This window comes from Sulfitobacter sp. LC.270.F.C4 (assembly GCF_032922545.1).
GTDB lineage: Bacteria > Pseudomonadota > Alphaproteobacteria > Rhodobacterales > Rhodobacteraceae > Sulfitobacter > Sulfitobacter profundi.
The window spans coordinates 833,815-889,159 of the sequence record NZ_CP136692.1 but is presented as its reverse complement, the minus strand read 5'-3'; the positions used below and the strand labels follow the sequence as shown (position 1 = coordinate 889,159).

At 57.9% G+C, this 55,345-nt stretch carries 60 protein-coding genes and 4 pseudogenes (2 of these 64 running past the window's edge); 27 read left to right on the top strand and 37 right to left on the bottom strand.

Annotation, left to right across the window (positions count from 1 at the left end; genetic code table 11):
• From ttcA to R1T45_RS08195, 7 genes are all read left to right on the top strand, one after another.
• Positions 1-398, top strand: the end of a protein-coding gene (ttcA, locus tag R1T45_RS08225; RefSeq protein ID WP_317390567.1) for a tRNA 2-thiocytidine(32) synthetase TtcA. Its footprint begins 457 nt before the window's first position; 398 of the gene's 855 nt are visible here — the last part of the coding sequence; its start codon lies off the left edge, out of view; it ends in the stop codon at positions 396-398.
• Between the two features lie 122 nt (positions 399-520).
• Positions 521-2,062 (top strand): bifunctional diguanylate cyclase/phosphodiesterase, encoded by a 1,542-nt coding sequence (locus tag R1T45_RS08220; protein WP_317390566.1) that lies wholly within the window; start codon positions 521-523, stop codon positions 2,060-2,062.
• A gap of 287 nt (positions 2,063-2,349) precedes the next feature.
• On the top strand, positions 2,350-4,221 hold the full coding sequence (yidC, locus tag R1T45_RS08215; protein ID WP_132444204.1) for a membrane protein insertase YidC: 1,872 nt from the start codon (positions 2,350-2,352) through the stop codon (positions 4,219-4,221).
• Complete coding sequence (locus R1T45_RS08210; protein WP_317391053.1) at positions 4,221-4,958, top strand: MOSC domain-containing protein; 738 nt, start codon at positions 4,221-4,223, stop codon at positions 4,956-4,958. The genes yidC and R1T45_RS08210 overlap by 1 nt, the downstream gene beginning before the upstream one ends.
• Positions 4,958-5,608, top strand: a complete 651-nt coding sequence (gene yihA / locus R1T45_RS08205; protein WP_259984216.1) for a ribosome biogenesis GTP-binding protein YihA/YsxC — start codon at positions 4,958-4,960, stop codon at positions 5,606-5,608. Before R1T45_RS08210 ends, yihA begins: the two co-directional genes overlap by 1 nt.
• Before the next feature lie 37 nt (positions 5,609-5,645).
• The gene (argB, locus tag R1T45_RS08200) at positions 5,646-6,509 is read left to right on the top strand and encodes an acetylglutamate kinase (RefSeq protein WP_317390565.1); all 864 of its coding nucleotides are present in this window, start codon (positions 5,646-5,648) and stop codon (positions 6,507-6,509) included.
• Between the two features lie 65 nt (positions 6,510-6,574).
• Positions 6,575-7,069: a SixA phosphatase family protein gene (locus R1T45_RS08195; RefSeq protein WP_317390564.1), complete on the top strand. Its 495-nt coding sequence runs from the start codon at positions 6,575-6,577 to the stop codon at positions 7,067-7,069.
• Positions 7,070-7,131: 62 nt separating this feature from the next.
• Here R1T45_RS08195 and R1T45_RS08190 read toward each other — a convergent pair whose 3' ends face one another.
• The 9 genes and pseudogenes from R1T45_RS08190 to R1T45_RS08150 all read right to left on the bottom strand — a co-directional run.
• Positions 7,132-7,899, bottom strand: coding sequence for an amino acid ABC transporter ATP-binding protein (locus R1T45_RS08190; protein ID WP_067916165.1), 768 nt, complete (start codon positions 7,897-7,899; stop codon positions 7,132-7,134).
• Between the two features lie 14 nt (positions 7,900-7,913).
• Positions 7,914-9,212, bottom strand: coding sequence for an amino acid ABC transporter permease (locus R1T45_RS08185; RefSeq protein ID WP_120351817.1), 1,299 nt, complete (start codon positions 9,210-9,212; stop codon positions 7,914-7,916).
• A 3-nt stretch (positions 9,213-9,215) separates the two neighbouring features.
• Positions 9,216-10,430, bottom strand: a complete 1,215-nt coding sequence (locus R1T45_RS08180; protein WP_317390563.1) for an ABC transporter permease subunit — start codon at positions 10,428-10,430, stop codon at positions 9,216-9,218.
• Between the two features lie 217 nt (positions 10,431-10,647).
• Positions 10,648-11,664 carry an amino acid ABC transporter substrate-binding protein gene (locus R1T45_RS08175; RefSeq protein WP_067622203.1) on the bottom strand — a complete coding sequence of 339 codons (1,017 nt, stop codon included), beginning with the start codon at positions 11,662-11,664 and terminating at the stop codon, positions 10,648-10,650.
• Between the two features lie 193 nt (positions 11,665-11,857).
• Complete coding sequence (locus R1T45_RS08170) at positions 11,858-12,571, bottom strand: ATP12 family chaperone protein (protein ID WP_132444201.1); 714 nt, start codon at positions 12,569-12,571, stop codon at positions 11,858-11,860.
• Positions 12,568-13,251: an HAD-IA family hydrolase gene (locus R1T45_RS08165; RefSeq protein WP_317390562.1), complete on the bottom strand. Its 684-nt coding sequence runs from the start codon at positions 13,249-13,251 to the stop codon at positions 12,568-12,570. Before R1T45_RS08165 ends, R1T45_RS08170 begins: the two co-directional genes overlap by 4 nt.
• On the bottom strand, positions 13,248-14,294 hold the full coding sequence (locus tag R1T45_RS08160; RefSeq protein WP_067622210.1) for an RluA family pseudouridine synthase: 1,047 nt from the start codon (positions 14,292-14,294) through the stop codon (positions 13,248-13,250). The genes R1T45_RS08165 and R1T45_RS08160 overlap by 4 nt, the downstream gene beginning before the upstream one ends.
• Positions 14,291-14,644, bottom strand: coding sequence for a fluoride efflux transporter FluC (locus R1T45_RS08155; RefSeq protein WP_120351821.1), 354 nt, complete (start codon positions 14,642-14,644; stop codon positions 14,291-14,293). Before R1T45_RS08155 ends, R1T45_RS08160 begins: the two co-directional genes overlap by 4 nt.
• A 31-nt stretch (positions 14,645-14,675) precedes the next feature.
• Positions 14,676-15,236, bottom strand: a pseudogene (locus R1T45_RS08150) (replication-associated recombination protein A); the annotation flags it as partial.
• 705 nt (positions 15,237-15,941) lie between these two features.
• On the opposite strand from R1T45_RS08150, the pseudogene R1T45_RS08145 reads away from it, so the two are divergent.
• Positions 15,942-16,190 (top strand): annotated as a pseudogene (locus tag R1T45_RS08145) (integrase core domain-containing protein); the annotation flags it as partial.
• An 89-nt stretch (positions 16,191-16,279) separates the two neighbouring features.
• On the opposite strand, the gene R1T45_RS08140 reads toward R1T45_RS08145, so the two are convergent.
• Entirely contained in the window at positions 16,280-16,657 is a 378-nt protein-coding gene (locus R1T45_RS08140) for a hypothetical protein (protein ID WP_260010353.1), read from the bottom strand.
• A 40-nt stretch (positions 16,658-16,697) separates the two neighbouring features.
• Here R1T45_RS08140 and R1T45_RS08135 point away from each other — a divergent pair, with 40 nt between their 5' ends.
• Both R1T45_RS08135 and R1T45_RS08130 read left to right on the top strand, forming a co-directional pair.
• Positions 16,698-16,985, top strand: coding sequence for a helix-turn-helix transcriptional regulator (locus R1T45_RS08135; protein WP_317390561.1), 288 nt, complete (start codon positions 16,698-16,700; stop codon positions 16,983-16,985).
• A gap of 114 nt (positions 16,986-17,099) precedes the next feature.
• Positions 17,100-17,488: pseudogene (locus R1T45_RS08130) on the top strand (transposase); the annotation flags it as partial.
• Positions 17,489-17,511: 23 nt separating this feature from the next.
• Here the strand turns inward: R1T45_RS08130 and R1T45_RS08125 are convergent.
• The 18 genes and pseudogenes from R1T45_RS08125 to R1T45_RS08040 form a co-directional block, all read right to left on the bottom strand.
• Positions 17,512-17,637 (bottom strand): annotated as a pseudogene (locus R1T45_RS08125) (NAD-dependent epimerase/dehydratase family protein); the annotation flags it as partial.
• Positions 17,638-17,855: 218 nt separating this feature from the next.
• Positions 17,856-18,584, bottom strand: coding sequence for a cytochrome c biogenesis CcdA family protein (locus R1T45_RS08120; protein ID WP_093743410.1), 729 nt, complete (start codon positions 18,582-18,584; stop codon positions 17,856-17,858).
• Positions 18,577-19,068 (bottom strand): hypothetical protein, encoded by a 492-nt coding sequence (locus R1T45_RS08115; RefSeq protein WP_093743409.1) that lies wholly within the window; start codon positions 19,066-19,068, stop codon positions 18,577-18,579. The genes R1T45_RS08120 and R1T45_RS08115 overlap by 8 nt, the downstream gene beginning before the upstream one ends.
• Positions 19,056-19,694, bottom strand: coding sequence for a hypothetical protein (locus R1T45_RS08110; protein ID WP_093743408.1), 639 nt, complete (start codon positions 19,692-19,694; stop codon positions 19,056-19,058). The genes R1T45_RS08115 and R1T45_RS08110 overlap by 13 nt, the downstream gene beginning before the upstream one ends.
• Positions 19,691-20,338, bottom strand: coding sequence for an SCO family protein (locus R1T45_RS08105; RefSeq protein WP_093743407.1), 648 nt, complete (start codon positions 20,336-20,338; stop codon positions 19,691-19,693). Before R1T45_RS08105 ends, R1T45_RS08110 begins: the two co-directional genes overlap by 4 nt.
• 54 nt (positions 20,339-20,392) lie before the next feature.
• Positions 20,393-20,680, bottom strand: coding sequence for a hypothetical protein (locus R1T45_RS08100; protein ID WP_260010360.1), 288 nt, complete (start codon positions 20,678-20,680; stop codon positions 20,393-20,395).
• A 311-nt stretch (positions 20,681-20,991) separates the two neighbouring features.
• Positions 20,992-21,507: a TlpA family protein disulfide reductase gene (locus R1T45_RS08095; protein ID WP_093743405.1), complete on the bottom strand. Its 516-nt coding sequence runs from the start codon at positions 21,505-21,507 to the stop codon at positions 20,992-20,994.
• Positions 21,504-22,082 (bottom strand): DsbE family thiol:disulfide interchange protein, encoded by a 579-nt coding sequence (locus R1T45_RS08090; protein WP_093743404.1) that lies wholly within the window; start codon positions 22,080-22,082, stop codon positions 21,504-21,506. The genes R1T45_RS08095 and R1T45_RS08090 overlap by 4 nt, the downstream gene beginning before the upstream one ends.
• Positions 22,079-22,555 carry a c-type cytochrome gene (locus tag R1T45_RS08085; protein ID WP_093743403.1) on the bottom strand — a complete coding sequence of 159 codons (477 nt, stop codon included), beginning with the start codon at positions 22,553-22,555 and terminating at the stop codon, positions 22,079-22,081. Before R1T45_RS08085 ends, R1T45_RS08090 begins: the two co-directional genes overlap by 4 nt.
• The gene (locus R1T45_RS08080) at positions 22,552-22,689 is read right to left on the bottom strand and encodes a hypothetical protein (protein WP_162931771.1); all 138 of its coding nucleotides are present in this window, start codon (positions 22,687-22,689) and stop codon (positions 22,552-22,554) included. Before R1T45_RS08080 ends, R1T45_RS08085 begins: the two co-directional genes overlap by 4 nt.
• 16 nt (positions 22,690-22,705) lie before the next feature.
• Positions 22,706-23,200 carry a DUF411 domain-containing protein gene (locus tag R1T45_RS08075; RefSeq protein ID WP_093743402.1) on the bottom strand — a complete coding sequence of 165 codons (495 nt, stop codon included), beginning with the start codon at positions 23,198-23,200 and terminating at the stop codon, positions 22,706-22,708.
• Entirely contained in the window at positions 23,197-24,144 is a 948-nt protein-coding gene (locus R1T45_RS08070) for a WD40/YVTN/BNR-like repeat-containing protein (protein ID WP_244153696.1), read from the bottom strand. The genes R1T45_RS08075 and R1T45_RS08070 overlap by 4 nt, the downstream gene beginning before the upstream one ends.
• A 98-nt stretch (positions 24,145-24,242) precedes the next feature.
• Positions 24,243-24,671 (bottom strand): hypothetical protein, encoded by a 429-nt coding sequence (locus R1T45_RS08065; protein WP_208597578.1) that lies wholly within the window; start codon positions 24,669-24,671, stop codon positions 24,243-24,245.
• A 54-nt stretch (positions 24,672-24,725) separates the two neighbouring features.
• Complete coding sequence (locus R1T45_RS08060; protein ID WP_317390560.1) at positions 24,726-25,673, bottom strand: cation diffusion facilitator family transporter; 948 nt, start codon at positions 25,671-25,673, stop codon at positions 24,726-24,728.
• 119 nt (positions 25,674-25,792) lie between these two features.
• Complete coding sequence (locus R1T45_RS08055) at positions 25,793-26,227, bottom strand: CBS domain-containing protein (protein ID WP_093743400.1); 435 nt, start codon at positions 26,225-26,227, stop codon at positions 25,793-25,795.
• A 96-nt stretch (positions 26,228-26,323) separates the two neighbouring features.
• Positions 26,324-26,791: a DUF411 domain-containing protein gene (locus R1T45_RS08050; RefSeq protein ID WP_093743399.1), complete on the bottom strand. Its 468-nt coding sequence runs from the start codon at positions 26,789-26,791 to the stop codon at positions 26,324-26,326.
• Between the two features lie 154 nt (positions 26,792-26,945).
• Entirely contained in the window at positions 26,946-27,545 is a 600-nt protein-coding gene (locus R1T45_RS08045) for a cation transporter (protein ID WP_093743398.1), read from the bottom strand.
• Between the two features lie 437 nt (positions 27,546-27,982).
• Positions 27,983-28,411 carry a MerR family transcriptional regulator gene (locus tag R1T45_RS08040; protein ID WP_067263750.1) on the bottom strand — a complete coding sequence of 143 codons (429 nt, stop codon included), beginning with the start codon at positions 28,409-28,411 and terminating at the stop codon, positions 27,983-27,985.
• Between the two features lie 214 nt (positions 28,412-28,625).
• On the opposite strand from R1T45_RS08040, the gene R1T45_RS08035 reads away from it, so the two are divergent.
• The 11 genes from R1T45_RS08035 (at position 28,626) to R1T45_RS07985 (ending at position 37,345) form a co-directional block, all read left to right on the top strand.
• The gene (locus tag R1T45_RS08035) at positions 28,626-29,192 is read left to right on the top strand and encodes an SCO family protein (RefSeq protein WP_260012833.1); all 567 of its coding nucleotides are present in this window, start codon (positions 28,626-28,628) and stop codon (positions 29,190-29,192) included.
• Between the two features lie 5 nt (positions 29,193-29,197).
• The gene (locus tag R1T45_RS08030; RefSeq protein ID WP_260010368.1) at positions 29,198-29,614 is read left to right on the top strand and encodes a disulfide bond formation protein B; all 417 of its coding nucleotides are present in this window, start codon (positions 29,198-29,200) and stop codon (positions 29,612-29,614) included.
• A gap of 2 nt (positions 29,615-29,616) precedes the next feature.
• Complete coding sequence (locus R1T45_RS08025; RefSeq protein WP_067263745.1) at positions 29,617-30,276, top strand: DsbA family protein; 660 nt, start codon at positions 29,617-29,619, stop codon at positions 30,274-30,276.
• Between the two features lie 28 nt (positions 30,277-30,304).
• Positions 30,305-30,772 carry a copper chaperone PCu(A)C gene (locus R1T45_RS08020; RefSeq protein ID WP_260010370.1) on the top strand — a complete coding sequence of 156 codons (468 nt, stop codon included), beginning with the start codon at positions 30,305-30,307 and terminating at the stop codon, positions 30,770-30,772.
• Positions 30,772-31,389, top strand: a complete 618-nt coding sequence (locus R1T45_RS08015) for an SCO family protein (protein WP_120351836.1) — start codon at positions 30,772-30,774, stop codon at positions 31,387-31,389. Before R1T45_RS08020 ends, R1T45_RS08015 begins: the two co-directional genes overlap by 1 nt.
• Positions 31,386-32,753, top strand: coding sequence for a M23 family metallopeptidase (locus R1T45_RS08010; RefSeq protein WP_269347077.1), 1,368 nt, complete (start codon positions 31,386-31,388; stop codon positions 32,751-32,753). The genes R1T45_RS08015 and R1T45_RS08010 overlap by 4 nt, the downstream gene beginning before the upstream one ends.
• A 3-nt stretch (positions 32,754-32,756) precedes the next feature.
• Positions 32,757-33,215, top strand: a complete 459-nt coding sequence (locus R1T45_RS08005) for a DUF411 domain-containing protein (protein ID WP_260010374.1) — start codon at positions 32,757-32,759, stop codon at positions 33,213-33,215.
• A 22-nt stretch (positions 33,216-33,237) separates the two neighbouring features.
• Positions 33,238-34,020, top strand: a complete 783-nt coding sequence (locus R1T45_RS08000; protein WP_067264372.1) for a ZIP family metal transporter — start codon at positions 33,238-33,240, stop codon at positions 34,018-34,020.
• Entirely contained in the window at positions 34,004-34,498 is a 495-nt protein-coding gene (gene lspA, locus R1T45_RS07995; RefSeq protein WP_394421859.1) for a signal peptidase II, read from the top strand. The genes R1T45_RS08000 and lspA overlap by 17 nt, the downstream gene beginning before the upstream one ends.
• Complete coding sequence (gene lnt, locus R1T45_RS07990) at positions 34,495-36,066, top strand: apolipoprotein N-acyltransferase (protein ID WP_260010378.1); 1,572 nt, start codon at positions 34,495-34,497, stop codon at positions 36,064-36,066. The genes lspA and lnt overlap by 4 nt, the downstream gene beginning before the upstream one ends.
• A gap of 337 nt (positions 36,067-36,403) precedes the next feature.
• On the top strand, positions 36,404-37,345 hold the full coding sequence (locus tag R1T45_RS07985) for a cytochrome c oxidase assembly protein (protein WP_244153749.1): 942 nt from the start codon (positions 36,404-36,406) through the stop codon (positions 37,343-37,345).
• A 239-nt stretch (positions 37,346-37,584) separates the two neighbouring features.
• Here the strand turns inward: R1T45_RS07985 and mntR are convergent, their stop codons facing one another.
• Positions 37,585-38,055, bottom strand: coding sequence for a manganese-binding transcriptional regulator MntR (gene mntR / locus R1T45_RS07980; RefSeq protein WP_260010381.1), 471 nt, complete (start codon positions 38,053-38,055; stop codon positions 37,585-37,587).
• Positions 38,056-38,299: 244 nt separating this feature from the next.
• Between mntR and R1T45_RS07975 the strand changes: the two genes are divergently transcribed.
• The 4 genes from R1T45_RS07975 to phnE are packed head-to-tail and all read left to right on the top strand — an operon-like array spanning position 38,300 to position 42,439.
• The gene (locus tag R1T45_RS07975; protein ID WP_260010383.1) at positions 38,300-40,027 is read left to right on the top strand and encodes a cytochrome c peroxidase; all 1,728 of its coding nucleotides are present in this window, start codon (positions 38,300-38,302) and stop codon (positions 40,025-40,027) included.
• On the top strand, positions 40,027-40,902 hold the full coding sequence (locus R1T45_RS07970; protein ID WP_093744240.1) for a phosphate/phosphite/phosphonate ABC transporter substrate-binding protein: 876 nt from the start codon (positions 40,027-40,029) through the stop codon (positions 40,900-40,902). Before R1T45_RS07975 ends, R1T45_RS07970 begins: the two co-directional genes overlap by 1 nt.
• Positions 40,899-41,681 carry a phosphonate ABC transporter ATP-binding protein gene (locus tag R1T45_RS07965; RefSeq protein WP_093744239.1) on the top strand — a complete coding sequence of 261 codons (783 nt, stop codon included), beginning with the start codon at positions 40,899-40,901 and terminating at the stop codon, positions 41,679-41,681. The genes R1T45_RS07970 and R1T45_RS07965 overlap by 4 nt, the downstream gene beginning before the upstream one ends.
• Positions 41,678-42,439, top strand: coding sequence for a phosphonate ABC transporter, permease protein PhnE (phnE, locus tag R1T45_RS07960; RefSeq protein WP_244153745.1), 762 nt, complete (start codon positions 41,678-41,680; stop codon positions 42,437-42,439). The genes R1T45_RS07965 and phnE overlap by 4 nt, the downstream gene beginning before the upstream one ends.
• Positions 42,440-42,442: 3 nt before the next feature.
• On the opposite strand, the gene R1T45_RS07955 is transcribed toward phnE, so the two are convergent.
• The 3 genes from R1T45_RS07955 to R1T45_RS07945 form a co-directional block, all read right to left on the bottom strand.
• A complete protein-coding gene (locus R1T45_RS07955; RefSeq protein ID WP_067264398.1) occupies positions 42,443-42,952 on the bottom strand; it encodes a murein L,D-transpeptidase family protein in 510 nt (169 codons plus the stop codon).
• Positions 42,953-43,018: 66 nt separating this feature from the next.
• Complete coding sequence (locus R1T45_RS07950) at positions 43,019-45,205, bottom strand: heavy metal translocating P-type ATPase (protein WP_260012835.1); 2,187 nt, start codon at positions 45,203-45,205, stop codon at positions 43,019-43,021.
• Positions 45,206-45,921: 716 nt separating this feature from the next.
• Positions 45,922-46,587: a L,D-transpeptidase gene (locus tag R1T45_RS07945; RefSeq protein ID WP_067264455.1), complete on the bottom strand. Its 666-nt coding sequence runs from the start codon at positions 46,585-46,587 to the stop codon at positions 45,922-45,924.
• Between the two features lie 794 nt (positions 46,588-47,381).
• Between R1T45_RS07945 and R1T45_RS07940 the strand changes: the two genes are divergently transcribed.
• Together R1T45_RS07940 and R1T45_RS07935 are read left to right on the top strand one after the other, a co-directional pair.
• Entirely contained in the window at positions 47,382-48,146 is a 765-nt protein-coding gene (locus R1T45_RS07940; RefSeq protein WP_244153561.1) for a transglutaminase-like domain-containing protein, read from the top strand.
• Complete coding sequence (locus tag R1T45_RS07935; protein ID WP_093737957.1) at positions 48,136-49,101, top strand: cation diffusion facilitator family transporter; 966 nt, start codon at positions 48,136-48,138, stop codon at positions 49,099-49,101. Before R1T45_RS07940 ends, R1T45_RS07935 begins: the two co-directional genes overlap by 11 nt.
• A gap of 741 nt (positions 49,102-49,842) precedes the next feature.
• Here R1T45_RS07935 and R1T45_RS07930 read toward each other — a convergent pair.
• From R1T45_RS07930 to R1T45_RS07910, 5 genes are all read right to left on the bottom strand, one after another.
• Positions 49,843-51,171 (bottom strand): replication-associated recombination protein A, encoded by a 1,329-nt coding sequence (locus R1T45_RS07930; protein ID WP_093737960.1) that lies wholly within the window; start codon positions 51,169-51,171, stop codon positions 49,843-49,845.
• An 86-nt stretch (positions 51,172-51,257) separates the two neighbouring features.
• Entirely contained in the window at positions 51,258-53,450 is a 2,193-nt protein-coding gene (locus tag R1T45_RS07925) for an AAA family ATPase (RefSeq protein WP_093737962.1), read from the bottom strand.
• Positions 53,451-53,453: 3 nt separating this feature from the next.
• Entirely contained in the window at positions 53,454-53,888 is a 435-nt protein-coding gene (locus R1T45_RS07920) for a hypothetical protein (RefSeq protein WP_093737964.1), read from the bottom strand.
• Entirely contained in the window at positions 53,888-54,553 is a 666-nt protein-coding gene (locus R1T45_RS07915) for a hypothetical protein (RefSeq protein ID WP_093737966.1), read from the bottom strand. Before R1T45_RS07915 ends, R1T45_RS07920 begins: the two co-directional genes overlap by 1 nt.
• Positions 54,546-55,345 carry the end of a hypothetical protein gene (locus R1T45_RS07910; RefSeq protein WP_093737968.1) on the bottom strand. It continues 1,210 nt past the right edge of the window, so 800 of the gene's 2,010 nt are visible here — the last part of the coding sequence; its start codon lies beyond the right edge, outside the window — the gene reads right to left on this strand; the stop codon is at positions 54,546-54,548. The genes R1T45_RS07915 and R1T45_RS07910 overlap by 8 nt, the downstream gene beginning before the upstream one ends.

Here is a 55,345-nt window from a genome sequence, read left to right as displayed (position 1 = left end):
GCTGCTCTGCCGTGGTGCTGGGGCATCATCGGGATGACATCCTCGAAACCTTTTTCATGAACCTTTTCCACGGCGGACGGCTGGCGACGATGCCGCCCAAATTGGTAAACGAAGAAGGCGATCTGTTCCTCTACCGCCCCCTCGCCCATGTGGCTGAAAGCGATTGCGAACGCTTTGCCACGGCGATGAATTACCCGATCATTCCCTGCGATCTTTGCGGGTCGCAGGATGGGCTTCAACGCCAGCAGGTCAAGGCGATTCTCGACGGATGGGAGGCCAATAGTCCCGGTCGTCGGCAAGTTATGTTCCGCGCCCTGATGAACGCCCGGCCCTCACATTTGCTGGATCCCCAGCTTTTCGACTTTGCCGGTCTCATGCGGAACATTGAGAGTACATAGCAAGAACAATTTTAGATAATAATCCGCGAAAAACCGGTCTCTGTTAACCCACGACACACCCTAAAGGCGATATCCCACCCCCATCAGCGCAGGCATGGCGCGCATTGAAGAGGGATATCGCGATGGCACATTACCGCACCACTGGGCCCGGGCAACTGCGCCAGTCGCTCGCCGCTTTGCTTAGCGGTCAGGCCGCTCTGGCCTTTCTCCCCGCGATGTCATTGCTGGCGTTTTGGATCGGCGGTGAAATGGCATTGATTGGCGCCTCTGCCGCGCTGCCACTTCTGTTTCTTGCGGGGCAGCGGTTTGGCGAGGGGGCGACGTTTCCCCGTGACGCGCACACCGCCATACTACAGCGCAGCACCTTTGAAGAGCTGACCGAACAGGTCTTTCAAAGCGCCCGAACACAGGGGCGCTTGTCGGCAACAAGCTTTATCGCGCTTGAGGATTTTGACCAGATCATCGAACGTTACGGCCAATCCGCCGCTGATACGATTGCGCGGCAAAGCGGCGAACGGTTGCACAGCGCCCTGCGGGATGACGATATCATCGGCAAGATGGGCGAAGCACGTTTCGCCATCTGCACGGCCCCGGTCCGCCAGCTTGATCTTGAGCTTTGCATTCAACTCGCCGGGCGGCTTCAGGCCACTTTGGAAGAACCGTTCTTTGTCGATGGGGTCACGATCTATCTCACGGCCTCCGTCGGATTTTGCCTCAACACCCGCGCCCCGGGCGGTGATGGCTCCGCTTGGCTTGCCGCCGCCGCCACGGCGCTGCGCAGCGGCCAGCGGCGCGGGCCATCTTCCATCCGCGCCTTCTCTGACCAGATGCGCCGGGAAACCGAAAGCCGCGCAGAACTCCGCGAGGAGGTCGCGCAGGCATTGGCCAGTGGGCAGATTCAACCATGGTTCCAGCCGCAAATCTCAACCGACACCGGTCAAATCACCGGCTTTGAAGCACTGGCGCGCTGGAACCACCCGGTCCAAGGCATGATCCCGCCCTCCGATTTCCTGCCCGCCGTCGAAGAAGCTGGCCTGTTGGAACGTTTGGCCGAGGTGATGATGTATCATTCCTTTGCAGCGCTCAAAGCTTGGGACAGCTCCGGCGCCGAGGTGCCCCAGATCGGGGTGAATTTCGCAGGCGGCGAACTTGCCAACCCTCAGCTCATCGACAAAATCACGTGGGAGTTGGACCGTTTTGATTTATCCCCCGAAAGGCTCGCAATCGAAGTACTGGAAACGGTCGTCGCTTCCGCCGCCGATGATGTGATCACCCGAAATATAAATGCCCTGCGCAAGCTCGGTTGCCGCATCGACCTTGATGATTTCGGTACCGGCCATGCCTCCATCGCGTCCATCCGCCGCTTTTCGGTAAGCCGGATCAAAATCGATCGTTCCTTCGTTATGAAGGCCGATCGCGACCCCGATCAGCAACGCATGATCAGCGCCATCTTGACCATGGCCGAACGCCTGGGCGTCGAAACCCTTGCCGAAGGGGTGGAGACGGTGGGGGAGCATGTCCTGTTGGCCCAACTCGGCTGTGACCACGTGCAAGGCTTCGGCATCGCCCGCCCCATGCCTTTTGAGCAAACACTTGATTGGATCGCCCGCCACAATGCAAAACTGCAAGATGTGCCCCGCATCATGAACGGGCGCGCGACATAGCGCCACCTTCGTCCGATCTGCACGCGCCAAATGTAGCGTGCCGTGCCTACCCCAGACAGATGATACGCCCCTCGCGCCGAGGCCCCCAACCCCCTTCGGCCCCGACCCGAGTCAAAGCCAGCGCCACAGGCCACCCGCAACCGTCCCCGGCGAAACTCCGCAAAACCCATGCCAGATGGGCCAAAACCACGCTACATTGCCCCTAACCTTACCCGATTCCACTTGACCTTTGGCCCCGCACTCTGTTGAACCCCCGTGATATTCAAAGACATCAGGTGGCGGTCCCCATGGACGAACAGAACAAGAATCTCATCCTTGCCACGGCGCTCAGCTTTGCCGTCATCCTCGTGTGGTTCCTCCTGTTCCCGCCCCCCGAAGCCGACCCTGCGCTAGAACCCGGCACAGAGACCAGCCAAACCATCGAGGGCACCTCGGTCCCAGCCTCCACCGCCGACACCGCTGCCGCGCCCGGCACGGAGGATGGCGAAGGCGCCGCACCCGAAGGCCGCCGCGCGGCTCTGGCGGCTGCCCCCCGCGTGGCCATTGCGACCGATAAGGTCAGCGGCTCCATCTCGCTCATGGGTGGTCGGATCGATGACCTGAAACTAAACGACTACCAAACCACGCTCGACGCAGACGCCGAAATCGTGACCCTGCTCTCCCCCGAAGGATCGAGCGACGCCTATTACGCGCTGCATGGTTGGGCCGCAGGCTCTGGCCTTGCGCCCGATGCCGTGCCGGGTGTCGATACGCTCTGGACCCTGAGCGAGGGCGAAACACTGGGCCTCGACAGCCCCGTCACACTAAGCTGGGACAATGGCGCCGGTCAGGTCTTCACCCGCACCATCTCGGTCGACGACGAATATATGTTCGACATCACCCAGAGCGTGACCAACAATGGCGAAGGCGCGGTGAACCTCGCCCCCTTCGGCATGATCGCGCAACACGGGTTGCCCGAAGACCTGAAAAGCTTCTTCATCCTGCATGAAGGCGCCGTGGCCATGGCCAATGGTGAGCTTTCCGAAGTCGATTGGGACGACATCGCCGAAGCCGACGTGAACAGCACCTGGGGCCGCCCCGCCGTGGTCACCGAAGGCGTCACCGAGGGCTGGGTCGGCTTCACCGATCACTATTGGCAGGCCGTACTGATCCCCGACGCGGGCGAGACCTTTGAGCAGGCGCTCACCTATGACCCGCGCGCCGACACCTACCGCGCCTTCACCCGCCAGCCGACCCGCTCGGTCGCGGCAGGCGAAAGCGTGAGCACCTCCAGCAAGTTCTTCGCGGGTGCGAAGGAGTGGGAAACCCTGCAGGATTACCAAGCCTCCGGTGTCGCCAAATTCATCGACAGCATCGACTGGGGTTGGTTCTTTTTCCTGACCAAGCCGATCTTCTGGCTACTGCACAACCTCAACCAGCTCATCGGCAACATGGGCGTTGCGATCATCGGCCTGACACTGCTGATTAAGGCGCTGCTCTTCCCGCTGGCCTATAAATCCTACGTCTCCATGGCGCGGATGAAGGAACTTCAGCCCGAAATGGAAAAGCTGAAGAAAGATGCGGGCGACGACCGTCAGAAGATGCAGCAGGGCATGATGGAGCTTTACAAGAAGAACAAGGTAAACCCCGCCGCGGGCTGTCTGCCGATCCTTCTGCAAATCCCGATCTTCTTCTCGCTCTACAAGGTGATCTTTGTCACGATCGAATTGCGCCACGCGCCCTTCTTTGGCCCGTTCCAAGACCTCAGCGCGCCCGATCCGACCTCGATCATGAACCTCTGGGGCCTGCTGCCCTATGCGGCACCTGAGCCCGGCTCGATGCTGGCGCTAGTGTTCATCGGTATTCTGCCGCTTCTGCTGGGTATTTCCATGTACCTGCAGCAAAAGCTGAACCCGGCCCCCACCGATCCGACCCAGCAGATGATCTTTGCTTGGATGCCTTGGGTCTTCATGTTCATGCTGGGCGGTTTCGCGAGCGGCCTCGTGGTCTACTGGATCGCGAACAACACGATCACCTTCACCCAGCAGTATCTGATCATGCGCAGCCAGGGGTACAAACCTGACCTCTGGGGCAACATCGCAGGCGGCTTTAAACGCACGCCCAAGGGTGATGCCGCCAATGCAGATAGCAAACCCAAATCGGGCAAGTCGAAAAAGTGATGCAGATCACTGCGCTCAACCGGTACCCGCTCAAGGCCCATGGCCGCGAGACGGTTGAGCGTGTGACCCTGCGCGCCGGGCAGTCGATGCCCTATGACCGGCTCTGGGCCGTGGCCCATGACGCATCCAAAGCCGCGCCCGGAGATTGGGCGCGGTGTTTGAATTTCACGCGGGGGGCGTCTTCGCCGCAGCTGCAGGCAATCACGGCCAAGCTGGATGAGGCGACAGAGAAGCTGACCCTGCGCCACCCGACGCGCGGCGAGATCACCTTTCACCCCGATCGCGAACAGGCCGCATTCCTTGACTGGGTGCGCCCCTTGGTGGCCGAAGGCCGCGCCGCCCCCGCAGATATCCTGCGGCTCGACGGGCGTGGCTATACCGACAGTGCCGAACCGACGCTCTCGCTCAATAGCCTGGCCTCCCATGCCGCGGTCGAAGCGCTTGCCGGCAGCCCGCTGCAAACCGCCCGCTGGCGCGGCAACATCTGGTTTGACGGCGCGGCCCCGTGGGATGAGTTCGAATGGATCGGACGCGACCTGAAAATCGGCGAGGCGCGGCTGCATGTGTCAAAACGCATCACCCGCTGCCTTGCCACGACCGTGAACACCGACACCGGCGCGCGCGACGTGGATACGCTCGCCGCGCTTGACCAATTGGGTCACCGAGACTTCGGTGTTACCCTGACCGTCACCACCGGCGGAGAGATCGCCGTGGGCGACGAACTGGAGCTGATTTGATGCAAGTGAACTACACCATTGCCGAGGAGCCGGACGCGCCGAGCGCCGAAAAAGGCCGGATGCTTTTCGCCGGTGAGACGACATTCGTCAAAGGCGTGGTGGCGATGGACGGGCTGCCGCCCCCAGACCGCATGGAGGTCTGCTTTGCGGGCCGTTCCAACGTCGGGAAATCGACGCTGATCAACGCGCTGACGGGCATGAAAGCACTGGCGCGGGCCTCGAACACGCCCGGCCGTACGCAGGAGATTAACTTCTTCACGGCCGGCGAAGAGCATTACCTCGTTGACCTGCCGGGCTACGGCTATGCCAACGCGCCGCTGCCGGTGGTCGAGAAATGGCAGCGTCTGCTCAAGCAATACCTTTCGGGCCGTCAAACTCTGCGCCGCGCCTTTGTGCTGATCGACGCGCGTCATGGCGTCAAAAAGGTCGACAACGAAATCATGTCCCTGCTCGACAGCTCTGCCGTGACCTTTCAGGTCGTGCTGACCAAGGCAGACAAGGTCAAAGAAGCCGAGCGTGAGAAAATCCTGATGCAGGTGAAAGACGCGCTAAGCAAACACCCCGCCGCCTATCCCGAGATTGTGGTCACGTCTTCGGAAAAGGGCTGGGGCATCCCTACCCTGCGTGCCATCATCGCCACGCTGGAATAGCACTTTTCGCCGCTATCGGCTTCCCATGGGTCAACAGATGAGAACGCAAGACATGAACCGCGACTGGATCGCCACCGCCCGCACACTCAGCCAAGCCCTGCCCTTTTTGCAACGCTATGCCGATGCCACCGTGGTCATCAAGCTGGGCGGTCATGCGATGGGCAGCGACGAAGCGATGGACGAATTCGCCCGTGATGTCGCGCTGATGCGGCAGGTGGGTGTGAACCCGGTGATCGTCCATGGCGGCGGGCCGATGATCAACGACATGCTGGCGCGGCTGAACATTAAATCCGAATTCGTGAATGGCAAGCGGGTCACCGATGCCGCGACAATGGAAGTGGTCGAGATGGTCCTGTCGGGCCTCGTCAATGCGCGGATCGTGCAGGCGATTTCCGAACAGGGGGGACGCGCCGTTGGCGTCTCGGGCAAAGACAGCGGTTTGATCGTTTGCGAGCCCGAAGACCCCGCTCTGGGCCTCGTCGGCAACCCGACACAGGTGAACCCACGCATCCTGCGGGACTTTGCCGACAAGGGCATCATTCCCGTCATCGCACCGCTTGGCATGGGCCGGGGCGGTGAGACCTATAACATCAATGGTGACACCGCCGCAGGCGCCATAGCGGGCGCGCTGAAGGCCGACCGCCTGCTGTTGCTCACGGACGTGGCTGGCGTCAAAGATGGCGCGGGTGAGGTGGTGACCGACCTGACGGCGAGCCAGATCAGCGACATGATCGCCGATGGCATCATTGCAGGCGGGATGATCCCTAAGGTTCAGACAGCACTAGATGCGCTCGAAGGCGGCGTGCGCGCGGCGGTGATCCTTGACGGGCGGGCGCCCAATGCCTGCTTGCTGGAGCTTTTCACAGAACACGGCGCGGGCAGCATCATTCGCAAAGGCTAAGGCAAAGCGCTTGCCCCCTGCCCCTGCTTCGCGCCTATGATGGGCCGAGCAGTGAAAGGAATGACATGCGCCGCCTGATCCTAATGCGACACGCGAAATCGGACTGGTCCCACGGCACCAGCGATCATGATCGCCCCCTGAACCCCCGTGGGCGTGGCGCTGCCGAAGCGCTTGGCAATTGGCTACGGGCGGAAGGGTTTGTGCCTGATGTGGGGTTCTGCTCCACGGCGGCGCGCACGCGCGAAACCTGCGCGCTTTTGAACCTACCTGAAAGCTGCACTGTGACGCATCTCCGCCAGCTTTACCTCGCCGAGCCTGATGAGATCATAGCGACCCTGCGCCAGCGGGCGTCTGGCGACACCCTGCTGCTTGTCGCGCATAACCCCGGCATTGCCGCCGCCGCGGTGGCGCTGTTGCAGGAAACGCCCGACCAAGATGCATTCGGTCGCTATCCCTCGGGGGCGACCACAGTGATGGATTTCGATATCGACAGTTGGGCCGACCTTGCCCCCGGCAGCGGCGGGTTGCGCGCCTTTACCGTGCCCAAGCAACTGGACTGAAACGCAAAACGCCCCGACCGATTGGCCGGGGCGTTTGGTTGGTTATCATGCTGTAACGCGGCTTAGTGTCCCAGAATCTGGCTCAGGAACAACTGTGTGCGCGGGCTCTGTGGGTTGTTAAAGAAGGCTTCGGGCTCGTTCTGCTCAACAATCTGGCCTTCATCCATGAAGATCACCCGGTTCGCCACCTGACGGGCAAAACCCATCTCGTGGGTTACACAGAGCATCGTCATACCTTCTTCGGCAAGCTCGATCATCGTGTCGAGCACTTCCTTGATCATCTCAGGGTCAAGCGCCGAGGTCGGCTCATCAAACAGCATGATGCGCGGGCGCATGCAGAGCGAGCGGGCAATCGCCACACGCTGCTGCTGACCACCCGAAAGTTGGCCGGGATACTTATTGGCCTGATCGGGGATCTTCACCTTTTCAAGGAAGTGCATCGCCGTTTCCTCGGCTTCCTTTTTGGGTGTCTTGCGGACCCAGATCGGCGCCAGTGTGCAGTTCTCAAGAATCGTCAGATGCGGGAAGAGGTTGAAGTGCTGAAAGCACATGCCGACCTCGGAGCGAATCTTGTCGATGTTCTTGAGGTCCGAACTCAGCAGCGTGCCATCGACTTCGATGGTGCCCTTCTGATGCTCTTCCAAAGCGTTGATGCAGCGGATCAGCGTCGACTTGCCCGAACCCGAAGGCCCGCAGATCACGATACGCTCGCCGCGGTGCACCGTGAGGTCAATGTCGCGCAGCACGTGGAACGCGCCATACCACTTGTTCATGTTCTCGATCCGAATCGCGACTTCGTCGGATACTTTCATTTGTGCGGTCTCAGCCATGCGAGAACCCTCCCTTAACGATGGTCAGTCGCAAGACGGCGTTCCAGCCACTGCGAGTATTGAGAAATGCCGTAGCAAACGATGAAGAACAGCACGGAAGCAAAGAGGAAAAGCTCCCAGTAGACGCCGTTCCAATCGGTCGAGGCCAAGATCGGGCCGCGGATCATGCCGATGATATCGAAGAGCGAGATCACCGAGACCAGCGTGGTGTCCTTGAACAGGCCCACCGCGATGTTGACGATGCCCGGGATCGAGATCTTCAGTGCCTGCGGCAGGATGATCAGCCGCATCGCCTGCGGGTAATCAAGGCCAAGGCTGTCTGCGGCCTCGTATTGGCCCTTTGGCAACGCGGCCAGACCGCCCCGGATCACCTCGGCGATATAGGCCGAAGAGAACATGGTGATCATGATCACGACGCGGATGAAGAGGTCAACGCCTGAGCCCGGCGGGAAGAAATAGGCGAGCATCACGTTCGCCACGAACAAGAGCGTGATCAGCGGCACGCCCCGGACGAATTCGATGAAGACCACGCAGATGCCTTTGACGATTGGCAGGTGGGACTGACGCCCCAAAGCCAGCGCAATCCCGATCGGCAGCGACAGCGACACACAGGTGATGCCCAGCATCATGTTCAGCATGAAGCCACCAAGGTCACGGCTGGGGATCGCTTGCAGCAGTGGCGAGGCGGGGCGCAAAGCCTCCCCGATGAAGCCACCGATATACCAGACGAACACCGCAGCAACGAGGCCACCCGCCAGCGCCATGGCAAAGCTTTTCTGCACCAGACGGCTATAGACGATATAGCCCGCGATCACGCCCACGAGGGCAAAGATCGGCCCCCAGATTGGACCGCCCCAGATCAGCCAGAAGGCCAGAAACGGGTAGACGCCAGTGAAATAAAGCAGCTTGCGCGGCAGGTCGATGAAGAGCACCGGGGCCACCGCAAGGAACAGCAGCACCAGCGCGAGGGTCGGACGCCAGTATTGATCACTGGGATATTTGAACCCGAACAAGAGCTGATGCCAACGCTCGCTCAGCACCGAGAAACAGGCCCCCGTGGCCCCGTCCAGCACCTCGCGACATTCAGACAGGCTGCTTGCCGACCAAACGCCGTTCAACAGCCATGGCAGAGAACCGGCGAGCAACAGATAGAGGAAATAAAGCGCCACCACCGTCAGCAGGGCATTCGCCCAAGTCGGGAAGAGGTTGTCTTTCACCCATTTTACCGGGCCGCCCACCTTGTCCGGCGGTGCCGAAGGCGGCAGTGAGGTTTCACGCACGAAGGCGATGGATTCAGCATGTGTGTCTGACATGGCTTAACGCTCCTTCAGCTTCGTTGCGTTGTTGTAGACGTTCATCACCATGGAGATGCCCAGCGAGATGACGAGGTAGAAGAGCATCAACAAGACGACACATTCGATCGCCCGCCCGGTCTGGTTCAGGGTGATCCCGCCCAGTGTGGCGGTGATGTCGGCATAGCCCACGAGGATCGCCAGCGAGGAGTTCTTGGTGATGTTGAGGTAGTTCGAGATCAGCGGCGGGATGATTACGCGCAGCGCCTGCGGCAGCACCACAAGGTTCATGATCCGGCCCGACCGCAGCCCCAAGGCAGCAGCGGCTTCGGATTGCCCCTTGCTGACGGCTTGGATGCCCGCGCGGACGTTCTCGGCGATGAAAGCACCGGTGTAGATCGACAGGGCGAACCACAACGCGATCAGCGGTGCACCAATCTGGATGCCGCCGCGGAAGTTGAACCCTTTGAGCGCGGGGTAATCCAGCCCGATCGGCATGCCCATGATGAAGAACATGATGATCGTCGGCAGCAACAAGATCGCGACCGAGGGCCAAAGCATCGGCAGCAGGCGACCGGTGTCGTAAAGCAGTTTCGTCGCATAGCGGCGGTAGGCAAAGACGCCGATCACCGAGGCGACAAAGGTCGCCACCACGATCATCGAGCCCGGTCCCCAGACCGGACCGGGGATATAGACGCCCCGGTTGGTAAAGGCAAAAGACCCCAGCATCATGCTCGACGCCGGATCATCGCCCCGGAAGGCCGAAGGCGCGGGCATCGCGGCGGTCATGATGGTGTAGATGATCAGGATCCAGATCAGCACCGGGATGTTGCGGAAGATCTCGACATAGCCTGCCATCAGCTTGCGGATGAGCCAGTTGTTCGACAGGCGCAGAACCCCGGCGACGACGCCAAAGATCGTGGCCGTCACGCAGGCAAGGAAGGACACCAGCAGCGTGTTGATGATGCCGACCCATGCCGCCTGAAGGTTCGACGACTGGCTGGTATAGGGGATCAGCGTTTGGTTGATGTCATAGCCCGCGGGGTTACCGAGGAACTGGAAAGAGATGTTCAACCCGGCGGCGCGAAGGTTCGCGGCAAGGTTCGATCCCAGATACCAGATCGCCGTGACCAGCAGCGCAAGTGCGATAACCTGAAAGGTAATCGACCGATAGCGGGTGTCGCTCAACAGCATAGATGGCCGGAACAACTCCTTGGGAGGGTCGGAGAATGTCGTCATGTATGTATCCCTGTGTTCCGGCTTGTTTTTTATTGGTGCATTTGGCGCACCTTGGCCGAATCATTTTTGGTCGTTGATCGTTTCTTCGATCGTGGGCTTTTATTGTCTCGTTGGGGTTTTGTCAGTCGTTTTTAGACCGTTTTTCGTGTCGCAAAGGCACTTCGCGCCCCCAGAGGCACAAAGGGCGCAGGAATTCCTGCGCCCCTTGGCTTGCTATTTAGCGGAAGGGCGGTGCGTAGAGCAGGCCACCGTCTGTCCACTGGGCGTTCAGCCCGCGTGCCAGACCGATCGGGGTCTCTTCGCCGATGTTCTTGGCAAAGATCTCGCCGTAGTTGCCTTCGGCCATGATGGCGCGCTTGGCCCACTCGGCGTCGAGGCCGATCATCTCACCCAAGGTACCTTCGGTGCCCAGAAGGCGAGCGATCTCAGGGTTGTTGGTGTTGCCGGTCATCTCTTCGATGTTGGCGGATGTGACACCCAGCTCTTCAGCAGCGATCAGCGCGTTCAGCACCCAGCGGGTGATGTCGCCCCAGTCGTTGTCGCCGTGACGGACCAGCGGGCCGAGCGGCTCTTTCGAGATGATCTCGGGCAGCAGCACGTGCTCGCCGGGGTTCTCAAAAGTGGCGCGTGTCGCGGCAAGGCCGGATGCGTCTGTGGTGTAGGTGTCGCAGGCACCAGCAAGGTACTGCTGCTGGCCTTCGGCGTTGGTTTCGACAGGCACCGGCTCATAGCTGATGTTGTTCTTGCGGAAGAAGTCCGCGAGGTTCAGCTCGGTTGTTGTGCCGGTCTGGATGCAGACGGTCGCGCCGTCCAGATCCTTGGCCGAGGAAACGCCAAGCGCTTTGGGGACCATGAAGCCCTGACCGTCGTAGTAGTTGACGCCGATGAAGTCGAACTTCAGGTCGGTGTCACGGCTGAAGGTCCATGTGGTGTTCCGTGCGAGGAAATCGATCTCGCCCGAGGCCAGCGCGGTGAAGCGGGTCTTGCCGGTTGTCGGCACGAATTCCACGGCGTTCTTGTCGCTCAGTACGGCGGCGGCAACGGCACGGCACACAGCCACGTCGAAACCTTCCCATTCGCCGTTGGCATTCGGCGCGGCAAAGCCTGCAAGGCCTGTGGTCACGCCACAGTTCAGCTTGCCGCGGGCCTTGACGTCATCAAGCGTGGCGGCACCAGCAGCACCGGCCGCAAGGCCAGCAACGGTCAGCGCGCCAAAAATTACGGTTTTTTTCATTTTTACCTCTTCCTGATAGTCCGCCACGTTCACTGGCGGTTAATCCGACGTCAGGTGACGCCGAAAGCGATCTTGCGCAGGGTTCCCCCTGCTCAATGAAAAGCAGTGTGGGCGGATTCAGGTTTGAAGGTCAAGGGCGCGATGGGCAAAATCAGGGCGGGTTTTCACATCGCGTGGCAAAGCTTTTATCAAGTTAAGCAGCTTTGCAAAGCACGATAATTGCACATGCATGTAAAAACGCCTGTCGCTTGATTTCGGCCTCTTGCTCGGCCACGTCATCGCGGCCCCACTGCTCGGCCTGCCAATTCTCATCCAGCCGCGACAAGGCCCAAATCTCTTCGGGGTCAAAGGCTTGCTCCAGCGCGGCAAAGCCAAGGATCAGCGAACCGGTCAGGCTGACGAGGTCATGAAATGCCGCCAGTTCGAACGCAACGAGCCGCGCCGCCCGGCGGTGCAACTCGGCCAAGGCTTCGGGCGTTTGCGGGGCATGCATGATGCCCTGTCGCGGCTCCAAACGGACGCCGAGTGTCTCTGCCGCCCAATCCAGCATCGGATCCCACTGCGCTGCTTGCCGGGCGACCAACTCTTCGGGGCTGTCGGCGCGGTAGCACAGCAAGTCACTGTCCCCATAGGCCGCCAGCATGTCGACGACCTCGGCCTTTTGCACCGCGACCTTGTCGATCGCGGCATTGGCGGTTTTGGTCACCGGCATTGTGCGGGGGTCGATCTGCTTTTCCTGCGCCTGCCATTCGGCGGCCACGGCATCGGCCATGGCGCGGGTCGGCAGGGTCAGGGGGCGCTTGGCCGGGGTCTTCACCCGGCGGCCATCCAGTTCTACGGTGAAACCGTCTTCGACCGCGACCACGGCGGCGTCTTTCCAAAAGCGTTTGGCTTTCCAGTCACTCATGCGGGAATGCTCCAGATTTGTTCCAGCAGTGCGGGCAGCGCCGCGAATTCCTCAACCAGATGCGCGGCGGCGGCCAACCGTTCCGGACCGTGATAGCCCCATTTGACCCCGATCCCGGTCACCCCGGCGGCGGCGGCCATGTCCATGTCGAAAGAGGTATCGCCAATCATCACCGTCGCCTCCGGCCCCACCCCGGCATCGGCCATCGCCTGATGGATCATCGACGGATGCGGCTTAGAGGGGTGAAAATCCGCGACCTGCTGAGTGATAAAAAGCCCTTCCAGCCCATGCCCGGCGATCAACTTATCAAGCCCGCGTTTCGACTTGCCCGTGGCAACGCCCAACAGCACCTCCGGCTGGCCATGAAGACGCCGCAACGTGTCCAGCGCGCCGGGATAAAGCGGCGAGGATTGCGCCACGCCCGCCTCGGCCCGCAGGGTCATATAGGCGGCCTTATAGGCCTCCACCATCGCAAGGTGATCGCCGGTTGGGCGTGTGGGCGCCAGCACGGTCATTGCCACATCAAGCGACAGGCCGACGATCGACAGGATCTCGGCACGGCTCGGCGCGGGCGCGTCGACAGCCGCAAAGGCCGCCGTCATCGCGGCCACGATATCGCCTTGGCTGTCGACCAGCGTGCCGTCGACGTCAAAGATCACCAAACGCAGTGGCTTGCTCATTGCAGCGACTCAAAGGGGTCTTCGTCGGCCAGATCTTCGGTCCAGCCAAAGGTGTCCCAGCTATGCGCCATATGTTCGGGCAACTCAGCGGTGATGGTAACCGTCTTGCGGGTATGGGGATGCTCAAACCGCATCATCCGCGCGTGCAGGTGCAGCTTTTTCGAGATGATCCCGCCCAGTTGCGCGCCCCAGCCGTCGCCGAGGTTCTCTTGCCCCGAGCCGCCGTATTTCCCATCGCCGACAATCGGATGCCCGATCTCGGCCATATGCGCGCGCAGCTGGTGCGTGCGGCCGGTGACTGGCTCCATCGCCACCCAAGACGCGCGCGAGCCGACGCGGAACAGCGTGGCATAGAGCGTATGCGCCCGTTTCGCGCCCGGCGTGTCATCCATATCGCGCGGATGCACGGCGATCATCTTCTCGCCCTCGCCGCTGCGGCCATGACCGCCAGCTTTAACGAGACCGTATTTGATTTCGCCCAAGTACGGCGTCGGCACACCGGCGACGATGGCCCAGTAAATCTTGCGCGTCTCGCGGTGCCGCATCGCCGCTGTGAGCGCCTTGGCCGCCAAACGGGTCCGCGCCAGCAGCAGCACGCCCGAGGTATCACGGTCAAGCCGGTGCACCAGACGCGGTTTTTCCTCGGCGTCAAAGATCAACGCCTCAGACAGCGCATCGACATGGCGATCCGCCTGCCCCGAGCCGCCCTGCACGGCCAGACCCGGCGGTTTGTTCAGGGCGATGACATGCTCGTCGCGGTAAATCACGCAGTTGCGGATCATCTTGGCATCAGCATCGGTAATGCGCGTCCGTTTTGGCGGGGGCGGCGGGGCGCTGTCGGGCAGCGGCGGCACGCGCACCTCTTGGCCGGCTTCGAGCCGCGTGTTGGCCTTGACCCGGCCCCCATCGACGCGAATCTCGCCCTTGCGGCACATCTTTTCGATGAGCCCCTGATTGATCTGCGGAAACATCCGCTTGAACCAACGGTCCAGCCGCTGGTCTCCATCGCCTTCGGCGACGGTAATGGTTTGTACGCGGCTCATGCCAATACCTCTCGGGCCACCCAGAGGCCCAGCAAACAGGCGGCCAGCGACAAGATCACCGAGGCCCCCACATATGAAAATGCGACAGCGGCGCGGCCTGTTTCAAGCAGCCGCATCGTGTCGAGTGAAAACGCCGAAAAGGTGGTGAACCCGCCCAGCAGGCCGGTCATCAGAAAGGGCAGCAACAGCGCCTTATCCGCCAGTGCGACCCAGACCACCCCGATTGCGAGCGAGCCCGCGACATTCACTGCCAGCGTGCCCAGCGGGAAGCCGACGGTCAGACCGACAAGGTAGCGCAAGCACGCGCCCAGAGCGCCGCCGAGCGCCACCATGATCAGTGTTTTCATCATCGACACCCCATCGCGCGGGCGCGGCCCGGAGTCAAGTTTTCCGCTTGGCCCGCAGCCCCGCGAAGTAATCCTGTCGCTTTTTCAACTCCCGTTCGAAGCCACGTTCCACCGGCTCGTAGAGGCTGGGGCGCTCCATCGTGTCGGGAAAGTAGTTCTGCCCCGAGAACCCGTCTTCGGCGTCGTGGTCATAGGCATAGCCGCTGCCGTAGCCTTGCTCCTTCATCAGCTTAGTGGGCGCGTTGAGGATATGCTTGGGCGGCGGCTCTGACCCGGTACTGCGGGCCAGCCTGCGGGCACCCTTGTAGGCTTTGTAGACGGCGTTGGATTTCGGCGCGAGGCAGATGTAGGTCAGCGCCTGCGCGATGGCCAACTCCCCCTCGGGACTGCCAAGCCGTTCGTAGGTCTCCCATGCCTGAAGGCAGAAAGCCTGCGCCTGCGGATCGGCGAGGCCAACGTCCTCAACCGCCATGCGGGTGATACGCCGCATCAGGTAGCGCGGGTCCTCCCCGCCCTCCAGCATCCGGCCCAGCCAATAAAGCGCCGCGTCCGGGTCCGAGCCGCGCATGGATTTGTGTAGGGCGGAAATCGTATTTAACTTGTTTTTCTACCCGGTGAGTGAGTGAGCGAGTAAATTTTCTTTATAATCAGGTAGATCGGCGCGTTCTGAAACTGCAACCTTAACAGTATTCTCCATGGGTATATTTTTTTTCTTCCCAATCGCAACCTATCGGCGAGCGTCCAGATCGTCACCTAATAGGTGATACAGAGTTTTCCACCCAGAATCTCGGGCTCACAAGATTGAAAGGTGTGTCTGTTTGCAGATTTCTCAGATCGGGTCGGTTCGGTGCGCAGCCGTTGCGCCGCAGTAATAGTGTGTCGGCCATGTCGATTTGTATGTGGTGATTCCACAGATGTACCGACAACCAGTCGAGTAACACGATTTTGCTCACGTGTGATGTGGGCTGACCTACTGGGCCTTCCCGGCAAACCGCAGCTCTTGTTGCGGGCGTAGCTGGCGGGATTTATGGCTAAGCGGTCGAAATCTTCCAGCGTGTTCATGATCGATATGCGGCGGCGGCGCTACTTGCCGGGAGTGCTGATCAGAACCTCATGTCGATGGCGACCAACACGGTTGACAAGGGTAGCATAGATAGCCGCCATTGCCGGTCTCCTCAGCGGTGTGGTTATGCAAAACCACTGTTGAGACCTGAGACCCGGTTATGGCTAGCCGCTGCGCAATTTGAGGGTTGCGGAAGCTGCTAGAACCTCTCAGCGGCGCTTCTTCCCTACGTGCTATGGAACGGAGCTAACATCGAACACCATCTTGCAATGGCAGGAGGAGCGATGCGTCGAATTGCACTACATCGCCCCCGGAAAACCTATGCAGAACGGCTTCGTGGAAAGCTTCAATGGCCGTCTGCGGGACGAATGCCTCAGCGAGCATTTGTTCGCCGACCTGCGCCAAGCCCGGGACCTGCTCTCTGCCTGGCGCGAGGACTACAATCCCCATCGCCCACACACGAGCCTCGACGGGCTCATTCCGTGAGAGCATCACCAACGGTTAGTAAAAGACCCAGACCTGAACAGAGCTAACTCAAAATAGCGGACTAAGGGGAGCAGGTCAGCGAAAAGCCCTTATGGCATGAGATTTTCCTTATTGTGATACCAATCAAACCCGCTTGCTCCGCCTCCGAGAGGAGTGCCCGCGTACATGCACCAACGATCAGAGCTGACCTTGCCGTACTCCTTTAGATAGGTAGCATAAACGTACGCCATTTCGTGATCTACGTCGGTTGCAAAAAAAGCTTTTAACTTGCGTCTCCCGCGCTCTGTTAGAAACGCACGCCCTCCATCAGGTTCGGCAGATAGCTTGCACTTGATAACTATGAGCCGCCGCTTTTTCGCAACGCCAGCTTGCTCTTTAGAAAGCCAACCATACCAAACGAGTAAAAAGGGCAGAACAAGATCATTGCTTAGACCGAGGGCAGAAAGTTGGCCATTTATTGGGGACACGAATCACTCCTATTTTGGGAGTGCCTGACTAACCAACGTATTGCACCCTGTCGAGCACGATTGGAGCAAAACATTGGCAGGCGCCGCGCACACGGAGACATACTTGGTTTTCCGCAAAAAATTGATCGAAAGCCGGAAGGCTGCAGCACTTTCACAAGCTGAGCTTGCGAAAATGCTAGGAAAGCCTCCTTCTTACGTAGCCAAGTATGAGTTGGGAGAACGTCGTTTAGATGTGGTCGAGTTGTGCGTCATACTGAAATGTATTGGGACCAATCCTTGTCGGTTTCTCCAATCTATTTTTGAAGTCGCACCAACGTCTTTACGCTAGCGTAACGCTTCGATCGTTAAGCGTCCGCTGCCTGACGCCAGCACCCCGGGGGACAGATTTTAGAATTTGAACGACGGAGTGTTTTTGGTTCATCGTAGCTTTTAAGGAGCGAAGATGAACAAGAAGCCCGGAACATCGAAAGACGCAGCAAACAAGCTGGTCAAGAACTTCCGCCGTAAGACCGCCAGACCTACTCGGCGGAGGAGATAATCAGAATTGTTTTAGCCGGATTGCGCGGGGAGGAAAGCATCTCGGCGTTATGTCGCCGCAAGGGCATCTCTGACAGCCTGTACTGCACTTGGTCGAAGGAATTCCTTGAGACTGGAAATCGTCGTCTTTCCGGCGAGACAGCGCGTCAGGCGACATCCCTGAGGTGAAGGAGTTGAGATCGGAAGCCATGGCTCTGAAAGAATGCGCGGCCGACCTAACACTCGAGAACCGTCTGCTCAAAAAAGCATGACAGGGGCTGGGCAGTTCGAGGAATGAGGTATCCAGCAAAGCAGGTACATTCGGCCTGATGCGGGGGATGAGGCGGTGAATGGCGGTCCAGTCCAACGACACGGTATTTTTCGTGCAATCGTTTGACGACCGCCGCCCCGAGGTAGCCGCTTGAACCGGTGACGACGATGACTGGCTTGTCGGACTCCTTCATTGCCAGTCTCCTGCTTTACTTGCGTAGATATTTAACCAGAGCTGCGATCACCAAAATGAGGATCACGATGATCAAAAGCCAGCCGATCCCCATCCCAAACATCATCCCGCCGCCCATCATATCACCGTCCATCATCTCTTTTCCCTATCTATTGCTGGTCGAAACTAACCCTATAAGAGGACAATCACTTTCCAGCCCTGGAAGGTTCCAAATAAAGTTCAGCCGATCCGCCCCAGCATCGGGAAGGTTTCCAAGAGCCACCATGAGAAAGCACTGAGCTGTCCGGTCATCATAGTGAGCCCCATAACGACCATAATCCCCCCCGCCACCTGATGGAGCCGTCGCCCGACAGAGCCGATGGCACGCAGACGGGCCGCAACCTGCTCCGTAAAAGCCGCAACGATGAGGAATGGCACGCCAAGGCCGGCTGAGTAGACAGCCAACAATCCGATCCCTTCTGATACTGTGGCGCTGGCAGCACTTGCTGTCAGGATCGCACCCAGGATCGGTCCGATACATGGGGTCCAACCAAAGCCGAAAGCAAGCCCCAGAACGTAGGATGCCACCGGCTGCCCGCCGGGAAGGTCAATGTCGAAACGCATGTCACGTTCCATGGCCTGAATGCGGGCGGCCCCGAGCATGAACAGCCCAAAAAGGATTACGATTGCGCCGCCAATCAGGTTTAACTCGAACCGCCAACGCAGCAGCACTTGCCCCAGAGCCGTTGCCGAAGCCCCGAGTCCTATGAAAATCGTCGAAAACCCCACTACGAAGCAGAAGCTTAACCAAACCGCTTGTTTGCGGCTGCGATGCGCCCCAGTAACCCCAGTTCGTCCCGCGATATAGGAGACATAGCCGGGCACCAAAGGTAAGACGCAAGGTGACACAAAGGAGATTATCCCGGCGAGCAAAGCCGCTATGAGCCCGAGAGAGGAGACATCAAGCATCAGGCACGTCTACCTTGCGGGAGGAATGCCTAACCGCGCCGAAGTAGGCCGCGAGAGGAACGAAGATCCATTGCAACATGGGGGTTAGCCCGGCGTCGATGATCGGAATGACCGGCATGATCTCGCGGTAGGCCCATGCTTCGCGCACTTCGATATTTAGCCATTCGCTGAAAACCGTGTAGCCAAGCCCCATCACCATCATTGCGCCTAAAACAGGATATACCCGCCTTTGCGGCCAAGAGCCGGTGCCAAAGAAGAACAGGGCAAGCAATATGCTGCTCATGGCGATCAGTAGATCGCCTCCGGTGCAATGCACGGCAGCAAAGATAATCTCACCCCACGTTCCCTCAACCCAGATGGTATAAAGTGGAATATGTGCGGCCTCCCAAATAAGATGCCCCAGGAAGGTGATTACGGCAAAACGCCGAAGTGCGGAAAGCCAATGGGGTCCCGTGATCGTGCTGTAAGATTTCATAAGAACCATCCAGTCATTCGCTGCCAGAAGCTGGGTTCAGCATGAGGATGGGTGTTGGTCAGCACATTGATATAGAGCAAGAGGTTAAGCGGCTCAAAATCAGCGCCGTGAAAAATGCCGACCTGCTGGCCTGCGCGGTTCAGCAGATGGACCTGAGGGGTTAGGTCTTTCCGTTCGCTTACCCCAGCGAGAGCAGCGTTTGGATGACTAAGTTTTTCAGGGTCTGGCGTCCGCGCGAATATCCTGTTCTGCGTAGCGGGACCGCTTTGCGGCTCGTCGCTAAGGGTAACAAAGACCACCATATCGCGCATCGCGCTGGAGTTGAGCGCAGTGAGCGTTTCGGTGAGCGTAGCTTGTTGTGCCTCACAAGGATCGCCACAACCTTCGGGCACAAAGCTCAGAACCACGATCTTTCCCCTCAAAGCATTGAGGGATGTGCTTTCATGCGCCGCCCCTATCCAAGCGAGGTCTGGTGCGTCGCCGGGCAAGATCGGTTCGAAGGCGGCTTCCTTGGCAGCCATCACCTGATTAAGGTTCTCACCCGGATGATCGGCAAAAACCGGTGAGGCCAAAAGTAGGCTGGCAACAAGTAAGAGGGCGCTGCGCCATGTGATGGGGGTGTATTTTTGGGTCATTGGGTCCGTTTCTCTTTCGCGATACGCATGGAGATTTGTTCGGCCATCTCCTCAGCTGGTTGCGCGCTTTCAAGAAAAACAGCGTCAAACTCACCCTTGCGGTTCATCAGGTAAATATGGCCGGCGTGGGCCATCATGTATCCGTGGGGCGCCGTTTCTGCGGGAATTTTCTCGTTGTAAACCTTGAAGGCCTCGGTCGCCTCGGCGATTTGGTCCTCGCTTCCGGTCAACCCGATCAGATTCGGGTGAAAATTCGCGACATACTCCTTCAGAACCGAAGGCGTATCGCGCTCTGGATCGACCGTCACGAAGAGCGGAGCAATCTCATCAGCTTCAGGGCCCAGCAGTTCCAGCACGTTACCCATATATGCCAAGGTGGTTGGACAGATATCTGGGCAGTGGGTGAAGCCAAAAAACACAAGCTGCCAGCGGCCTGCGTAGTCCTTTTGGCTAACGACCTGACCGTTGTGGTCGAGCAACGAGAATTCTGAACGGATGTCAGCGTCGCCGCGATAGACCGCTTGGCCGGCAGGAACGTGGTCCGGGCGCAGCAGGGCAAGGCCCGCAACAAGCACGGCGGCAGCGATAGCACTCGCCCACAGGGCAATGCTTAGCCGACGACGGGCCGGCGTAATCTTAGTCATGATACTTCTTTCAATAGAATGATCCGCCCGCCAGTCAGACGGGCGGACCGAGGTTCAGCCCTTTTGATCTTCGCCATGCGCAGAATTCATGTGGTCGGTCATGGACTGCATCATCTCTGTGCAGGCTTCCATCATCGGCCCCATATCAGACATCATTTTCATCATGGGCATCATGTCTTCCATACCCTTCATGCCTTCCATGTTTTTCATGCCGGACATCTCGCCGTTCATGCTGTGACCTTCGGCCATCGGCATATCGCCCGCTTCTGGTTTTGCATCTTGTGCCTGAGCGATGGGAGCGGCCAACATCATGCCGGTCAGGGCAGCAGCGGTGATTTTCATTTTGTAAGTCATGTCAGTTCCTTCTTGGGTTGAGAATTAGTCTGTCGTGGTGTCCGGCTTGGTTGTCGGATCGTTTTTGGCGCAGCCGGCAGAGCCGCCGCGCATGCAAAGCCCCAGAGCGCACATAGCGGCACAAGGAGCGAGGCTAAGGATCAAAGGTGCCGCACCAACAGCAGTCAGCCAGTCCCAGTTGAGCGCAGCGCCGCCACTGATAGCGGCAAAGCCAGTCAGCATGAGGGTCTGTCGCCGCGAAGGCACGGGGATCGCACTTGCTGACCTATCGTTGTTTGAAATTTGGGTCACTGTTGGGTTCATCCTTTTGAAACGACGTGCTTGATTTGAGAGATTACCGCCGGGCTGTCCCAATCGGCCGGTCCCACTTTGCGGGCGACTTCGCGGCCTTCGGCGCTAACAAGAAGTGTCGTCGGTAAGCCGACCACGCCAAGAGCCATCATCGCCCTCAATTGATCCGAGGCGTAGAGAGCAAGATGCTGAATGCCGATGTCGGAATAGAATGCGCGGACGGTGTCGAAACCACCCCGGTCGATCGACAAGGCGAGCACATGAAACTCTGGCCCGCCAAGCTTTGCCTGTAGTCTGTCGAGGGTTGGCATCTCATCACGACAAGGGGCGCACCATGTCGCCCAGATGTTAAGCAACACCGTGCGTCCCCGGAAATCTGCCAAAGTCAGGTCCCGGCCCCTCCCGTCGGTGATCGGCGGCGAGAGCATTGGTAAGGGCGCGTTGTGCTCGGCCATGACCGGACGCGCCGCAGCCGGCGTGGCCCCGAGCGCCAGTGCGCCGCCAAGAAAACCGCGCCGCTTCATGCCCCCTGCTCCTGTTGCAAACGCCGCACCACTGGAAGAATATCGTTTTCCAGAGAGTGCCGGTTGAAGGGGCCAACATGTTTGTAAGCAATGCGCCCTTTTGAATCGATCACAAAGGTTTCCGGCACTCCGTAAACGCCCCAGTCAATAGAGGCCCGGCCAGAGCTATCCGCACCGATCCGGTCATAGGGATCGCCGAGTTCTGCGAGAAACCTGCGTGCAGCGGCTGGCTTGTCCTTTAGATTGATGCCGTGGATTGACACGCTGCCGGTCTGAGAAAGCTCCACCAGCAGCGGCATCTCGACCCGGCATGGCACGCACCAGGAGGCCCAGACATTTACGAGTGAAACTTCGCCGCGGAGATCTGATGTCGACAAGCCGTTTTCGCGTCCTTCGATTGGAGGCAAATCAAACTCTGGGATGTCCCGGCCGATCATGGTGCTCGGAAGGCTGTCTTCATTGTTAAACAGTCCCCATAGGAAAGCCGCCGCGATGGCCGCGAAGACCGCCGCAGGAAGCGCGGCGATCAGAAGGGACCATCGCCACTTGGGCGCAGCTTGATCCTGGTTGCTCATGATCCTTCCTCGTTCTTCGAGGTGATCTCGGCCTGATAATTGCGTTCACGCTCGGGCCATGTGCTCTTGATATAGCCAAGGATCGCTGTGATTTCCGCGTCACTCAGAATGCCCTCGAACACGGGCATGTCGCTTTCATAACCCGGCACGACCGAGGCCAGCCCGTTCTTGGTAATGTCGAAAAGCTGCTGATCGGCATGGTGCCATGTATGGCCCGTTTCATCATGCGGCGGCGCGGGCATGCGACCATTGTCGAGCCGCCTGCGCCAGTCCGGTTGGCCCTCGAGGTCTGCGCCGTGGCAGGAGGCACAGTTCTCCGCATAGAGGTCAGCGCCCTGATCGAGCATTTCCGCATCCACAGGCACGCCAAGCACGGTGAGCGCCGGGGGGGCGTCTTCCTTCCCCCCGGCCCAGACAGCAACCGCAGCGGCGCCCGTGATGCCAACCACAGCGGCTACGATCAACGCTCTCATGCCGAGCGCCTCAGGTATTTGACCAGAGCCAACACGCCCAGAACCAGCACCGCCAGCACCAAAAGGAACAACAGGCCGCAGCCGATCATCATTCCGGCCGACATCGGCCCATTCATCATAGATCCGTTCATCATTTCCATCATTCCATCCTCACTCATTTGAATACACGGCCACGCCGTCCTCGCCGAAGGCATAGGTCTTGAGGGTGCCACTCTTGCCCGCCATGCCGGGTGCGTTGCTGGGCATACCCGGCAGCGTAATGCCGGTGATCTCGGGGCGTTCAGACGTTAGGCGTTGAATGACCTCCACAGGGACCAGACCACTGATGTAATAGCCATCGACCTCAGCGAGGTGGCAACCGAGCCCCTGTTCTGGCACGCCAACTTCGACAGAACGCTTGTCAAAATCGCGGTCGTCAATGCGGGTGACATGATAACCGTTTTCTTCTGCATAATCGGCATAGGCGTCACAGCAGCCACAGGACGGATCGCGCCAAATGGTCATCTGGCGGTCAGCCGGAACGGTGATCGCAGCGGTATCCGTGTCAGGCGCTCTGTCGCTTTCGGCCATGCCGAAGGTGGCAAAACCAATGATGCCGGCGGCTGTGATTGCGGCAACCGTGCCGAGGGTGAATTTACTGTTCAATTTTTGTCTCCTTCAAAGATGTCGAGAGTGTCGAACGTCAGGCCGCCATCGCGGCTGACAGAAAGATTGCCGTCGCGAACGACGGTCAGACGCTGAGGATCGGCAGGATCGACAGCCAGTGCGTCGATTTTTCCATCAGCAACCAGCGACCAATTCACCCCTGCGTCTGCCGAAGTCCAAAGGCCACTGTCGAGGCCCACGTAGAGTTGCTCCGGTGCTTTGGGCGAGAGCGCGAGATGTGGGACAGGCTGCCCTACAGGCAGCGGTGTCGTGGGCGGCAGCGCTTTACCCTCGACCAGAGCATCCATGGCATTACCCGCCGTCACATCCTGCCAGCGACAAAAGCAATCGGGCACGCGGGTTAGTCCTGCCTCAGTTCCGGCATATAGCCAGATGCCGCCCATGCCAGTCGGATTTCCCACAGAAACGAGCGTGAGCACCTCCTGCTCGGCTCCGTTCAGATAGGGCCGGTCCATCACGAACTCCCAGCTTTCCCCGGCGTCTTCGCTGCGCCAGAGCCCGTCACCCGCAAGCGCAGCATAGGCCAAACCTGGCTCAAGGGCCGCTTGGGTCAGAGCAGTAACCCGGACTGGAGGCAAACCTGCACCTGCGTTGGTCCACGTGCGCCCGCCGTCGCGGCTGCGCAAGAGACCGGTTGGCTCGACCGCCGCAAAGAGACTGCCCGAAGCCTCGGGGTGGCTGGCGATCGCGGTGACTGTGTGATCAAGTGGCCGTTCGCTTATTTGATTTGCGGTGGAGACGCGCCAGAGAGCATGCTCAGACGCGACGATCAATGAGTTGCCGTCGTATCCGAGGGCCCGGATCGAAGCCCCCTGAGTGGTTGCATATGACACATGAGGTAGGGTCAGCGCCGCACCCATGGCAGCGAGTCCGCTGGACAGCATGCGTCTACGCGAAATATCGCGCGATTGATAAAGTGACATGAAGGTCGTTCCCGAAAGTGACGGATAAGGTCGATCGCTTTGCTGCCGCTTGGCAGCAGACAACGCGAGACCGGGCCGTCACCCTTCGGTGCGGCCGGTCAACTCAGGAAGGTGGTTCTTGGTGGGAAAGGATCAGACCCGGGATTAAGCCCGGCAAGGCTGAGATCCGCTGGCGCAGGCATGAAGAAGCGCTGAACGCTCTCTATGGATGACTGATGCATCTGCGAATAAACAAATACGGGAGCTGTGCAATCTATGTCGCAGACAACCTCGCTTTGCTCCCCTGGCAAACAAGCTGCGCAGGCTTCGCCCTGATCACTTGTCGAGGATACGGTCATGCCGGACATCTCTATCGACATATTCGCCGCCGCCAGATCATGCGCCAACGCACCCGTTAGGAGAACGAGTGATAGGCAGAACGTGGCAAGGCGAAGCAAAATGCGCATGATGGTGATATAGGAGCACGTTGTTGAAATGTCGATCCTTGGTCGAAAAAGGAAAGCGGAAGAATGGCGGAATGCGCTCATATGGGCGGGACGTTGCTCAAGGCGGCGCGCAGCCTTCGCGAGTTCGGCTGCCGCTCAATCTGTGCCGGTTCCTTCGCCTTTACTCTTTCGCCGATCCGCATGACCGAACAGTGATGCATTCTCATGCGCATTGCCGAGGGTTTCAAACTCAAGGCTTGAATGGGTGATGCCAAAGTCGTCTGCCAATATTCCTTTGAGGGTATCTTTTGCAAACTCAAGGTCCTCGAGACCTGTTCCCTCCAAAACCACATGACAATCGAGTGCGACCTCATGTTCCTGCATTTGCCATAGGTGAACGTGATGCACATCGCGCACACCCTCGACGTTCGTCATCGCTTCAACCACCGCACCCGCATCCATGTCAGGCGGGCTGCCCAGCATCAGCATACGTATAGGATCGCCGATCTCAGTTAGAGCGAGGTATAGGATATAAAGGGCAATGCCGATGGTGATGGCCGGATCAACCCACCGAAGATCGTAAAGGATGATCAGGATGCCGCCGATGATTACGGCAACTGAAGCCAAAGCATCCGATAAATTGTGCAGGAACAGCGCTCTGATGTTCACGCTGCCCTTTTGCATTGAGTAGGTCAGCAGCGCCGTAAGAGTGTCGACTACAAGCGCGACCCCGCCCAAAATCACGACAGTCCAACCCGCCACTTGCGGCGGGTCAATCATGCGCATCCCGCCTTCATAGATCAGGTAAAGCCCGACAAGGATAAGCGTGGTGTAGTTGATCAGGGCGGCAACGACTTCGATCCGGCCATAGCCGAAGGTCATGCGTTCATCCGCTGGACGTCGCGCGATTTTTCGGGCGACAAAGGCGATGACCAATGAGGCCATGTCAGAAAAGTTATGCAGCGCATCAGCAATAAGCGCCAACGAACCGGCGAAAATCCCGCCAACGATCTGTGCCGCCGTAAGCAGCGCGTTCGCCCAAATCGCAATGGATACCCTGCGGTCACCACTCTCGGGATCTATATGAGCGTGATCGTGAGCCATCGGCCGCGCCTCTTTCTGTTAGTTCGATCAGAACGCGGTCCTACACCGCGTTCTGATCATTTCCATTGGCAAAAAACTGAAAGCCCTTATCCGGATGAACCGTTGGGCTCATTACGTTGTCAGCAGCAGCCCGATTTCTTCTTGGGTTGCGAAACTTCTTCCACCAACTCTGCGGTCTCCGCTTCACCGGCCTCCCGGGCGACATCCGCTTGGGCGACGACGCCACAGCATTTACCGCTTTCGTCGGTGACCACGCTACGCAGAACCTGTTTTTCTTCCATCTTGTTGCAACAGCTCTCAACGTCGTCGTCAGCAGAGACTGTCAGAAGGTCGTTCGACATGACTTCTGAAACCGGTGTTTCAACCGTCTTGCGCTGCGCAACGGCACCACAGCAGATATCGCGGTCCGTCACGATGCCAACGGGCTCACCGGCGTCATTGAGCACCGGAATGGAGCCGACAGACTTTTCAGCCATAAGGGCAGCGGCTTCCTGAATCGAAGTATCGGGGTCGCAGCAGGTGGGATTGCTCGTCATGATGTCCTGAACTTGCATGATCTTGCTCCTTGCTTTGGTTGACACAGTGCAAACCAAAAGATGGACACTGAGGTTCCTGTCACCATACTTTGCAGCAAGTTTCAGCGCAGTGCCCTATGCAGCGTCGTAATGCGAAAACACTTTTGTGCTGCCGTCCCTAAAGATTAGAAAGACCTCATAGGCTTCGCGTTCATCTTCTGACCCCATACCTGGTGAGCCATAGGGCATCCCCGGCACGGCAAGGCCGATGGCATCTGGACGCTCGGCCAGCAGTTTGCGGATGTCGGCGGGCGGAACGTGACCTTCGATCATATAGCCTTCAATCTCGCCGGTGTGACACGAGGTCATGTTCTGCGGGATGCCGCTGTCCAACTTGTGCCGGATCAACAGCGTCCCAAAGCTGCGTTCAGTTGTTACGGCAAAACCGTTTTTTTCCAAGATGTCGATCCAAGCCGAACAGCACCCGCAATTGGGATCTTTCATCACGTGGATGGTAGGCTTTTCTTCAGCCCAAACTGCGAATGGCGCAGCGACGAATGAGCTCGCGGAACAGGCCAGAAGGCGGCGGCGTGTGAGGGTCATGTGAAATCCTTCCAAGGTTTTTCCTAAATCGGACAGGATAAGAGCGAATTACAGTCGTTCGCTTGATCAGATAGACAGCGTAGAAAGGCCAGAAGAAAAACAATCACAGCGCGCTAAACTGTCATTACCCCTCCGGTCAAGCCCACGTCCCTACCTAATCGTCATGGCAAACAGCCTTATGATGTTCACCATGTGCGTCTTTCAGTATTCCGACACCGCCCCAAGCAGCAATGCCAGCAACAATAACGCCAACAATAAGGTCGGGCCAATTCGCTCCAAGCCAAGCCACGAGTAAGCCTGCGGCAACAATGCCGAGATTGGCGGCGAAATCGTTCCAGCTGAATGTGTTCGCCGCGCGGATGTTCACATCTGGATCGCGAATACGTGCCAACAGCCAAACGCAGAGCGCGTTAATGCCCGCCGCGACCAGTGCCATGATGATCATGATTATGCCAAGAGGATCCGATCCGCCAACGTAGCGACGCCAAGCATCATAAAGGATGCCGACGGCGAAAAGGATCAGCAGGCCGCCCGAAACATTCGCCGCTCCACGCTTCCACTTCGCGGATCGGGACAAGGCAAAGAGACTGATCCCGTAGACAAAACTATCTGATAAATTGTCGAGACCATTGGCGATAAGGGCGGTTGAATCGCCAAATGCGCCCGAGATAAAGAAGGCGATAGCCAACCCGATGTTCAGCCCCAGAACGATCCAGAGTGTGCGTCTTTCCGATGCATTCTTCTGCTCTACCATGCGCTATTCTTAATCCCAGAACTTGCAGAATTGCAAACTCAAACGACGAGCTATTATTCCGGAGTTCTTTCGTCTTTCTGGAATGAATCAAAGTAAGTTGAACCAGATTTCGCTTGAGCCGAACGGGCCCATTTCTTAGTATTCATGCGGTGCGGCTGTTGCCCCTAGCAAACAAATAACGGTCCCGAGCAGTTCCCGGCTGTCAGGCCTACTTTTGCCCACCACATCCACACAACCGAGGCCGCTATATGGACGCCACCATAAGCTGTAAATGTGTGTCCCGCGGCGACAGCTTCCACCTGCGCCTAGAGCCATCCGAACAAGGCTAGGACAGCAGCAGTGCCAGGCGAAACCCAAAGTGCCAACAGGCCTAGATAGCGAAACACCCTGCGATTTCGGCAAGCGCCGCGATCGGATAGACAAACGCAACGGGCATCTTAGCCGCCGATCTCTTCATGGTTTGTCAGGCATTCGGAGTGGTCTCTCAACACCTCTAACACACGGCAGTCAGCGGTCTGCCCGCCACTGCACTCATGCACCATACGTTTCAATTCCGTGCGCAGCGCCTCCAGGCGAGCCAGTCGATGCTCAACTTGCTTAAGCTGCCGGCGGGCAATCGCATCGGCCTCCGCGCAAGATTTTCCCGGGTGATCGCTGAGGTCGAGCAGTTCGCGGATCGCATCCAACGAGAACCCCAGTTGCCGCGCGTGCCGGACGAACGACAGGCGGTCAAGCTCGGCATCACCATATCGTCGCTGGCCGCCTTCAGTTCTGCCGGGTTCTGGCATGAGCCCGATCTGCTCATAATACCGGACTGTCTGCACTTTTGTACCAGTCTTTTTTGCAAGCGTCCCAATGGTCAACATTTCAGGCTCTCCACATTAGCTACAGAGGGTGTAGCTTTAAGTGGCAGACATCACAAGATTCACCACCTCCTCACAGGTCCGTGATTGCCAGCCAATTAGCGACAATCGCGCTTGAACCTACAGCTGCTAGAAGTTGTAGACACCTCCAAAATATAGAATCAAGTTCGGGCGTAGCGGTGTGAGGCTTCCAGGTTTTCAGAAGGTATCGAAGGTGTTGGCGGGCGTGGCGGCGTTCGTTCTCATGTGGCTGTTGCTGTGGTTGGACTACCGTGCCGACCTTGCCCGCACAGAGAGTGAACCACCGTTTTTTGCTGATTTCGAACTGACCGATCATCGCGGGATGGTCCAAACGGAGGAAGATTTCAAAGGTCGCTGGATGTTGGTCTTCTTCGGCTTCACCAATTGCCCCGACGTCTGTCCGACAACACTGTCCGAAGTCGCGGCCGTGATGGAGGGTCTGGGCGATGAGGCGGCAATGGTTCAGCCGATTTTCATAACGATCGATCCTGAGCGAGATACGCCGACGGCTTTAGCAGAGTACGTGCCCGTGTTCGACGCAAGAATCATCGGGCTGACCGGCACGCCGGAGCAGATCGCCGCAACATCCGAGACTTTCCCAATTTTCTTTGAGCGGATCGAGGAGGCTACTGCGCCGCGTGGATACACGATGGGTCACACGTCGCACCTTTTCCTTTTCGACAAACAGGCAGGCTTCGCGGATTCCTGGCCCTATGGCACGCCCGCCGAAGAGATCCTCGCCGATCTGAAAGAGAGGATCTGATCGTCATGCCCCGACTCTCCGGAGAAACAGCCCTTGGCCTAGCGTGGATCATTGCGCTTATCTCATCGCTTGCCGTGCTCTTTATTGGCGAGGTGCTTGGTCAAACGCCTTGCATCCTTTGCTGGTTCCAGCGCGCCTTCATGTTCCCCTTGGCCATCGTTCTTGGGCTCGGGTTGTGGTGGCAGGATTCCCGCGTGGGGCGCTATGGCGTTGCACTGGCGCTTGGGGGGGCGGCGGTGGCGATGTATCACATCGGCCTCTATGTCGGTCTGATCCCCGAGGCGATCCAGCCCTGCACGGCGACTGGCCCCTCTTGTACCGACGACAACCAGTTGGTCTCCGGGATTCCGATTCCGCTGATGGCGCTTGTCGCCTTCACGATTATCGGGGTGCTGTCGGCCCTTTCACTGAAGGAAAAATAAACATGAATCGACGCGGCCTCGTTCTATCCGTTCTGGCTGTTGGTGCCGCAGGTTTTGGCGGCGCGGCTTGGTATGCCACCCGCCCCCAACCCATGGCAGAGGCAGTCCCTGTCGCGCCAGAAGTGAACGATGTGCTGATCCGGTCCTATTCCCCGATCCTTGGCCCCGAAACGGCACCTGTCACGATTGTCGAGTTTTTCGATCCAGCTTGCGAGGCCTGCCGCGCCTTTTATCCCGTGGTCAAGGATATCATGACTGAGCACGGTGGTGCGGTCCGTGTCGTCATTCGATATACTGCCTTTCACGGGAAAGCTTCAGTGGAAGCGATCCGTGTTCTCGAAGCTGCGCGGATGCAGGATGTGTTCGAACCCGTGCTGGAAGCGGTCCTGCGCGAGCAGCCACGATGGGCGTCCCATGGCACTCCAGCACCGGGTTTGATCCTTGAGATTGCCGCAAGCGGTGGTCTGGATGTCGAAGCTGCTCGAACACAGATGCTGGCCCCCGGTGTCGTGGCAGTGCTCAATCAGGACCGCGCTGATGTCGAAGCGGTAGGCGTGCGACAAACGCCCACGTTCTTCGTCAACGCCAAGCCATTAGACCCGTTCGGTGAGGCCGAACTGCGGCGACTGGTCGCTGCAGAAATTGCGGTCAGCCAAAGTTGATGCTCGGATAGATAAAGGAGAATCTGTCATGATAGAGCTACCTTATATCAAGGGCTTGACTCTTTTTTTGCTGCTCTCGGGCATATCGACTCCGACATTTGCCGGTTCGGAGGACGTCATCGTAGTAAACGCGTGGTCCCGTGCTTCGATTGGTATAAACCGACCGGGCGCGGCATATTTCACTATACATAACGCAACTGAAGACACAGTCACGCTGACCGGACTTACAACACCACTTGCCACGATGCCCGAGATCCATGAGACGAAAACCAACGCTGCAGGCGTCAGTTCAATGTCACCTGCAGACGACATCACGATTGGGCCGGGCGAAAGCGTGGCATTGGAGCCGGGCGGGCTGCACGCCATGCTCATGAAGCTGCAAGACCCGATGATCGAAGGCGAGACCTTCCCGCTGACACTGACTTTCTCGGACGGTAGCGAAGTGACTGTTGAGGTCCCAATTCTGGGGATCGCCGCGCGCGGGCCGGAAAGCTGATGCAGCGTCGGCAATTGTTCCAATACGGTGCAGGCGCTCTGGCTATGATGCTTGGTATCGGCTGGTGGCGCGTGGATGGTCCCGGCGCTCCGAAACCTACTGGCCAAAGGCCGCTCCCCCTAACGGCGATGGATTTCCGACTGACCGATCACGAAGGCCATGAAGTGGGCCCAGAAACCCTGATCGGACGGCCGACCATGGTGTTCTTCGGGTTCACCTACTGCCCGGATGTCTGCCCCACGACGTTATCGGATATCTCAGGCTGGCTTGAAGATCTCGGAGACGAAGCCGCGCAGATGAACGTGGTCTTCATCACGGTCGACCCGGCGCGTGACACGGTCGAGGCCATGGCCGAATATGTCGGCTATTTTCATCCGGCCATTCGGGGTTGGACCGGGACGGAAAACCAGATTACCCGCGCTACAGAAGGGTTTCGGGCTTCGTATGAGCGCGTCCCGACCGAGGGAGGTGACTACACGATGAACCATACGGCAAGCATATTTCTTTTTGGCGCCAACGGTGAGTTCGTCACCATGATTGACCACCACGAGCCAAGAGAATTCGCAGTACCGAAGATCCGACGTGCGTTGACAGAAGATGTAGAGATCACAACATGAGAATAAGAGTTGCCTCGGTGGCCCTGGTAGGCGCCTTTTCGATGACTGCCATCGCCACCTTAGGGTGGTGGCCCAAAGAACCGGTGCCCCAATCGATTGCCGAAGCAACGCAATGGGCGCCTGCTGCAGTTTTGGAACCGCGACTTGCTGATAGCGTCATGACGGTTCCCAAAACCACACAAGTCGGCGGAGCGCGCAAAATCCTAAACGTCCCTCTCTTGCAGCCTGACGTCACCGAAACCGCCTTGCCAGCAATTGAACCGCCCTTGGTGACTTGGACGCGTCAAATCGCGTCGGGTGAGACGTTGGATGCAGTTTTAGCGAACGCCGGCGTTGCCGCACCCGCCCGTGCGGAGATCGCTCTGGCACTTGGAGTGGAATATGATCTGCGCCGATTGCGCCCAGGCCATGAGATCACCGTGATCTCAAACGCGGACGGCAATCCGAAGCGCGTAGAACTGGCCATTGATGATGGAGTGCGGATCGAAACGGTTTTTGGTGAAGAACTTCTTACGCGCGTATTGGAACCAGACCCTAAAGTGGTGATTTTCGCAAGCGAGGCGGTGGTTGAAAGTTCGATTTCCGCAGCGTTGGACAAGGCAAAGATACCTGCACGCTTCGCGGTCGATCTGGCACAGATGCTGGGCGGCACAATCGATTTTCGACGTGAACTCTCCGGGGGTGAGAGGATGCGTCTCCTTTGGCGTGAGGCGCGAGAAGGAAACAAAAGGATTGGCCAGCCCGAGCTTGCCTTTGCCGCATTGGACCTTGCTGGATCGGTCTATGAGATCGTCTGGCCGGATGACGGCAGCGGTCAAGCGACGATCTATGTGGATGGAGAGGTCCTGCGTGTCTTTGCCCAACCGGTGGAAGGAGCGCGGCTGAGTTCCGTCTTCGGCCGTCGCACGCACCCGGTCTATGGGAATGTACGCATGCACACCGGCGTCGACTTTGCTGCGGCCCGCGGTACGCCTGTAAAAGCAACGGCGCCTGGACGCGTGAGCTTCATCGGACGTCGTGGTGGATATGGCCGGGTGGTGGAGATATCGCATGGTTCCGACACCCTGACACGATACGCACATCTCAGCGAGGTGCCGGACACACTCGAACAAGGGCAGCGCGTGATGGCCGGAGACATAATCGGTCGCGTCGGTGCGACCGGCACCGCGACCGGCCCAAATCTGCATTATGAGGTTCTGGTCGATGGTCGCCCGACGGATCCTCTCTCAGACGACCGACTGGTAGAGGCGGCCGACCGGGATGCGGTTGGCACGGCTGCACTTGAGCGATTGGCTGAGGCTCGCTCGCTACTGGCCGAGAGGCTCACCAGCGAATTTGTGCAGACAACAACCGAAAGGCTTTAATCCATGAAACGACTGGCTCCCGCTCTTGCAGTCACGCTGGCCTTGTTTTCCGCGGCGCAAGCTGTCGCCGATGCGATCCAGATTGATGTCCGGAAGACAAACGGCTGCGGCTGTTGTCTGTCCTGGATGAAGCACCTTGAGGAAAGCGGATTCGCGCCGATAGGCGAGGACATGTTCGGGGGATCTCTTGTGCGATTCAAACTCGACACCGGCGTGCCTCAGCGCATGGTATCCTGCCATACGGCTTTGGTCGACGGCTACGTGATCGAAGGTCATGTACCGGCATCAGACATCCAGCGTTTGTTGGATGAGCGTCCAGATGCAGTGGGGGTGGCGGTGCCGGGTATGCCCTATGGCTCCCCGGGCATGGGACCGGAAAATGATCGCGAGGGCTACGATGTCTTTTTGATCCAGGGCGATGGGTCGACCGAAATCCTTAGCAGCTATTTGGCCGCTGACTGACGTATCGGCGGGAACTCAGCGCTTGGAACCCTTGTCCCCAATAACTCTCGGCTTTCTTGGAAGCCTTGCCGCCGGATCGCTGACAGCGGTCGGGGCGACCCCCGTTCTCTTTGGACGCGTCCCCTCCCGTGCCACGCGCGATTTGCTGCTTGGCTTCGCGGCGGGTGTCATGCTCGCTGCTTCATTCTTTTCGTTGATCATTCCGGCTCTCGACGCAGCCGAAAGACAGTTCGACAACGGTGCTCTCCCGGCAGCCATCGTTTGTGTTGCGATCTTGCTTGGCATGGGGGCGGTCGCTCTGATGAATGAACGACTGCCGCATGAACATTTCAAAACGGGGCGAGAAGGGCCCGCCGCCGCATCTCTGCGCCGCGTCTGGCTCTTCATCATAGCGATCACGATCCACAATTTTCCCGAAGGGCTTGCCGTTGGTGTCGGGTTTGGGGCTGATGGTTTCTCTGGTGGCTTGCCGCTCGCGATTGGCATCGGGCTGCAAAACGCGCCCGAGGGTCTCGCCGTAGCGGTCTCATTGCTTGGTGAGGGGTATTCCAGGCGCCGTGCGTGGGGGGTTGCCGCCCTGACAGGTCTTGTCGAGCCGGTAGGCGGGCTTCTTGGCGCTGGCATCATCGGCATCTCGCAGCCCCTGTTGCCATGGGGCCTCGCCTTCGCCGCCGGGGCGATGCTCTACGTAATCAGCCACGAAATCATTCCCGAAACCCACCGATCCGGCCATCAAAACAGGGCGACTTTCGGTCTCGCGGTCGGCCTCGTGATCATGTTGTTCCTAGATGTATGGCTGGGGTGATGAGATGAAACAGTCCCATTTCCAAGGCTTCATTGCGGCTGGAACTGCTTTTCTTGTCGATCAGGTGACAAAAGCAATCGTCGTCGCTAATGCGACAGATTTGAGCGCCGGAATTCCGGTCTTTCCCAGTTTTAATCTTATTTACTTGCGCAACGATGGCGTGACATTCGGACTGCTTGGTGGAGCACCATGGTGGGGCCTTGCGACCTTGGCCCTAGCCATCTGCGGCGGGTTGACCGTCATGCTGGTACGCACTGACAACCGGGTTGAGGCTATCGCCTATGGTGCGATCATCGGTGGCGCGCTCGGCAACGTCCTCGACCGCATTCGATTTTGGGGTGTGACGGACTTCCTCGATTTCTACGTCGGCTCCACGCATTGGCCCGCCTTCAACATGGCGGATGTGTTCGTGGTCGGTGGCGTGGGGCTGCTGCTCCTAGCACCGTGGTTAGCCGCTAAACTTCACACTGACCCATGATGACGGGTTGGCTGCAATTGACTGGCTGCAGCCGTTGCTTTCCCCTGCGATCAGGGATTAGCTTTATGGCGGGCGGTTTAACGGTTTTAACCCTTCCACCGTTCTCATGGATCATCGCTGTTCCAGTCGCCTTCTCAGCACTCTTTCTCGTGCTCATGCAGGTTTCCACCGCGCGCGCCTTCGTCATCGGCTGGATCTTTGGAATGGGCCAGTTCCTGTTTGGAATTTCCTGGATTGCCGAAAGCTTTTACGTCGATTCCGAACGTTTCGGTGCCCTTGCGATCCCAGCAGTCGCGGGACTGTCCGCCGGACTGGCCATTTTTCCAGCTATTGCGGCGATGTTATTTGCCACCGTAATGCAGCGCCGTGCTGTCGGCGGCATTACGGCAGGTCTTCTGCTTGCAACGTGTTGGGTTGCCGCGGAATGGCTGCGTGGTCATGTCCTGACGGGGTTTCCCTGGAACCTTGCTGCTTATGCCCTTGTCGAACATGCCCCCCTGCGCCAACCCGCCGCATGGGTCGGAAGTTACGGTCTGGGCTTTGTCACGGTATTTATCAGCATATTGCCAGGTGTGTTCATCGCAGCCGCGCCAAACAGCCGCGCAGCTGTTTTGGCGCTCTTTGCCGTCGCGGTGACGGTAATTTGGGGGGGCGGTGTGCTTCGGCTAAATCAGAACGTGCCGCCAACGGACATTGCTTTGCGCATCGTCCAAGGCAATGTGCCGCAAGTCGAGAAGTGGGCGCCGGGCAGCCGCGAACGCACGCTGGAAAAATACCTCGGCTTGTCCGCTCAACCCGGACGCTTCGACCTGCTGCTGTGGCCGGAAACGGCCTTTCCCGGTTTTCTGGACGAAGACGCCTTGGCGCGCAGGCGGTTATCCACGGTTTTGCCAGACGGTAGGATCCTTTTGACAGGTGTGCCTGACCGCGTAGAGAGGGATGGGGGAACCCGATATTTCAACACGGTTCAGGTCTATGACGGCAGCGGCGAAATTCTAACGGGATATGCAAAACATCATCTTGTTCCGTTCGGGGAATATGTGCCCCTGAAAGGTTGGCTGCCGTTCGAGCGTCTGGCCGAAGGTTTGGGTGATTTCACGCCGGGACCAGGGCCACGAACGCTGGCAATTCCGGGCGCGCCTCTGGTTGCGGTGGCAATCTGTTACGAGATCATTTTCCCGGGCCAGGTGGTCGACGATCTTTTTCGTCCCGACTGGATTTTCAACGCCACAAATGACGCCTGGTTCGGCGCCAGCATCGGGCCCGAGCAGCACCTCGCATCCGCGCGCATGCGCGCTGTGGAGGAAGGGCTACCCGTGGTGCGCGCTGCGAACACCGGGATATCCGCAATTATTGATGCTAACGGCGAGATCGTCGCGCGCCTCGACACTGGGCGAACAGACGTCATAAATGAAAGCCTACCGGCAGCGCGTACGGCTACGCCTTACGGACGTTTCGGCGATTGGACATTTCTGTCGCTCATCTGTGCAGCTTGGACGTTGAGATTTGCCTTCGGCTTGGCCAAACAGCGACATAAGTCTGTAAAAACAAACCCAAAGGAACCGTGATGCTAATGTTTGTAGGCTTTATCGGAGGTGCTTTTTGGGGAGGCTATTTAGCCCGGAGCCGCAAAGGGAACTACCTAGACATCCTTCAATATGCGGCAAGCTTCGGCATCGCCCTAGGCCTACTGGGTTTCTTCATCTCAGTGGTTCTCTTACGCATCACTTCCTGACGCGAATTTGGTCTTTGTATCGAATTAAAACTGCCCGCTTCCTAGGGTTGCGTAATGGGAAAATCCCGACGTTCATCGGTACCTATCGACTGGCTGACAATACAAAATGACAGGAGCTGATAATCCCCTTCTTTCTTCTTTTCGACCCGTTTGGATTTGCGATTTCGCCAGTGTCCATTGTATCCGTCAGTTTGGCCGCATGGTTCTATATGCGCGGCCTCAGACGACCCGTGCGTATCCGCGGAACGATCTCTGTCTGGCGTCCGATCTTGTTCTTCGCCGGCCTTGCTTGCATTCTTGCAGCCATGAACGCACCGCTCGCTGTAATGGGACATACCTTATTCTCAATACATCAGGTCGAACATCTTCTTCTTCGCCTTATCGGCCCCCTTCTCATCGCCGTATCGCAGCCGTGGCGCATCCTGCTATCCAGCCTCGAAAGACGCCGGCGTCAACACTTCAGTGCGCCAGCGAACTCCCGGGGACAAAGTTTCGTAGCGCATCCAACGGCCGCAACTGGGTTGATTGTTGGAGCGCTATTTATCTGGCAGGTACCTGTCATTTACGCACTTGCGCAGCGTATCGCGGCTATCGAAGTGTTCGCTCATCTGGGAATGGTACTAGCAGGGCTCTGGTTCTTTACCATGCTCTTCGATCCCAGAGACCCCCCTGTGGGCGCCAAACGCGGAGCGAGGCTGTTGTCCGCCTTTGTTGTGATCGTAGCAAACATTTTTCTAGGTTCCCTGACGACACTCAAGGAGGTGAGCCTTTACGCATTCTCCCATAGGGAAAGAATTGGATTGATCGATGCGCTGTCCGACGAAACGATCGGCGGCTATACTATTTGGGTCCCGTCTTCGATGGTGATGATCGTCGCGATCATTCTGGTCATGAACGGCTGGGACGCTGCGGAAGTACGTCGCTGGAATACGAGATACGACCTGCTACGCGGCTCGAATTCGGCGGCACTGGAGTTTCCGGAAACCGCCGAAGAATTGCGTCTGAAAGTGGCAAAGACAAACCGCGACATGGGCCGGACCCTTGCCATAGGCGCATTGGTCATGTTCTTGATCGTCATCACAACGGTGGTGACAATTGTCTATGCGCTTTGAACAGAGGACCCACTCAAGGGTTGCGCCTACCTCTTTTCACGCGACCGGCATTTTCGCTGCATGGTCGGCGCAGGTAGGAATATTGGGCGCACTATTTCGTGCTGGCCAAACTCAGAGGATGCGATGGGTTGGACCAGAGTTAAGCATTGACACAAATGCTACCCCGCCAACGTATGACTGCTGACGCTGCAGCCTCTTGAGTCTCGCCTTGCTGAATTTCGAGAGAACTCGATGCTGCGCTACTTGCTGCTCTGAAACTTCTGGAGGGCGTGCTCGAAGGCCTCCAGCGTGGTCGTGCTGACGTGATGCTCGATCCCCTCCGCATCGCGTTCCGCAGTCTCTTCGTCGATTCCCAGGCTGAGAAGAAACGCGACAACGACTCTATGGCGGCGGCGACAGGCCTCGGCCAATTCTCGGCCCGCATCGGTTAGAAATATTGCGCGGTAACGCTCCCGCCGCACCAAACCAGCAGCCTTGAGTCGGGAGATGTTCTTGGTCACTGTTGGAGATTTCACGCCAAGCCGCTCGGCGATTTCGACCGGCCTAGCCTCCCCCCGCAACTCGATCAGCTCTGCGATCAGTTCCACATAATCCTCCGCCATTTCGCTTTCATGTGCTCGGCGCACAGTCGCGAAACCCTTAGCCTGCGCTTCGGGAGCTCTCTCGACAGTCTCGAACGCCTCGCGTTCGTATGATTGTAGCTTCGACATGTCCGGACATTGCAACGAATAACTAAAATTGACAATCTAATTAGCCTAGAATACCTAAGTTAGACGAGTCTAAGTTTTAGCGCTGGAGGCTATGGTGATAAAAAATCTTTCGAGGCTGCTGCTAACCGCTGCAAGCGCGGTCCTGCTGTCCGGACCCGGGGGGGCGACGCCTGTCAAAGAGGCTCCGTGGCTTCCTGAGGCGGCAGCCTATCGGCTGACACTTTTTCTTGGAAATCTCGCGCCAGTGCCTTGGGACGACATCGAGACCGCTTGGACAGAACCTCACCGGGGTTCGGAATTCTCGACCGGCGCGTTGGAGTGGGTGGACCGCAAAAGCGGTATCAAGCCGGATGGTATCCTTGACGCCATGGCACGTGAAGACCGGCAAGCAGTTTTCACAGAGGCCACTCGTCTTGTAGCGCTTAGGATCGAAGAGGAATTGGACCGGACTCTCGCAGCCGAAGAGCCTGCAAAGGCGCGCCAGGCTCTGCGAACGGCAGGCGAGCTCTACCGTGCGTTTGAGGATGGTATCGCGGCAGCCGACCCCGAAGCAGCAAGACGTATCGGCCTCGCTTGGCTGGAACTTAACAGTAGCACGGGGTCCGCTGGTCTTCTCGGCGCTGGCGCCTTTTCCGCGGATCGCGACACGCTGGAGGCCGCGCGCGCAGTCATTTCCAGCTATCTCGCGGAAAATTACCTCTTAGCCAACTATGCTCCACGTCAGACACTGAGTGCCCTGCCCGAAACCGCTGTGTTCAGCCGACGCACTATCGAGGTGCCGCCAAGCTTGCCGCCTGGCTCCGACATCTTCGATCAGGACCCGCTGCCATTGCTTGTCCTCAACTTCGAGGAACAAGGTATCGACGAGACCGATCTGCCCTTGGTGGCTTATGGCGACATGCTTTTCGACAGCCCGCAGATATTCGGAAATCCTGCGCGAAACCTCGGGATCGCCTGTTCGACCTGTCACAATCGCTCGGATGTGAACCAGCGCCTCTTCATCCCGGGCGCCAGCCACCAACCCGGTGCCATCGACGTCGATGGCGCGTTCTTTAATCCTATCTTCAACGACCGGCGCGACGACCCGATCGACATTCCGAGCCTGCGCGGGCTGCGCTTCACCGGGCCTTATGGTCGCGATGGGCGCTTTGCCTCTCTGCGCGACTTCAGCCGGAACGTGATCGTCAATGAATTTGGCGGCGCGGAGCCGACGCCCTTGATGCTCGACGCGCTGGTAGGATACATGCTCGAGTTCGACTTCCTACCAAACTCTAAGCTGAATGCGGATGGTACGCTGTCCGAGGCAAACCCGGACGCGGCGCACCGAGGCGAGGCTATTTTTAATCGGCCTTTCGCTGGGCTAGGCGATCGCTCCTGCGCTAGTTGCCACGTGCCTGACGCAAATTTCCTCGATCGGCAAGCCCATGACATTGGATCGGTCTCGCCGGCATATAGTGGCGCGCGCGCAGGCGCGCTGGATACGCCGTCCTTGCTGGGAACCGCATATACCGCCCCCTATTTTCACGACGGTTCGCTGTCGACGTTGGCCGCCGTTGTTGAGTGGTTCGATGAGACGAAATCGCTTGGGCTATCAGAGACGGAACGGACTGAACTGACCGCGTATCTGGAGACTGTAGGGTCGGCAGACGAGCCTTACGAGAAGTTCGACGCAGAGAACACCGCCTTTCGCCTGACATTTGCCGAATTGGCGACATTTGCATCGACGCTCGACACGCTTCTGCCCCGACGTGACGCAGAGCACATCCTGCTGCTGACCGATACTGTCGCTGCGGACCTCGCCGCAGACGCGAGCACCATGTCGAACCTGACCGCACGGCCCGAAGTCTATGCCTTGGCCGAGCGTCTTGCCGCAGTCGGCGATGCAGTCCGTGACGACGACTGGGGGGCCGCCGAAGCAAGTTGGACCGCGTTCAAGACCGAAGCCGACGCGATCGAAGAGAGGGCATTCTGATGGAATTCTACCTAACCCGCAGAAATATGCTGGCCTTGGCCAGTGCAGGCGCGATCTCGCTGGCCTCCCCGCTGACCGCACAAGACACTCCCTTGCGGCTTGCTTTCATTCCGCAGGAGAATCCCGACAAGCTCTTAGGCGACATTGAGGCCATCACAAGATGGCTATCCGAACAGATTGGCGTTCCCGTGGAAGGCTTCGTCACCATCGACCATGCTGCGGCTGTCGAGGCACTTCGCAACGGAGATGCAGACGTCTCCTTCATGGGCGCATTGCCTTTCGTTCTGGCGGAGGCGGAAATTGGCGCGGTACCTCTCTTGTCTGAGGTCTACCGGGGCGCGTCAAGTTACACAGGACGCATTTTTGTCCGCCGCAACAGCGGTATCGAAACGCTGGCAGACCTGCGCGGGCGCGATATCGCCTTTGCCGACCCGATCTCTGAATCAGGTTATCTTTATCCTCTTTCCGAATTCGTTAAGGCCGGGCTAATTGAGGGTCCTGGCGCAGCGGAGAAATTCTTCGGCCGCGTGTTCTTTGCGGGAGGCTACCAGCAAGCCATGCAGGCTATGGCCGAAGGTCTGGTCGATGCCGCCGGTGCCAGTCAGTATGCGGATTTGTTGTTGACCCCACAACAGCAGGCCGAGGTGACTTGGCTCGTAGAAAGCGCGCCGATTCCAAGTCACCTTGTGATCGCACGCCCAGAACTCGATGCCGCCCTGCAAGCTCGTTTTGTTGACGTCATGCTGAAGCTCAACGAACCGAAGCACCGCGACAAATTGAGCTATCTTTACGGACCAGATGGCTACGTCAGGGCAGACGGCACCGCGTATGAAGGCGTACGCGATATGGCAAAGAAATACGGGCTGTTACGATGAGCATGGCTATCGAAATAGACGATCTGAGTTATGTCCATAAGGGCGCACAGCTACCAGCGTTGGAACGAGTCTCATTTCGGATCCCGGCGGGCGAGTGTGTCGCTTTACTGGGCCCATCCGGGGCGGGCAAAACGACGTTGCTGGCGCTGCTCGACGGTAGGATTCAGGGATGGCGCGGGCGCGTTTCTGTCTTGGGTGCGCCGCTCAATCCCGACCGCCCACCACCCCGAGCTCGCCGTCCTGATACCGGTTTCGTGTTTCAGGAATTCGCCCTCGTAGAACGCTCCACGGCACTACGCAACGTGCTCAACGGCCGCCTGGGGCGGATGTCACCTTTCCACGCAGTACTGGGATCGCCAATGGCTCACGATCTCGATATTGCCCGCACAGCACTCGCCGATTGCGGCATCGCAGAACTCGCGGAACGCCGTGTCGACAGTCTCAGCGGAGGACAGCGACAGCGCGTGGCTATTGCGCGATGTCTGGCGCAGGAACCACGGCTGATCCTCGCCGACGAGCCAGTGAGCAACCTCGACCCCGCCCGCGCTGGAGAGGTTCTGGGGTTGATGACCAAGGCGGCGCGAGCGCGTGATGCAACAGCGCTATTCTCCTCGCACCAACCCGATCTGGCGCGGCGTTTTGCAGGGCGCATCATCGGCATACGAGAGGGGCGGATCGCGTTTAACGTGCCAACGTCCGAGTTGAAAGACGATGCGACTGCCGAACTCTATCGGGGGTCAGGACCGACGCCGGAACTCGGTCCCCGGGCGGTGTTATGATGGCCCCCCGCGACTTCGGCGGCTTCGTCACCAGTTCGCTGATCGCTATTGCCATCCTATGGTCCCTCGTCACAACCGATGTCGAGTTGTCGCGTCTTGCTTCGGCCGGTCCACGGATTACCGACTTTATCGGCCGGATGTTCCCGCCCGATCCGACAGTGATGACCGAGATCAAAAAAGGCAGCGCAGAGACACTAAGAATAGCAATCCTCGGCTCCCTCGGCGCAGTGCTGCTGTCGACCCCTCTGGCTATTCTCGCGTCCGAAACCATGGTTTCGCGTGCGGTGTTCGGGCCGGTCCGCGCGCTGCTGGCCTTTATCCGGGCGGTACCGCTGATCCTCGTGGCCATGCTCATGGTGGGCGCGGTCGGGCTCGGGCCGCTGCCCGGCATCATCGCAGTTGCCTTTCATGCCACTGGGATGCTCGCTAAATTCTATGCCGAGGCGATCGACGGCGTATCTCGCGCCCCCATCGCAGCACTTGAAAGTGCAGGGGCTGGACCGCTCGTGCGGCTCAGACATGCGATTTGGCCACAGATGGCCCCAGTCATCGCCCGCGACACGATTTTCCGGTTCGAACTGAACCTGCGTGAGTCGTTGGTCCTCGGCATCGTCGGCGCGGGCGGGATCGGCTTTTACATCCAGACCTACATCCGCTCTTTTCAGTATGACAAGGCGGCCAGCGTCACGATTGCCGTCGTCGGCCTAGTCATCGTCATCGAGGCGATCAACATCACGCTGCGTCGTCGATTTACCTAACCATCAAGCATAAATGTCGATCGGTGTTCCATTTTTCACCATTGCGTAGATTTCCTCGATCTGACGGTCCGTTACGGCGATGCATCCTGCGGTCCAGTCACGCTTGTTCATCGGGTCGATCCCCTTGCGTGGCCCACCGTGAATAAAAATATCGCCACCCGGCGACTTTCCTTGGGACTCAGCAAAGGCAATATCCGCCGCGTTGGGATATGAGATGCCGATGGAGAGGTGGAAGAGGCTGTCCGGGTTGCGTCGGTCAATCACGTAGGTGCCTTCTGGCGTACGGCCGTCTCCCTCGAACTGTTTGTGACCCTGGGGCGCGAAGCCCAATCCGATGGGAAATGTACGCAAAACGCCCGCCTTCCCGTCAAGGACGAGCAACCGCTGTGCCTTGTACATGCGAAGACGGGTTACTTTGGGTCCGTTGTAGGTCCGGAACTTATCTGCACAGCCTGACAGGAAGGCAGCCAACCCACTTAGAATAAAGACCCGTCGTGGAAAATTGGTAGTCATTACTGCTTGATGCCCCTTTCGTGAGGTCTGATGTGTTTTAGGCGTTACTTAACCGCAAATGCCGGATCAATGACCGTGCGCGAGTGCTCCCTTTGCCATATTCTCGCCCACCGGTTCACCGCCCGAAGGCCCGCCCTCGACCTGATAGCCGTTCAAAAGCCGCAGTGCATTGGCGACCACCAACAGGGATACGCCCACATCCGCAGCGATGGCGCCCCACATAGAGGCCATGCCGAACGCGGTCAGCCCGACGAACAGCGCTTTGGTCGCCAACGATATACCAATATTCTGGTGGATGATCGACATGGTCCGGCGTGAATGACCAATAAGCCAGGGCACCTTGCCGATATCGTCAGTCATCAGCGCAATGTCGGCCGTCTCGATGGCCGCATCAGATCCGACAGCCCCCATGGCAATGGCATAATGCGCCCGCGCCATGGCCGGTGCGTCGTTCACGCCGTCACCAATCATCGCCACCATGTCGTGGATTTCCACCAGTTCTTCGATGGCCGTCACCTTATCTTCTGGCAAAAGTTCGGCGCGCACTTCGTCGATCCCAACTTCGGCCGCGACGGCACGCGCGGTGCGTTCGTTGTCGCCCGTCAACATCACGATCGTCTCCACACCCTGCGCATGCAACTTTTCAACGACCCCCTTAGCATCAGGGCGGATGCGGTCGCGCAGCTCTAGTATGCCGACCACGGCAGTCTCGTCACCCACTACAACTAAGGTGCTCCCTGCTCCTTCTATTCGATCTCTCAAATCTGTCGGAATGTGATTGCCAAACCCCTTCTCCTCAGCGAACCGATCCGAGCCGAGCCAGATTACACGCCCGTCGGCGCGCCCTTCCAGCCCGCGTCCAGGCACGGTGCGTGTATCCTCTGCAGCAGTTATGGAAACACCATCAGTTTGCGCGCGCGCGAGAATGGCCCGTGCCAGCGGGTGCGAAGACCGTGCCTCCAAACTCGCTGCCAGCGTTATGAGATCGCGCGCGGAGGCTTCGCCCAATGCGTGAACTGCTGCAACCTCGGGTTCGCCCATAGTGATCGTTCCCGTCTTATCCATCGCCAGCGCAGTGGTGCGACCTGGCGCCTCAACATAAGCGCCCCCCTTGATAAGCACCCCTGCTCGCGCCGACGCGGTCAGCGCTGCCACGATCGAAACTGGTGTTGAGATGACAAGGGCACAGGGGCAGGCGATTACCAGCAGCACCAACGCATTGTAGAACCAATAGTCCCAGGCACCGCCCAGGAGGAGCGGCGGCACCAGCGCAAGGGCGACCGCCAGCGCCATCACTATGGGGGTGTAGATGCGTGCAAACTTCGCGACCCATTGCTCGACCGGGGCGCGACGGGCATGGGCATCGCCGACCATGCGAATGATTTTCGCGAGCACCGTGTCCGAGGCGGCCTTCGTCGCGCGCACCGTCAGTGTGCCCTCACCATTGATTGTGCCGGCATAAACCTCGTCGCCGAGTTCCTTCGGAACCAGTGCGCTTTCGCCAGTGATCGGGGCCTGGTCGACAGCCCCGGCCCCCTCTAAGACCTCGCCATCAAGTGGGATGCGGTCGCCGCCGCGCACGATGAAGCGATCATCCACGGCAACTTCTGCCGCTGGAACATTCGCCTCGCTACCATCCGGCCGGATAATCCTGGCTGTCGGTGGTGCTAAATCCAGAAGGGCCGACACCGCATTGCGCGCCCGCCCCACACTCCAGCTCTCAAGGTAGAGCGACAGTGAAAAGAAAAACGCAACTGTCGCTGCCTCGAATAATTCGCCCAGCCCGATAGCACCCGCCACGGCCACCACCATCAATAGATTCATGTCAGGGCTAATTCTGCGTGCTGAAGACCAGGCCTTTGGTGCAACGAGCCAGACGCCAAAAAGGATTGCGACGGCAAACAGCCCGGCTTCCGCGATGGGCATCGGCGCCGTGCCATGCCCTGCAAACAGACCAAGCGCACCACCCATGCCCGTTTCGACGATATGGTAGAGAAATCCTGCCGCCCAAAACCCGCCGCTCAGCGTGGTAAAACGCTTTTGACGTGCCAAATGCGCTGCCTGATTTTCGGCCGCGTTGTCGGCATCCCACGGTTTCGCGCTCATGCCCGTGCTCGCGACCAACTCAGCGACCTCATCATCTGAAATCTTATCCGCAGTATCCAGAATCGTCATTCGTCCATTAATGACATCAAACGCCAGATGCTCTGTCCCGCCAACTGTTGGACCGACAGCCCTATTCAGGATCGCCACCTCTTCGGCACAATCCAGACCAGAGACCTGGAAACTTCGTCCGGTCGCGGGGATGGGTTGTGCTGGTTCCGTGTCGGCTCCAGCACCGCAGCACGTACCACCTTCTCCATGAGAGTGGGAAACTCCTTTCGGATGCTCTTGATAATCACTGTGCTCGCGATCGCGGTCAGATTTGTGTTTGTGGTCGCGGCGGTGGTCATGGATAGACATAGATTGACCCTAGGATTAGATTGATTCAACTCTGACATAGCCCCTACAGTTACTAGAGGTTCAATAGAAAAATTGCGTTTCTTTTTATGAACTCTTTTGAAGATGCCGCGCTCCGACCGCCCCAGGGTGGTTCTTGTGGACCTGTGCCCGGTATGCAAGATTGTTGGTGAAAACCAAATTAGGACAGGTCAGAGGACTGAATGCAAACACGACATATGATGATTGGAGCGGCCCTGCTGCTCGCAAGCGGATGTGCCGCACCAATGGCTAACTCCCGCGCGCCGGTAGACGCGGTTGGAAACCTTCCCGAACAAATCGTTAACCTAGCTGCACCTGGTCAGGACCTCACAACAGCTCGGCTTCGTTCCGAGGATGGATGCTACTGGTATGAGCACAGCGGTCCAGTAGAAACGACACTGGTGCCGCTCCGCTCAATAGGTGGCAACCCGATCTGCACCACGCGCTCGGCGTGACTAATTGACCAGTGCAGACTGGTTGGGCGTAGATCACGTTCGCGGGGTCACGCTTTCTTCTGCCGAATACAGGAACGCCGTCGAACCAGTTTTGACGTTCGGGTATAGATGGTTGATATGTGCCATGACCATGCGGACACACCCCGAACTCGCGCGCCCGCCGATGCTTCTTGGTTCGGGCGTCCCGTGAATGCGTAGATAGGTGTCTCGGTTGCCTTCAAAAAGGTAAAGCGCCCGCGAGCCAAGAGGGTTTTCTGGGCCAGGGTCAACACCGTCGGCAACCGGGCCATAGAGCTCGGGATCGCGTGCGATCATGTTTTGGGTCGGCGTCCAGTTTGGCCATTCCACTTTTCGCTGGATCGTATACGTGCCGGGCTCGTACAGGTTACCACGGGCGATCGCCACACCGTAACGCATCGCAGTTCCCCCTTCTTCGATGTGATAGATGTAGCGCGCTACGGCATCGACGTGGACGTCTCCCGGAACAAGCCCGTCCTTAGCGTCCACCCGCTGGGGCAAAAAGCGCGGGTGCAGGCCCCACGGGTTTGACGTAGTTGGATCAAAAGCGGGAGGTGTGACCTGCGCGTCCCAGGCGGCCTTCTCCTCCTTGGTGGGCCGGGTGGCTGCCAGTAGCGGGCCAGCGATTGGAGTAGAAAACAGCGCACCGCTGGTCTGGAGAAAATGTCGTCTTGTCAGCATCATTCTTATTCCTTCAACGTTAGGTAGGCAAACTAAGCTTAAACAAGACCACTCTGCCGTTCAGTAAGGAAAGCCTGAAGCAGTATGGCCTGTTTGACTCGAATGCCGTTCTTCGCCTGCGGTCCTAACTCCTAAAGCCGCTGTAGGTTCAAGAGAAATATTTCTATCGAACCGGGCTTCTTGGAACCTAAATCCGTTCCCTTATTTGTGTTAACACCCCTACTCGGGCGGTTTCTGTGACGAAAAAAGCTACTTCTAGCAACTGATGATACGAGTTCACCGTTTCAATTCTCTGCCAACGGACAATAGCAGGCGGTTTGCGGCCAAGGGTCAAAGGCCGGCTTTTATGAATGTATAACGCCAGCCACTTCCTGACGCGGGCCATTGGCGCTGATCCGTTTTCACAGGCATACAGGCATGTAAGTAGCCCCATAAACCCCAGCTAACGCCGCAGCCCCCAGCTAAGATGTAGTTAAGGAAACGGTCATCGCTATCCATTGGCATGTGGGCACCTCACCATCGCAGCAGATTTTTCCACACAAATGAACTGAGCTAACCGCCCTGAACGGAATTCGAGTTCTTAGGTGGTCCGAACTTGTAGTTGGCTTCGTGTAGCGCATTAACCTAGGGATCAACCTCCAGGATGTTCAAAATGGATTTCGACTTTTTTGGTGATGGTGCCTCGCGGGAGCGAACATCATCCTAGTAGCGCAGCGCACGGGATAACTTTCGACTTGAAGCTACATCTACTGTAGCAATTACACTTGTCTCATCACGATTCGATGGAGACGGGAATGAATGCCGACACAACTTTGCTTCAGCCGACAGAATTACTCGACTTTTGCCGAGGCCCGATCAGTAGTCTCATCGAAAAGCGTGGCTGGCTGGCGCTTTCCGAACATGGTCGGATCGGCGCAGCATATGATTTCGTCCGTAATGAGATCCACTTCGGCTATAACCGCGCGGACAACATTCCGGCCTCAGTCGTGCTGATGGACGGCTATGGCCAGTGCAATACTAAGGCCACGCTGCTGATGGCGCTTCTGCGCGCGCTCGGTTTCCCTTGCCGGCTGCATGGCTTCACCATTCACAAGGCTCTTCAGCGTGGCGTCGTGCCCGAAGCAGTCTACCCGATTGCGCCGGTAGAGATCCTGCATTCATGGGTCGAGGTTCGCGTTATTGGCACCTGGGTGAACCTCGAAGGCTTTATTCTGGATACTGACTACCTAACCCGGCTCCAAGCGCACTTCCCCGGACGCAAAGAGTTCTGCGGTTACGGCATCGGGACAGATTGTCTCGGCGCACCACCGGTCGACTGGCGCGGTGGTGACACCTACATCCAACGCACTGGCATCACGCGCGACCTCGGAACATTTGATGCCCCGGATGAATTCTATCGGCAACATCGGCAGGAATTCGGACGCCTTCGTGGATGGCTCTACCGACACGGAATTCGCCATTGGATGAACGCACGTGTCGCCGCGCTCCGGTCGGGCCGCTTGGTCCCCTCGCCAGAGATTACGGCCCACAATCAAGAGGAGCCGCATTATGCCGCATGATCACGGTAATGCCCACATGGACCCGACTTCCGGGGACCGGAGGGTATCGGTCGCCATTTGGGCCAATGCTCTTCTGACTGTTGCGCAGGTCGTCGGCGGCATCTTTTCTGGCAGTCTTGCCCTCATTGCAGACGCACTGCACAATTTCTCTGATATGGCATCGCTAGTCATCGCCTTCGTCGCGCGCAAGATTGCCCGGCGACCGGCAGATGAACGCATGACCTTCGGCTATGGCCGGATCGAGATCGTAGCGGCGCTGATCAACTACACCACCCTAATCCTTGTCGGCGTCTATCTGATTTACGAGGGCGCGATGCGCTTTATCGAGCCAACGGAGGTCGCTGGCTGGACCGTCGTTATCCTCGGTTGCGTGGCGCTCGCGGTAGACAGCTTGACCGCATGGCTCACCTGGTCGATGCAGAAAGGCAGCGTGAACATCCGCGCGCTCTTCCTACACAATCTATCCGACGCACTGGCCTCAGTAGCGGTGATCATCGGGGGGACGCTGATCATTCTCTACGACGTGACTTGGGTCGATCCGGCGATCACGATTGCCATTGCCCTCTACATTCTCTACCTCGCCCTGACCGAAATCGGAAAGCCGATCCGTACGTTGATGCTCGGCAGCCCCCCCGACATGGATAGCCGTGCAGTGGTCCGGGCGATGACCGAGGTGGATGGTGTCGAGGACGTGCATCACGTTCATCTCTGGCAAATGCAGGAACACGAAGCAGCGCTCGACTGTCACGTGGTGCTGACAGAGGCGGGCTGGAGCCGCATCGAACCGGTCAAGGCGGAAATCAAAGAACGGCTGAGTGCGGAGTTCAGCATAATGCATTCCAGCTTTGAGTTCGAGAACATCCACCACGCGCACCAGAACGTCCAACTCTTCGGCCACGGCGACGTAGAGAAGAAACCCGACCACGAAGACAACAAAGATACTGAAAGACAGTGACAATGTCACCGGCATCGTTTGCCAGAGCAAACGGTATGGAGCGCACTCATGCGCACAAGAATGAAGAGTGGCGGACCATCCGGCCAAGTCGGTGGGGCGAGTGAAATGCCTCCACGATAAGGCCCCACAAACTGCTTTCAGACAGCGTTAAAAGACCGAACGCCACCCCGTCAGAAAATCGACCCTACGTCCGAAGTGGCCGTCGGGTAAGCTGCGGGCATCGCTTTCACCTGCGCCGCCCCTGCCAGTGATGAGTTTCGCTCCGTCATGTGTTTCACCGATGCGCTTCTGCGAACATCAGCCCGAGGTATCGGTGAAGCTCACCTCGATATCGCCCCTCTCTCGTGCCCCTGAAATGGTCCTGTTTTTTAGGACAGCTTTGTGGCTCAGCTAAGATGTAATTTGGTTGGTTTCATGCCGCCCTCTGGGTCCGCTCTGCTTCAACGAATGCGTCGTCAGAGGATTGTTTGTCGAGAGCCGTGTGTGACACCTCGGAGTTGTAAAACCCGACCCAGTCTTTGATTAAGCGCTTGGCTTGAAACCCGTCCTGCAATTCATGCAGATATACAGCCTCCTGTGCGAGTATTTGGTACCAGCGCCTTTTCTACCGCGGAAGGTAAAAAGTCTATCAGGCGATAGCCCGGTCGCAACAAACAATGAGGGCCAACCTACGGCCCTTAATGATGAGAGCGGTCGGCCCTCATTGCTGCGAAATGATCGGCGGGGCGCACCTACTAGTTCTTACCCGCCTTCGGAGTTGCGGACTTTCCGAAGCTTTTCGAAGTAGCGAACCCTTTTTGATAGTTCTCGCTCGAACCCGCGTTCAACAGGCAGATAATGCTGGGGCCTTGCCATCCCATCAGGAAAGAAAACCTGACCAGAGAAACCGTCGGGAGCATCGTGATCATATTGATACCCTTCGCCGTATCCAAGATTCTTCATCATTGCTGTGGGCGCATTCACGATGTGCATGGGGGGAGGTGCGGAACCGGATATTTTCGCATCAGCGCGCGCGGCTTTGTGTGCCAAATAGCCGGCATTCGATTTCGGGGCCAAGGCCAAGTAAATTGCGGCCTGAGATACAGCCAGATCGCCTTCGGGACTGCCAAGCTTTTCGAAAGTGTCCCACGCGCTCAGACAGATACGGGATGCCTCCGGATCTGCCAACCCTACGTCCTCCCATGCGATCATTGTCAGCCGCCGCAGGATAAAACGAGGATCTTCGCCGCCCTCAAGCGCTCTATGGACCCAGTAAATTGCGGCCTCGGGGTCAGAACCCCTTATCGATTTCTGGATGGCACTTGCGATCGAGTAGTGACCATCTGACGCGCGATCATACTGCGCCGCGCGCTGTGTCAAGCGATTGGCCACTTCCTTTGCAGAATAGATATGGTCCCGGGGCCAAGTGAGCGTGCTCTCGACCAAATTCAGAAGAGCTCGCCCATCACCATCCGCCATGGCACAAAGGAGCTCCTTCGCTTCGTCGTCCAAAGGCAGGGGGCTATCAAGAACCCTCTCAGTGCGTGCAATTATGGCGGATAGCGCTCGTTCGTCAAGGCGCTCCAAGACCATCACCTGACACCGGCTAAGCACAGCCCTGTTCACAGAGAATGATGGGTTCTCTGTCGTTGCTCCGCATACGGTAACCGTCCCGTCTTCCATCACTGGCAGCAAGGCGTCAAGCTGGGTCTTGTTGAAACGGTGGATCTCGTCAATGAAAAGGAGTGTTCCCTGCCCCCTGCGGTGGCGGCCGCGCGCCGCCTGGAAAGCCCTCTTAAGGTCCGCGACGCCACTGAATATTGCACTGATCTGCTCGAAATGAAAATCCGTTTTCATAGCCAGCAGCCTGCCAATAGTGGTCTTCCCGACGCCGGTCGGCCCCCACAGGATTAGAGACGAGATTTTCCCTGCTGCCAACATGGAGCCCAGCGGACCATCGCCGGCCAGTAGCTTGTCTTGACCGATAACTTCCTCGATGGCTTGAGGCCTCAGTAGGTCAGCCAAGGGGCGGGTCTTAGCCTTTCCTGTTTCAGGCTCAGTCGCATCGTCTTGTTGCTCAAACAGGTTCATTCGTCGCTCCATTCATTTCCCCAATCAAAGGCACATCAGGTCTTCGTTCGAGGTTCGCGACAAACGTGCATCGAATTCGGGCCACCTTAGAAGTCCGCGTCCAGGTGCTGTAAAAGGTTAGTCTTTCGCTGGAGGGCGATTGAGCCTCGATCCACCGCTTGCTGGACCAGGCCCATATCCTCACTGCAAACAATTAGTTTCTTCTGTGCGCGTGTCGCGCCCGTGTAGAGCAGCGTCTTATCCAGCATGTGCGTTGCCCTTCTGTTCAAGACGAGGATTACGTTCTCCCACTGCGACCCCTGCGCCTTATGGATGGTCATAGCGTAACCGAGGCTCATCTTGTCCAACAGGTCTGCATTTAGATCGAACATCCGGCCGCCGATCTTAACGCAGCCAAGGTGCCCGTCCTCGGTTTGTTCATCGAAGATCTCCACGATGGTGCCGAGATCGCCATTTCTAACGCCAATGTCGTAGTCGTTCTTTGTTATGAGGATTGGATCGTTCAGGTAGAACTTGCTGCCTGTGAAATTTACGTAGTCATAGACGCCGTCCTCATGGACTAGACGAACTACAGGACGGTTGAAGCCCAGCCGGCGTTGCATGCCCATGTTCAGGTTTCCGACACCAGCTTCGCCAGCTTGCATCGAGGTTAGAATTGCGCACCGTTCAGCCCCCCCGTGAACCTGGAACAACTGACCAATTTCATCTGGGTCGACGCGTCGTAGGACAGCGCAATCAATTTCCACTCCCTCCTGATAGTCAGGCAAAGCTATGCACCCGTGTTGATGCCTCACCGCCGTTGCAAACCGATGAATTCCGCTCTCGGCTCCTTGGCGTTTCACCTCAGTTAGTTCGACGGCCGGGAAGGTCGATTTCATAATGTTATGAAACAACAGGCCGCCCCCGACGGGCGGCAATTGGTCCACGTCACCTACGAAGATAAAACGCGTGGCAGCAGGTAGGTGTAGCAGAAGGGCGTGCATGGAATATAGATCGACCATACTGGCTTCATCGATCACAACGATGCAATGGTCGGGACGCTGGTCCTGCTTCTTCCTTGCCATGTCCGCACAGAACTTAGCAATTGTCGAAGCAGGTCTACCAGTGGCTTCAACCATCCTTTGTGCAGCCCGCCCTGACAACGCGACCTGGAAGATATCAACACCAAAGGAGACCCTCTCCAACACCGTCACGATAGCCTGAAGGATTGTCGTCTTGCCCGTCCCTGCTCCGCCCGATAGCGCGAACACGTTCATACTTGACGCAAGCAACACCGCACGCCTTTGCTCATCCGTGAGCCTGAATTGAATGGTCTGCTCAAATTCGCGCAATCGCTCCTTAACCGCCTCAACGGTTAGATTGCACTCCCAATCCGCCGCGCTGCTGCCCGCGCCCGGCGGTCGAAGGATTGCATCACGCAGCCTCTGCCCCGTAAGGGCCTCAAGCAGAAATTCCCCTTCAAGTTGAAAGCCGTCCTCGCCACGGATATAGCCGATGAGTTCCTGTTCCATCGCGTGCCGCAGGACGACATTGAAGTCGACACCCATCTCTCTGCATTTCTTCTCGAACGCAGGCCGTAGCATCAAAGTCGATGACGTAGCGCGACAATATTGCGAAATGAGATCAGCTGCCAACGCAGCTTGGTATTTCGGGTGATCCGAGGCAAAGCCCAACCCCTTTGCAATCTTGCAGCACAGCTCGAATGGGACGTCGAAGTTCAGCAGCCGAAACGGGTTCTCCTTCAACATCGCGATGGTTTTCTCACGCCAAACCGCCGAAAGCGTTTCAGCCAGCTTTACCGGCAGATGGTGATCAGCAAGCCAGTTGATAGCTGCCATGTAGGCATCGCTTGGGAATTCCAGTAGCAGTGGGCCGATGGACCGACTCGGAACCCCAGCCTCCAAAAGCGAGCTAATGTCCCGTTCCTCGATGATCTCGATCAAGCGAGGATTGCGGGCCAGGCGACCAGCCTTGACCTCCCCAATGCCCTTCACGTTTCTCTGGAGCCACGTTTCCAGCAAGCGAGTGTTTGGCTTTACGAACCGAGCTGTATGGGCTTCGAGATGATCCTCGATGATTGTGTATCCGCCGGCCGTGAACGTTGTCTGTGCCGTCGGCCCGTCGACTTCCCACAAGGAACCAACCTTGGCAGCATCCTTGCAGGCTTCTGGCAGCGAAACAGAGAGGCTATTCGCCACGTGTATGACGCTGCCATCAGCTGCGATGCGCATGGCGCTGACAGAGCCATTTCGACGCCTCTTCGATACCTGGATGAGCATGGGTCAGCGGAAGTCTTTCGTCGTCTCCAAGAAGGCATCTCTCGCCGACTTGAAATGCTTCACCTCTTCGAGTTCACGGCGCAATTGTCGGTTCTCCTCTTGCAAGCTTGCGATCCGCTGCAACAGCTTCGAATTCGACGTCGCTGTGCGCTTCATTCGATCATTGGCTCTTTCCCTCGCGGCGCTTTCCTCAGCGATGGATTTGGATAGGGCTGGATGTTGCGAACCCCATCGAACGTCGAGTTCTTCGACGAGTTGTTTGATGGCGGGGTTCTGTCCAAATGAACGTCTGTTGAAGCCAAGCTCAGTGGCAACCTCCTTGCGGTTTAGCTTACCCCGACGAATATAGTCCGCATGATCACCCCGCGCTTCCCGCTCAGAGACCCATGCAACGAAGCGAGCAAAGTTCTCGCTCCCTAATTGCCGACCGCTGGACATTATTCCGCCACCTTCATCTGGAACTTGGTCCTCAACTGATCTTTAAGCCTGCTGATCTCTTCGTATGCTTCAACAAGCTTCCCTTGTAGTCGCTCTACATCCTCATCCAACTTGGCGTTATTTTCGAGAAGACGATTGTTCTGTTGGAATAGCGAAACATAGGAATGGTTCTGGGACGCTAGGCGATCGGCCATGTTTTGCTCGAACGCCGCTTTGGCATACTCCGAAAGCTTTATCTGCTCGAGCTTACGATACTTTTCAAGCAGGGCGGAGTAGGCGGCCTTTCTCTCAGTTGCTGAGGGCCTAGCGTTGCTCAAACTCCGGGCCTTGATCGCGGCCTCCAAGCGCGTGTTCAGCGACCCTATGAACTCTACAGTGCGCAGAACATCTCGCCGATCCTTATTTCTGAGGTGTCCCTCGTTGAGCCCCGCTGCTTTGTTGAGAGTTGCGGCGACCAATTTCCACTCCTTGATTTTGACTGTGCGTCCGGGCTTCAATCCCCGGGTGAATGCCAGCTTCTTCTCGAACGCTACGAGTGCGACATCCACAATGCTTTTGTAGCTTTGCGCAACATCAGCATCATAATACCAGAGAGGCGGGCGAGCTTTGTCAGGCAGCTGAGGAGAGAAATCGAGATCAAAATCTTCCATTTCAAGGTCAGACATCCACCTTCTCCATTTTTCTCACCAGAGCCTCCAGAGCCCTAAGAGTTTTTTGAGCGCCATCAACGAACAGTGGGCCGATCAGATCATTGCCTTGCCATTCCTGAGCCTCCGCTCGGTAGGTCGCAAGACGTCGTTTTAATGTCAGGAAGTGAGGATCATCCTTGTTGTCAGTTTGTTTTATTATGCAACTATTTACACACCCTACGCAGCTATCTACATCAGCCGTTTGGGTTCTTGGAATACCCGCTTCGTCACGGCAATTCGCGAGTTGTTTTGTGTTCTCAGTCAAAACACATAAACCATATTCATGAGGGGTGACAATCGGCTCGCCAACATGCTCTTCTATAATCTGCCTAATGGTTGCATCACGCGCACTCTTATCGTGCATCTCGACTAAACCAATATTGTCCGCTTGCCTCGTGAGGAATTCACCCAGCTGCCCATGGAGGGTGGCAGCACCATCTACGTATCGACTGACGAGTTCAAAAATCTGGCGCCTACCAAGGTGCTGATACTCCGACAGCTCGACCTTATTATGCGTGTAGACTCCAGTCATTTTCGACCCGAAATGGTGCCGGTAATGATCGCGGATAAGTGGCATAATATTTCCATCGAAACGGCGCATGGCAAACTCGGCCCAAGCATGGCGGAATCCATGAGCTGTTACGTGCGGGCAATAGTTACGGACATCATCACCCTGTCCCTCAAGAAAAATCTCGTAGAAGGAATTAACCTGCATCGTAACGTTAATAGCGTTTTTATTCAGAGAGTATACCGGCTGGTTCTGCGAGT

Bases quoted from the DNA above. Each gene is read 5' to 3' on its own strand.
- R1T45_RS08220 (WP_317390566.1), top strand. From the start codon at position 521: ATGGCACATTACCGCACCACTGGGCCCGGGCAACTGCGCCAGTCGCTC.
- yidC (WP_132444204.1), top strand. From the start codon at position 2,350: ATGGACGAACAGAACAAGAATCTCATCCTTGCCACGGCGCTCAGCTTT.
- R1T45_RS08210 (WP_317391053.1), top strand. From the start codon at position 4,221: ATGCAGATCACTGCGCTCAACCGGTACCCGCTCAAGGCCCATGGCCGC.
- yihA (WP_259984216.1), top strand. From the start codon at position 4,958: ATGCAAGTGAACTACACCATTGCCGAGGAGCCGGACGCGCCGAGCGCC.
- argB (WP_317390565.1), top strand. From the start codon at position 5,646: ATGAGAACGCAAGACATGAACCGCGACTGGATCGCCACCGCCCGCACA.
- R1T45_RS08195 (WP_317390564.1), top strand. From the start codon at position 6,575: ATGCGCCGCCTGATCCTAATGCGACACGCGAAATCGGACTGGTCCCAC.
- R1T45_RS08190 (WP_067916165.1), bottom strand. From the start codon at position 7,899: ATGGCTGAGACCGCACAAATGAAAGTATCCGACGAAGTCGCGATTCGG.
- R1T45_RS08185 (WP_120351817.1), bottom strand. From the start codon at position 9,212: ATGTCAGACACACATGCTGAATCCATCGCCTTCGTGCGTGAAACCTCA.
- R1T45_RS08180 (WP_317390563.1), bottom strand. From the start codon at position 10,430: ATGACGACATTCTCCGACCCTCCCAAGGAGTTGTTCCGGCCATCTATG.
- R1T45_RS08175 (WP_067622203.1), bottom strand. From the start codon at position 11,664: ATGAAAAAAACCGTAATTTTTGGCGCGCTGACCGTTGCTGGCCTTGCG.
- R1T45_RS08170 (WP_132444201.1), bottom strand. From the start codon at position 12,571: ATGAGTGACTGGAAAGCCAAACGCTTTTGGAAAGACGCCGCCGTGGTC.
- R1T45_RS08165 (WP_317390562.1), bottom strand. From the start codon at position 13,251: ATGAGCAAGCCACTGCGTTTGGTGATCTTTGACGTCGACGGCACGCTG.
- R1T45_RS08160 (WP_067622210.1), bottom strand. From the start codon at position 14,294: ATGAGCCGCGTACAAACCATTACCGTCGCCGAAGGCGATGGAGACCAG.
- R1T45_RS08155 (WP_120351821.1), bottom strand. From the start codon at position 14,644: ATGATGAAAACACTGATCATGGTGGCGCTCGGCGGCGCTCTGGGCGCG.
- R1T45_RS08120 (WP_093743410.1), bottom strand. From the start codon at position 18,584: ATGCTTGATGTCTCCTCTCTCGGGCTCATAGCGGCTTTGCTCGCCGGG.
- R1T45_RS08115 (WP_093743409.1), bottom strand. From the start codon at position 19,068: ATGGTTCTTATGAAATCTTACAGCACGATCACGGGACCCCATTGGCTT.
- R1T45_RS08110 (WP_093743408.1), bottom strand. From the start codon at position 19,694: ATGACCCAAAAATACACCCCCATCACATGGCGCAGCGCCCTCTTACTT.
- R1T45_RS08105 (WP_093743407.1), bottom strand. From the start codon at position 20,338: ATGACTAAGATTACGCCGGCCCGTCGTCGGCTAAGCATTGCCCTGTGG.
- R1T45_RS08100 (WP_260010360.1), bottom strand. From the start codon at position 20,680: ATGAAAATCACCGCTGCTGCCCTGACCGGCATGATGTTGGCCGCTCCC.
- R1T45_RS08095 (WP_093743405.1), bottom strand. From the start codon at position 21,507: ATGAAGCGGCGCGGTTTTCTTGGCGGCGCACTGGCGCTCGGGGCCACG.
- R1T45_RS08090 (WP_093743404.1), bottom strand. From the start codon at position 22,082: ATGAGCAACCAGGATCAAGCTGCGCCCAAGTGGCGATGGTCCCTTCTG.
- R1T45_RS08085 (WP_093743403.1), bottom strand. From the start codon at position 22,555: ATGAGAGCGTTGATCGTAGCCGCTGTGGTTGGCATCACGGGCGCCGCT.
- R1T45_RS08080 (WP_162931771.1), bottom strand. From the start codon at position 22,689: ATGATGAACGGATCTATGATGAATGGGCCGATGTCGGCCGGAATGATG.
- R1T45_RS08070 (WP_244153696.1), bottom strand. From the start codon at position 24,144: ATGTCACTTTATCAATCGCGCGATATTTCGCGTAGACGCATGCTGTCC.
- R1T45_RS08065 (WP_208597578.1), bottom strand. From the start codon at position 24,671: ATGAGCGCATTCCGCCATTCTTCCGCTTTCCTTTTTCGACCAAGGATC.
- R1T45_RS08060 (WP_317390560.1), bottom strand. From the start codon at position 25,673: ATGGCTCACGATCACGCTCATATAGATCCCGAGAGTGGTGACCGCAGG.
- R1T45_RS08055 (WP_093743400.1), bottom strand. From the start codon at position 26,227: ATGCAAGTTCAGGACATCATGACGAGCAATCCCACCTGCTGCGACCCC.
- R1T45_RS08050 (WP_093743399.1), bottom strand. From the start codon at position 26,791: ATGACCCTCACACGCCGCCGCCTTCTGGCCTGTTCCGCGAGCTCATTC.
- R1T45_RS08045 (WP_093743398.1), bottom strand. From the start codon at position 27,545: ATGGTAGAGCAGAAGAATGCATCGGAAAGACGCACACTCTGGATCGTT.
- R1T45_RS08040 (WP_067263750.1), bottom strand. From the start codon at position 28,411: ATGTTGACCATTGGGACGCTTGCAAAAAAGACTGGTACAAAAGTGCAG.
- R1T45_RS08030 (WP_260010368.1), top strand. From the start codon at position 29,198: ATGCCCCGACTCTCCGGAGAAACAGCCCTTGGCCTAGCGTGGATCATT.
- R1T45_RS08025 (WP_067263745.1), top strand. From the start codon at position 29,617: ATGAATCGACGCGGCCTCGTTCTATCCGTTCTGGCTGTTGGTGCCGCA.
- R1T45_RS08020 (WP_260010370.1), top strand. From the start codon at position 30,305: ATGATAGAGCTACCTTATATCAAGGGCTTGACTCTTTTTTTGCTGCTC.
- R1T45_RS08015 (WP_120351836.1), top strand. From the start codon at position 30,772: ATGCAGCGTCGGCAATTGTTCCAATACGGTGCAGGCGCTCTGGCTATG.
- R1T45_RS08010 (WP_269347077.1), top strand. From the start codon at position 31,386: ATGAGAATAAGAGTTGCCTCGGTGGCCCTGGTAGGCGCCTTTTCGATG.
- R1T45_RS08005 (WP_260010374.1), top strand. From the start codon at position 32,757: ATGAAACGACTGGCTCCCGCTCTTGCAGTCACGCTGGCCTTGTTTTCC.
- lspA (WP_394421859.1), top strand. From the start codon at position 34,004: ATGTATGGCTGGGGTGATGAGATGAAACAGTCCCATTTCCAAGGCTTC.
- lnt (WP_260010378.1), top strand. From the start codon at position 34,495: ATGATGACGGGTTGGCTGCAATTGACTGGCTGCAGCCGTTGCTTTCCC.
- mntR (WP_260010381.1), bottom strand. From the start codon at position 38,055: ATGTCGAAGCTACAATCATACGAACGCGAGGCGTTCGAGACTGTCGAG.
- R1T45_RS07970 (WP_093744240.1), top strand. From the start codon at position 40,027: ATGGAATTCTACCTAACCCGCAGAAATATGCTGGCCTTGGCCAGTGCA.
- R1T45_RS07965 (WP_093744239.1), top strand. From the start codon at position 40,899: ATGAGCATGGCTATCGAAATAGACGATCTGAGTTATGTCCATAAGGGC.
- phnE (WP_244153745.1), top strand. From the start codon at position 41,678: ATGATGGCCCCCCGCGACTTCGGCGGCTTCGTCACCAGTTCGCTGATC.
- R1T45_RS07955 (WP_067264398.1), bottom strand. From the start codon at position 42,952: ATGACTACCAATTTTCCACGACGGGTCTTTATTCTAAGTGGGTTGGCT.
- R1T45_RS07945 (WP_067264455.1), bottom strand. From the start codon at position 46,587: ATGCTGACAAGACGACATTTTCTCCAGACCAGCGGTGCGCTGTTTTCT.
- R1T45_RS07940 (WP_244153561.1), top strand. From the start codon at position 47,382: ATGAATGCCGACACAACTTTGCTTCAGCCGACAGAATTACTCGACTTT.
- R1T45_RS07935 (WP_093737957.1), top strand. From the start codon at position 48,136: ATGCCGCATGATCACGGTAATGCCCACATGGACCCGACTTCCGGGGAC.
- R1T45_RS07930 (WP_093737960.1), bottom strand. From the start codon at position 51,171: ATGAACCTGTTTGAGCAACAAGACGATGCGACTGAGCCTGAAACAGGA.
- R1T45_RS07925 (WP_093737962.1), bottom strand. From the start codon at position 53,450: ATGCTCATCCAGGTATCGAAGAGGCGTCGAAATGGCTCTGTCAGCGCC.
- R1T45_RS07920 (WP_093737964.1), bottom strand. From the start codon at position 53,888: ATGTCCAGCGGTCGGCAATTAGGGAGCGAGAACTTTGCTCGCTTCGTT.
- R1T45_RS07915 (WP_093737966.1), bottom strand. From the start codon at position 54,553: ATGTCTGACCTTGAAATGGAAGATTTTGATCTCGATTTCTCTCCTCAG.